The organism is Faecalicatena contorta, from assembly GCF_001404335.1.
Taxonomy (GTDB): Bacteria; Bacillota; Clostridia; order Lachnospirales; family Lachnospiraceae; genus Faecalicatena; species Faecalicatena contortus_B.
This window is the reverse complement of the sequence record NZ_CYZU01000012.1, coordinates 1-57,671: the sequence shown is the minus strand read 5'-3', so window position 1 is coordinate 57,671 and position 57,671 is coordinate 1. Positions and strand designations below refer to the sequence as shown.

At 47.0% G+C, this 57,671-nt stretch carries 51 protein-coding genes and 1 other annotated feature (1 of these 52 running past the window's edge); of the genes, 41 read left to right on the top strand and 10 right to left on the bottom strand.

The features are described 5' to 3' along the window. From rpoC to ARB69_RS08165, 10 genes are all read left to right on the top strand, one after another. Nucleotides 1–2,193, top strand: the 3' portion of a protein-coding gene (rpoC, locus tag ARB69_RS08210; RefSeq protein ID WP_055152536.1) for a DNA-directed RNA polymerase subunit beta'. The gene continues 1,434 nt to the left of window position 1, outside the view; the window shows 2,193 of its 3,627 coding nt (coding positions 1,435–3,627); its start codon lies beyond the left edge, outside the window; it ends in the stop codon at nt 2,191–2,193. Nucleotides 2,194–2,522: 329 nt separating this feature from the next. Next, nucleotides 2,523–3,311: a hypothetical protein gene (locus ARB69_RS08205; protein ID WP_050641950.1), complete on the top strand. Its 789-nt coding sequence runs from the start codon at nt 2,523–2,525 to the stop codon at nt 3,309–3,311. Next, on the top strand, nt 3,304–4,125 hold the full coding sequence (locus ARB69_RS08200) for a CheR family methyltransferase (protein ID WP_050641949.1): 822 nt from the start codon (nt 3,304–3,306) through the stop codon (nt 4,123–4,125). Before ARB69_RS08205 ends, ARB69_RS08200 begins: the two co-directional genes overlap by 8 nt. A 27-nt stretch (nt 4,126–4,152) precedes the next feature. Further along, entirely contained in the window at nt 4,153–4,518 is a 366-nt protein-coding gene (locus tag ARB69_RS08195) for a response regulator (protein WP_050641948.1), read from the top strand. 28 nt (nt 4,519–4,546) lie between these two features. After that, on the top strand, nt 4,547–6,229 hold the full coding sequence (locus tag ARB69_RS08190) for a methyl-accepting chemotaxis protein (protein WP_055152581.1): 1,683 nt from the start codon (nt 4,547–4,549) through the stop codon (nt 6,227–6,229). A 14-nt stretch (nt 6,230–6,243) separates the two neighbouring features. Next, entirely contained in the window at nt 6,244–6,855 is a 612-nt protein-coding gene (locus ARB69_RS08185) for a chemotaxis protein CheC (protein WP_050642756.1), read from the top strand. Between the two features lie 4 nt (nt 6,856–6,859). Then, nucleotides 6,860–7,336, top strand: coding sequence for a chemotaxis protein CheD (locus ARB69_RS08180; RefSeq protein WP_050641947.1), 477 nt, complete (start codon nt 6,860–6,862; stop codon nt 7,334–7,336). A gap of 46 nt (nt 7,337–7,382) precedes the next feature. After that, nucleotides 7,383–8,333 (top strand): diguanylate cyclase, encoded by a 951-nt coding sequence (locus ARB69_RS08175; protein WP_055152534.1) that lies wholly within the window; start codon nt 7,383–7,385, stop codon nt 8,331–8,333. 4 nt (nt 8,334–8,337) lie between these two features. After that, nucleotides 8,338–10,344 (top strand): chemotaxis protein CheA, encoded by a 2,007-nt coding sequence (locus ARB69_RS08170; RefSeq protein ID WP_055152532.1) that lies wholly within the window; start codon nt 8,338–8,340, stop codon nt 10,342–10,344. After that, nucleotides 10,335–10,790, top strand: a complete 456-nt coding sequence (locus ARB69_RS08165; protein WP_050641945.1) for a chemotaxis protein CheW — start codon at nt 10,335–10,337, stop codon at nt 10,788–10,790. The genes ARB69_RS08170 and ARB69_RS08165 overlap by 10 nt, the downstream gene beginning before the upstream one ends. Nucleotides 10,791–10,878: 88 nt before the next feature. On the opposite strand, the gene ARB69_RS08160 is transcribed toward ARB69_RS08165, so the two are convergent. Continuing rightward, nucleotides 10,879–11,436, bottom strand: a complete 558-nt coding sequence (locus tag ARB69_RS08160; protein ID WP_055152530.1) for a helix-turn-helix domain-containing protein — start codon at nt 11,434–11,436, stop codon at nt 10,879–10,881. 133 nt (nt 11,437–11,569) lie between these two features. On the opposite strand from ARB69_RS08160, the gene ARB69_RS08155 reads away from it, so the two are divergent. Further along, nucleotides 11,570–12,943 (top strand): amidohydrolase, encoded by a 1,374-nt coding sequence (locus ARB69_RS08155; RefSeq protein WP_330377571.1) that lies wholly within the window; start codon nt 11,570–11,572, stop codon nt 12,941–12,943. 77 nt (nt 12,944–13,020) lie between these two features. Continuing rightward, entirely contained in the window at nt 13,021–14,787 is a 1,767-nt protein-coding gene (locus tag ARB69_RS08150; RefSeq protein ID WP_055152526.1) for an adenine deaminase, read from the top strand. 199 nt (nt 14,788–14,986) lie between these two features. On the opposite strand, the gene ARB69_RS27145 is transcribed toward ARB69_RS08150, so the two are convergent. The 3 genes from ARB69_RS27145 to ARB69_RS08140 form a co-directional block, all read right to left on the bottom strand. After that, nucleotides 14,987–15,133: a hypothetical protein gene (locus ARB69_RS27145; RefSeq protein WP_167702487.1), complete on the bottom strand. Its 147-nt coding sequence runs from the start codon at nt 15,131–15,133 to the stop codon at nt 14,987–14,989. A gap of 122 nt (nt 15,134–15,255) precedes the next feature. After that, nucleotides 15,256–15,990 carry a response regulator gene (locus tag ARB69_RS08145; protein ID WP_050642754.1) on the bottom strand — a complete coding sequence of 245 codons (735 nt, stop codon included), beginning with the start codon at nt 15,988–15,990 and terminating at the stop codon, nt 15,256–15,258. Next, nucleotides 15,980–17,050, bottom strand: coding sequence for a sensor histidine kinase (locus ARB69_RS08140; protein ID WP_050641941.1), 1,071 nt, complete (start codon nt 17,048–17,050; stop codon nt 15,980–15,982). The genes ARB69_RS08145 and ARB69_RS08140 overlap by 11 nt, the downstream gene beginning before the upstream one ends. Nucleotides 17,051–17,276: 226 nt before the next feature. Here ARB69_RS08140 and ARB69_RS08135 point away from each other — a divergent pair, with 226 nt between their 5' ends. Beyond that, a complete protein-coding gene (locus ARB69_RS08135) occupies nt 17,277–18,362 on the top strand; it encodes a M24 family metallopeptidase (RefSeq protein WP_055152524.1) in 1,086 nt (361 codons plus the stop codon). A 268-nt stretch (nt 18,363–18,630) separates the two neighbouring features. Further along, nucleotides 18,631–20,613: a sodium-translocating pyrophosphatase gene (locus ARB69_RS08130; protein ID WP_050641939.1), complete on the top strand. Its 1,983-nt coding sequence runs from the start codon at nt 18,631–18,633 to the stop codon at nt 20,611–20,613. Nucleotides 20,614–21,011: 398 nt separating this feature from the next. Here the strand turns inward: ARB69_RS08130 and ARB69_RS08125 are convergent, their stop codons facing one another. From ARB69_RS08125 to murC, 4 genes are all read right to left on the bottom strand, one after another. Beyond that, entirely contained in the window at nt 21,012–22,187 is a 1,176-nt protein-coding gene (locus ARB69_RS08125; protein ID WP_050641929.1) for a ribose-phosphate pyrophosphokinase, read from the bottom strand. Then, nucleotides 22,160–23,188 carry an ATP-binding protein gene (locus ARB69_RS08120; RefSeq protein WP_050641928.1) on the bottom strand — a complete coding sequence of 343 codons (1,029 nt, stop codon included), beginning with the start codon at nt 23,186–23,188 and terminating at the stop codon, nt 22,160–22,162. The genes ARB69_RS08125 and ARB69_RS08120 overlap by 28 nt, the downstream gene beginning before the upstream one ends. Nucleotides 23,189–23,201: 13 nt before the next feature. Beyond that, nucleotides 23,202–24,293, bottom strand: a complete 1,092-nt coding sequence (locus tag ARB69_RS08115) for a DnaD domain protein (RefSeq protein ID WP_055152522.1) — start codon at nt 24,291–24,293, stop codon at nt 23,202–23,204. Between the two features lie 347 nt (nt 24,294–24,640). After that, nucleotides 24,641–26,017, bottom strand: coding sequence for a UDP-N-acetylmuramate--L-alanine ligase (gene murC / locus ARB69_RS08110; RefSeq protein ID WP_055152520.1), 1,377 nt, complete (start codon nt 26,015–26,017; stop codon nt 24,641–24,643). A gap of 214 nt (nt 26,018–26,231) precedes the next feature. Here murC and ARB69_RS08105 point away from each other — a divergent pair, with 214 nt between their 5' ends. The 3 genes from ARB69_RS08105 to spoVG all read left to right on the top strand — a co-directional run bounded on the left by ARB69_RS08105 (nt 26,232) and on the right by spoVG (nt 28,982). Beyond that, nucleotides 26,232–27,506: a glucose-1-phosphate adenylyltransferase gene (locus ARB69_RS08105; protein WP_025654552.1), complete on the top strand. Its 1,275-nt coding sequence runs from the start codon at nt 26,232–26,234 to the stop codon at nt 27,504–27,506. Then, nucleotides 27,503–28,621, top strand: coding sequence for a glucose-1-phosphate adenylyltransferase subunit GlgD (gene glgD / locus ARB69_RS08100; RefSeq protein WP_055152518.1), 1,119 nt, complete (start codon nt 27,503–27,505; stop codon nt 28,619–28,621). Before ARB69_RS08105 ends, glgD begins: the two co-directional genes overlap by 4 nt. A gap of 73 nt (nt 28,622–28,694) precedes the next feature. Beyond that, the gene (gene spoVG / locus ARB69_RS08095; RefSeq protein WP_025654554.1) at nt 28,695–28,982 is read left to right on the top strand and encodes a septation regulator SpoVG; all 288 of its coding nucleotides are present in this window, start codon (nt 28,695–28,697) and stop codon (nt 28,980–28,982) included. Nucleotides 28,983–29,081: 99 nt separating this feature from the next. Here the strand turns inward: spoVG and ARB69_RS08090 are convergent, their stop codons facing one another. Next, nucleotides 29,082–29,762, bottom strand: a complete 681-nt coding sequence (locus ARB69_RS08090) for an RluA family pseudouridine synthase (protein WP_055152516.1) — start codon at nt 29,760–29,762, stop codon at nt 29,082–29,084. 91 nt (nt 29,763–29,853) lie between these two features. On the opposite strand from ARB69_RS08090, the gene ARB69_RS08085 reads away from it, so the two are divergent. The 8 genes from ARB69_RS08085 (at nt 29,854) to tuf (ending at nt 40,291) form a co-directional block, all read left to right on the top strand. Next, nucleotides 29,854–30,828 (top strand): calcium/sodium antiporter, encoded by a 975-nt coding sequence (locus ARB69_RS08085; RefSeq protein WP_050642751.1) that lies wholly within the window; start codon nt 29,854–29,856, stop codon nt 30,826–30,828. Between the two features lie 9 nt (nt 30,829–30,837). Further along, complete coding sequence (locus ARB69_RS08080) at nt 30,838–32,205, top strand: 5-bromo-4-chloroindolyl phosphate hydrolysis family protein (protein WP_055152514.1); 1,368 nt, start codon at nt 30,838–30,840, stop codon at nt 32,203–32,205. Nucleotides 32,206–32,245: 40 nt separating this feature from the next. Further along, on the top strand, nt 32,246–33,379 hold the full coding sequence (locus ARB69_RS08075) for a toxic anion resistance protein (protein WP_050641921.1): 1,134 nt from the start codon (nt 32,246–32,248) through the stop codon (nt 33,377–33,379). 150 nt (nt 33,380–33,529) lie between these two features. Next, nucleotides 33,530–33,738 (top strand) — a binding site (T-box leader). A 217-nt stretch (nt 33,739–33,955) separates the two neighbouring features. After that, on the top strand, nt 33,956–35,398 hold the full coding sequence (gene proS / locus ARB69_RS08070) for a proline--tRNA ligase (protein WP_025654559.1): 1,443 nt from the start codon (nt 33,956–33,958) through the stop codon (nt 35,396–35,398). Between the two features lie 264 nt (nt 35,399–35,662). Further along, nucleotides 35,663–36,082 (top strand): 30S ribosomal protein S12, encoded by a 420-nt coding sequence (gene rpsL / locus ARB69_RS08065; RefSeq protein WP_009001705.1) that lies wholly within the window; start codon nt 35,663–35,665, stop codon nt 36,080–36,082. A gap of 291 nt (nt 36,083–36,373) precedes the next feature. Further along, nucleotides 36,374–36,844 (top strand): 30S ribosomal protein S7, encoded by a 471-nt coding sequence (gene rpsG, locus ARB69_RS08060; protein ID WP_025654560.1) that lies wholly within the window; start codon nt 36,374–36,376, stop codon nt 36,842–36,844. A 16-nt stretch (nt 36,845–36,860) separates the two neighbouring features. After that, nucleotides 36,861–38,978 carry an elongation factor G gene (gene fusA / locus ARB69_RS08055; protein WP_050641920.1) on the top strand — a complete coding sequence of 706 codons (2,118 nt, stop codon included), beginning with the start codon at nt 36,861–36,863 and terminating at the stop codon, nt 38,976–38,978. Nucleotides 38,979–39,097: 119 nt separating this feature from the next. Continuing rightward, entirely contained in the window at nt 39,098–40,291 is a 1,194-nt protein-coding gene (gene tuf / locus ARB69_RS08050) for an elongation factor Tu (protein WP_025654562.1), read from the top strand. 106 nt (nt 40,292–40,397) lie between these two features. Here the strand turns inward: tuf and ARB69_RS08045 are convergent, their stop codons facing one another. Then, on the bottom strand, nt 40,398–40,874 hold the full coding sequence (locus ARB69_RS08045; protein ID WP_055152512.1) for a hypothetical protein: 477 nt from the start codon (nt 40,872–40,874) through the stop codon (nt 40,398–40,400). Nucleotides 40,875–41,198: 324 nt separating this feature from the next. Here ARB69_RS08045 and ARB69_RS08040 point away from each other — a divergent pair, with 324 nt between their 5' ends. The 16 genes from ARB69_RS08040 to hxlB (ARB69_RS07965) all read left to right on the top strand — a co-directional run bounded on the left by ARB69_RS08040 (nt 41,199) and on the right by hxlB (ARB69_RS07965) (nt 57,099). Next, the gene (locus ARB69_RS08040) at nt 41,199–43,184 is read left to right on the top strand and encodes a putative bifunctional diguanylate cyclase/phosphodiesterase (protein WP_070102368.1); all 1,986 of its coding nucleotides are present in this window, start codon (nt 41,199–41,201) and stop codon (nt 43,182–43,184) included. After that, entirely contained in the window at nt 43,181–43,909 is a 729-nt protein-coding gene (locus ARB69_RS08035; RefSeq protein WP_050641918.1) for a DUF554 domain-containing protein, read from the top strand. Before ARB69_RS08040 ends, ARB69_RS08035 begins: the two co-directional genes overlap by 4 nt. A 159-nt stretch (nt 43,910–44,068) precedes the next feature. Then, on the top strand, nt 44,069–45,127 hold the full coding sequence (locus ARB69_RS08030; RefSeq protein ID WP_242857562.1) for a LacI family DNA-binding transcriptional regulator: 1,059 nt from the start codon (nt 44,069–44,071) through the stop codon (nt 45,125–45,127). A gap of 298 nt (nt 45,128–45,425) precedes the next feature. Continuing rightward, nucleotides 45,426–45,908: an RpiB/LacA/LacB family sugar-phosphate isomerase gene (locus ARB69_RS08025; protein WP_242857561.1), complete on the top strand. Its 483-nt coding sequence runs from the start codon at nt 45,426–45,428 to the stop codon at nt 45,906–45,908. Continuing rightward, nucleotides 45,905–46,573: a ribulose-phosphate 3-epimerase gene (locus tag ARB69_RS08020; RefSeq protein WP_055152510.1), complete on the top strand. Its 669-nt coding sequence runs from the start codon at nt 45,905–45,907 to the stop codon at nt 46,571–46,573. Before ARB69_RS08025 ends, ARB69_RS08020 begins: the two co-directional genes overlap by 4 nt. 618 nt (nt 46,574–47,191) lie before the next feature. Next, on the top strand, nt 47,192–48,208 hold the full coding sequence (locus tag ARB69_RS08015) for a LacI family DNA-binding transcriptional regulator (protein WP_050641916.1): 1,017 nt from the start codon (nt 47,192–47,194) through the stop codon (nt 48,206–48,208). A 14-nt stretch (nt 48,209–48,222) separates the two neighbouring features. Beyond that, nucleotides 48,223–48,786: a 6-phospho-3-hexuloisomerase gene (gene hxlB, locus ARB69_RS08010; RefSeq protein ID WP_070102373.1), complete on the top strand. Its 564-nt coding sequence runs from the start codon at nt 48,223–48,225 to the stop codon at nt 48,784–48,786. Between the two features lie 85 nt (nt 48,787–48,871). After that, complete coding sequence (locus ARB69_RS08005) at nt 48,872–49,987, top strand: autoinducer 2 ABC transporter substrate-binding protein (RefSeq protein WP_055152506.1); 1,116 nt, start codon at nt 48,872–48,874, stop codon at nt 49,985–49,987. Between the two features lie 185 nt (nt 49,988–50,172). After that, nucleotides 50,173–51,666, top strand: coding sequence for a sugar ABC transporter ATP-binding protein (locus tag ARB69_RS08000; RefSeq protein WP_055152503.1), 1,494 nt, complete (start codon nt 50,173–50,175; stop codon nt 51,664–51,666). Between the two features lie 18 nt (nt 51,667–51,684). Beyond that, nucleotides 51,685–52,707: an ABC transporter permease gene (locus ARB69_RS07995; protein WP_055152501.1), complete on the top strand. Its 1,023-nt coding sequence runs from the start codon at nt 51,685–51,687 to the stop codon at nt 52,705–52,707. 1 nt (nt 52,708) lies between these two features. Beyond that, nucleotides 52,709–53,671 (top strand): ABC transporter permease, encoded by a 963-nt coding sequence (locus ARB69_RS07990; RefSeq protein WP_050641911.1) that lies wholly within the window; start codon nt 52,709–52,711, stop codon nt 53,669–53,671. A 94-nt stretch (nt 53,672–53,765) separates the two neighbouring features. Beyond that, a complete protein-coding gene (locus ARB69_RS07985) occupies nt 53,766–54,719 on the top strand; it encodes a ribokinase (RefSeq protein ID WP_050641910.1) in 954 nt (317 codons plus the stop codon). Beyond that, nucleotides 54,700–55,266, top strand: a complete 567-nt coding sequence (locus ARB69_RS07980) for an SIS domain-containing protein (protein ID WP_050641909.1) — start codon at nt 54,700–54,702, stop codon at nt 55,264–55,266. The genes ARB69_RS07985 and ARB69_RS07980 overlap by 20 nt, the downstream gene beginning before the upstream one ends. Nucleotides 55,267–55,319: 53 nt before the next feature. Beyond that, nucleotides 55,320–55,805, top strand: coding sequence for a VOC family protein (locus tag ARB69_RS07975; RefSeq protein WP_050641908.1), 486 nt, complete (start codon nt 55,320–55,322; stop codon nt 55,803–55,805). A gap of 96 nt (nt 55,806–55,901) precedes the next feature. Then, nucleotides 55,902–56,537, top strand: a complete 636-nt coding sequence (hxlA, locus tag ARB69_RS07970; protein ID WP_050641907.1) for a 3-hexulose-6-phosphate synthase — start codon at nt 55,902–55,904, stop codon at nt 56,535–56,537. A 1-nt stretch (nt 56,538) separates the two neighbouring features. Then, nucleotides 56,539–57,099 (top strand): 6-phospho-3-hexuloisomerase, encoded by a 561-nt coding sequence (gene hxlB, locus ARB69_RS07965; protein ID WP_050641906.1) that lies wholly within the window; start codon nt 56,539–56,541, stop codon nt 57,097–57,099. Nucleotides 57,100–57,671 lie beyond the last annotated feature (572 nt).

The following is a 57,671-nucleotide window of genomic DNA, read 5'->3' as shown; positions in this document are numbered from 1 at the left end:
CGTTTCCTCCTGCTTTCACCAAATAACCTGCTGAAACCGTCGGACGGCGGCCCTGTTGCCGTTCCTTCCCAGGATATGGTGCTTGGTATCTACTATCTGACCCAGGAAAGACCGGGAGCAAAGGGCGAGGGCATGTTCTTCAGGAGCGTGAGCGAAGCCATCCTGGCCTATGAAAATGAATATATTACCCTGCACTCCAGAATTAAGGTCCGCGTAAAGAAGACCATGCCGGACGGAAGTGAGAAGACAGGAGTGATCGATGCAACACTTGGAAGACTGCTGTTTAACGAGATTATCCCTCAGGATCTGGGGTTTGTAGACCGCGAGGCCGAAGGCAGCGAGCTGTTGCTGGAAGTAGACTTCCACGTGGGTAAGAAACAGCTGAAGCAGATTTTGGAAAAAGTCATTAATACCCACGGCGCAACACAGACTGCAGAGGTTTTGGATGATGTAAAGGCGATCGGGTACAAATACTCAACAAGAGCAGCGATGACCGTATCCATTTCCGATATGACCGTGCCGCCTGAGAAGCCGCAGATGATTGAGGCAGCACAGGATACTGTGGACAGGATCACAAAGAACTACAAGCGTGGTCTGATCACGGAGGAAGAACGTTACAAAGAAGTAGTCGAGACCTGGAAGGCAACCGATGATAAACTAACGGAGGCCCTGCTGTCCGGTCTGGATAAGTATAACAACATCTTCATGATGGCCGATTCCGGAGCCCGTGGTTCCGATAAGCAGATCAAACAGCTTGCCGGAATGCGTGGTCTGATGGCGGATACGACAGGCCGTACCATCGAGCTGCCGATCAAGTCCAACTTCCGTGAAGGTCTGGACGTACTGGAGTACTTCATGTCTGCGCACGGAGCACGTAAGGGTCTGTCCGATACAGCTCTTCGTACGGCCGATTCAGGATACCTGACAAGACGTCTTGTCGACGTGTCACAGGAACTGATCATCCACGACAGCGACTGTGCGGAGGAAGGCAAAGATATTCCGGGAATGTATGTCAAGGCATTCATGGACGGAAATGAAGAGATTGAGAGTCTCCAGGAGCGTATTACAGGACGTTTCTCCTGCGAGGACATCAGAGATAAAGACGGGAATATTCTTGTGAAAGCAAACCACATGATCACTCCGAGACGTGCGGAGAGAGTCATGAAAAAGGGTGTGAATGCGAAGGGTGATCCTTTAGATACGGTAAAAATCCGTACCATTCTTACCTGTAAATGCAAGAACGGTGTATGCTCCAAGTGCTATGGGGCAAACATGGCTACGGGCGAAGCGGTGCAGGTCGGTGAGGCCGTCGGTATTATTGCCGCACAGTCCATCGGTGAGCCTGGAACACAGCTGACCATGCGTACGTTCCATACGGGTGGTGTTGCCGGTGACGATATCACACAGGGTCTTCCCCGTGTCGAGGAGCTCTTTGAGGCAAGAAAACCGAAAGGTCTGGCGATTATTACTGAGTTTGCAGGAACTGCAACCATCAGCGATACAAAGAAAAAGCGCGAGATCATCGTGTCAAACGACGAGACAGGCGAATCCAAGGCATATCTGATCCCATACGGTTCACGTATCAAGGTTCAGGACGGCGCGAAGCTGGCAGCCGGTGACGAGCTGACAGAAGGTAGCGTGAACCCGCATGATATCCTGAAGATTAAGGGACTGCGTGCGGTACAGGATTATATGATCCAGGAAGTGCAGCGTGTATACCGTCTGCAGGGTGTTGAGATCAACGATAAGCATATTGAGGTCATTGTGCGCCAGATGCTGAAGAAGATCCGCATCGAGGAAAGAGGAGACAGCGAATTCCTGCCCGGAACCATGGCAGATGTCCTGGAATTCACCGAAGTGAATGAACAGCTGGAGGCGGAAGGCAAAGAGCCTGCAACAGGCGAACAGATCATGCTTGGTATCACCAAGGCTTCTCTTGCAACAGATTCCTTCCTGTCAGCGGCATCCTTCCAGGAGACGACGAAGGTTCTGACAGAGGCAGCAATCAAGGGTAAGGTGGACCACCTGATCGGTCTGAAAGAGAATGTCATCATCGGTAAACATATTCCGGCAGGTACGGGTATGAGAAAATACCGTGATGTGAAGTTAAGCACAGAGCTTGAACTCGATGATGAGATTGACTTTGATGAAGAACTGGAGCTTGACGAAGAACTGGTCTTTGGGGAAGAATAAAGTATACCCAAGGGGCACCCCGTAACGCATGCCCTTCGGGCGGATCCGCAGTTAACTGCAGAATAAGGCATAATATACAGACCCTGTGAGCAGGCTGGAGAGGAACATACTCTTTGGCGCTGATCACGGGGTCTGTTTTTAAGATTAAGGGGAAATTATTGCTGATAAGCCTTATTTAAGATAGTCTTTTGCTGTTCATAAATATAATATGCTAAAGATAGAAAATAGAGGGCGGGATAAAACAGCAAATAAAAGAACTCTGATCTTGAGTTTCCCCTAAAAATGCAGTATAGTTAGGTTAACTGTATTGTAGGGAAGGCGGTAGAAAAATGGACGGTTTAGAAAAACTATATCTGCTTATTAGCACAGACGGTCTCAATTATCTGCTTCCTGTTTCTAAGATAGAGAGAATACTGGACGGACGGACTATCCCCGATGGCCTGCCTGTTGCCGATGTATCCCAAATGACAGGCGGCAGCGGGTGTATGGGGAAGTCCGACAGACAATATATAATACTGTTAAAAGAGGAGGGCGGTCACAGGCTGCTGGTAGAGCATATAAGCGGTATGCTGGAGGTGGACGACGAGGAATTGATACCTCTGCCGGATCTGGTGCTTTGCAGCGGGAACAGATATCTGAAAGCCGCCTATAAGCTGAAAAACGAAGAGGCGGTATGGGCATATGCATTGGATCCCGGGATATTGGCAAAGCCGGAGAAATCCGCAGAAGTCAAAAGGGGGATGAAGCCCGGCGTGCCGGATAGGATGCCTGGCAGCACCTATATCAGACTGGAGTATGGCAGCAGGCAGTTGTACGCAGACAAACAAAGAGTAACCGCAGTGATCAGCAGGCCTATGATTCAGCGCGTACCCGGGGCAGCGGAAGAGATCCTGGGTATAGCAGACTATCAGGGGAAAATTGCGGTCTATTATAATCCGGCTAAGATGAGCGGAACAAAACAGGTCGGTGCGGAAAGCATGGAGTACACATGCGGAATACTCCTGGAGCAGGAGGATTGTATGATAGGAATACCATGCGCTGATATAGGCGCACAGGAAGAGTTCTTGGATGATCTGATGCCAGTGATAAACGGAGTGGGGGAGAAGAGATGTGATTAGGCTGACAGAGCCGGAGTTTGCGGATATTGTAGAATATTTCAGATTACACTACGGCATAAACCTGGATAAAAAGAAAGTGCTAATTGAGTGCAGGATGTCCAAAGAACTGGAGCGGTATCAGGTCACCTCTTTTGCGCAGTACATGAAGCTTCTGAGAAGTGACGGTACGGGAGAGATTGCGGGCGGCATGGTGAACAGGCTGACCACAAATTATACATATTTTATGCGTGAATCCGTGCATTTTTCTATTCTGGCGGATAAGGTATTTCCCGAACTGTTTGGCAAGAAGTACGGGATCTGCCAGATATGGTGTGCAGGATGTGCCACAGGTGAGGAATGCTACACGCTGGCTATGTGCCTGGATGAGTTTAAAGAGAAACACAATATGGCCGTCAGCACCAGAATTCTGGCAACAGATATATCGGAAGAGGTGCTTGGCAAGGCGGAAAAGGGGATATATCCGCGCCGTGAGATAGAAAACATCCCTCTGGCATGGCAGGAGAAGTATTGTATGGATATGGACCGGGACAGTTTCCGGATAGATGATAATCTCAAGTACAATATCCGTTTCCGGAAGCATAACCTTATGGAGGCGCTTACGGAAGCTTCCCGGTTTGATCTCATATTCTGCCGGAATGTCATGATTTATTTTGACAGAGCGTCCAGACAACAACTGGTTGCACGCTTAGAGGAGAGCCTGAATCCAGGCGGATATCTTTTTATCGGCCACGCGGAGCTTTTATCCCGTGACGAGACGACGCTCGAGCAGGTATATCCGTCGGTGTACAGGAAGAACGGCGGCGTAAAGGGATAAATCTAACAAAAGGGAAGAGGAGAATACATGGATAAGAAAATTATGATCGTGGATGACGCGATGTTTATGAGGAAGACAATACGCAATGCATTGGAAGGCGGCGGATTTTCATCAATAGTTGAGGCGGCAGATGGCGAAACAGCAATCGTGATGTATCAGAAGGAGATGCCGGATCTTGTGCTCCTTGATATCACGATGCCAGGAAAGTCCGGAATGGAAGTCTTGGAAGAGATTATGCGCATACGTCCGGAGGGGAAAGTTGTGATGTGTTCTGCCATAGGCCAGGAGATGATGATTCAAAAAGCGATATTGGCAGGGGCAAAGGAATTTATCGTAAAGCCATTTAAAAAGGAAGAGCTGCTGAAGGTCGTAAAATACTGCCTTGGAGATTAACAGGGGGATGAATGAAAGGAATTGCCGGATGAAAAAACATTTTGAGAATCTGAAAGTAGGAAAGAAACTGATCGTGGCATTTGCAAGTATCGTCGTGCTTTATGTGATTACCGTAAGCGCAGCGGTTGTGAATATCAGAAGCTTGTCGGACAGGATTGAAAAGCTGTATACGGAACCTTTTGCCAATATGGAGGCTTCAATGGAGATGATAGCGGATATGCAGAGCATAGGAAGAAATCTTTTGATTCTTTCGACAACGGATAATGCCGTCGATAGAGCGCAATATTTGAAGAGGACGAAAGAATATGCAGCAAATGTCGATCAGTGCGCGGAATTCCTACGTACAGGCTATGTGAGCGGTAAGGAAGAGGTTGAAGAGCTGACCCCGCAGTTTACACAGTTAAAAACAAAAAGGGACCAGGTTTTTGCTTATCTCGAGGCGGGAGATGACAGTGCTGCCTTTGAGGCGTACTATAACGAGTACGAACCCCAGTCTCAGGTTACAAGGGATGCACTGGAAGCAGTGATAAGTGCATGCAAGGCGGATGTGAAAGAGAGTGTAGATACAGCTGCCACGATGAGCAGACGTATCGTTTCAATTATGTTTATTCTGGCCACTGTATGTATTCTGATCACCATAGGGCTGTGGACCGTTATCACTAGAAGCGTAGTGAGGCCGATCCGGGAGGTAAAGGATGCAGCAAATCAGATCGCAAACGGGAAATTGTGCATCAACCTGGATTATGAGTCTGAAAATGAATTTGGAGAACTTGCAGATGATATACGTATTACAGCGGACTCCCTGAATCTTTATGTATCAGAGATACAAAAAGGGATGCGTGCGCTTGGGGAAGGCAGGCTGAACTATCACAGCGGGGTAGAGTTTAAAGGGGACTTTATAATGCTGGGCAGGTCTATGGAGGATATCGGCGCCATGCTGAGCAGTTCAATCCAACAGATCAGCAGCAGTGCCGAATTGGTATCCGGAGGGGCGGAACAGGTTTCAAATGGGGCACAGGTACTGGCACAGGGGGCAGCGGAACAGGCAAGTTCTATCGAAGAGCTGGCTGTCAGCATCAATGAGATTGCAGAAAGCGTGAAGATAAACGCTGAGAACGCCGTGATGTCCAGAGCGTTTGCGGAGGATGTGGGCAGGAAGCTTCTGGAAAACAATAACCAGATGCGGCGGTTAGAGGACGGTATTGAGCAAGTACGAGCAAACTCAAAAGAAATTGCAGGAATTGTGAAGGAGATTGAGGACATTGCATTCCAGACGAACATACTGGCGCTTAATGCCGCAGTAGAGGCAGCCCGCGCGGGAGAGGCCGGCAGAGGGTTCGCTGTGGTAGCGGGAGAAGTGCGCAGGCTTGCTTCGAAGACGGCCGGGGCATCCAAGCTGACAGCGGAACTGGCCGAGAAGAATGCAGAGGTTGTAGAGGAAGAAAGTTCAGCGGTTGCAATTACGGCAAACACGCTTCAGGATTCTGTAGAGGGGGCACAGAAAGTCAATGATATGGTCAATCAGATATCCGAATTGAGTACGCAGCAGGCAGTGGCAATTACACAGATCAGAAAGAGTGTGGAGATGATTTCAGATATTGTCCAGGGGAATTCGGCGACATCTGAAGAAAGCGCAGCGGCAAGCGAAGAGCTTTCCGCTCAGGCGCAGCTGCTGAAAGAACTGGTGGAGCAGTTTGAAATACAGGAATGAGAGAAGTGGCACGTATGAATATTTATACTGATTTAGATAATGAAACAAGGGATATGCTGGCTGAACTGGGCAATATCGGAACGGGCAATGCCGTTTCTTCGCTTTCAGCGATGATGGGGCATGTAATTGAGATAGGAATACCGAGTATCCGCCTGGTAAGATATCAGGATGTATTTGAGACACTGGGAATCCAGGAAGCAGTGCAGACTGGGATCCTGGTTCAGGTGAGCGGGGAACTGCAGGGGATGTTTTTATTCCTGATAGACGAAGCGTTTACCAAAGCAATCCTGAAAACGATGCTGGGTGAGCCGGACCGCTGCCTGACGTGTCTGGATGAAATGGAGCGGTCTTTGCTGAGCGAACTGGGGAACATCATGTGCGGTTCTTACATACGCGCTCTGGCAGAACTGACAGGAATGGAAACAGATGTGTCGGTGCCTGATCTTTGTATTGACATGGGCGGGGCCATACTGGGGGTTCCGCTGGCCAGGCACCTGAAGGTAAGCGACAGCATTCTGCTGATTGAAAATATATTCCATATGGGAGAGTATGCGTTTGTAGGGCGGATTTTATTCTGGCCGGAACTGGATTCGCTGGATTTGATGCTTAAAAAACTCAGGGAGTAGACCTATGGAGAAGATTATAGTTGGGATTTCCGAGGGAAAAACTGCAAGACCCGGTCAACTGCTGGTATCCTATGCTTTGGGTTCCTGCGTGGGAGTCTGCCTGTATGATGTAAAAATCCGGATCGCAGGTATGGCCCATATTATTCTGCCGGACAGGACCTATGCAGTTGGGCAGAAAAATGAATATAAATTTGCAGCTGACGGCACCAGAAAGCTGCTGGATGAGATGTGCAGACAAGGCGCACAGAGACGGTATATTACGGCAAAAATTGCAGGCGGTGCCAAGATGTTCGGCACTGCGGAGAATGATTGGGATATTGGTCAACGGAATGTGATAGGAGTAAAACAGGTATTGTCTGAGGAAAGAATACGTCTTACAGCGGAGGACACAGGAAGCAATTATGGGCGTACGATAACATTTTCAGCGGAAGACGGGATAATGGAAGTGAGCACGGTACGCCACCCTGTTAAGCGTTTGTGATCCTGGCTGCAGGTAGAAATAGATGGATAACGATGGAGGAAGAATGATGGATACGGAGATGAAAAAAATAGTAATGGTAGTGGATGACAGCCTGCTTATATGCAAGCAGATACGGGCTGCGCTGAGCGATGCCGCTGTCTTTATATGCGAGGCGCATACGGGGCAGGAGGCACAGGAAATGATAAAGCAGTATCAGCCGGACCTGATTCTTCTGGACGTGGTTCTGCCGGACACAGACGGCTATGAGTTGTTTCCAAAACTAAAGGAAGCAGATAAGAATAACGCTTCCATTATATTTTTGACTTCAAAAGATAAGGACGATGACGTAGTCAGGGGCTTCAATATGGGAGCCTGTGACTATATTAAAAAGCCTTTTGTAAAAGGGGAACTGATGTCCAGAGTGAATACGCATCTTCAGCTTAAGCTGCAGAAGGATGAGCTGGACAGGCAGAACAAGGAACTGCTCTCCAATATGGAAAAATTAAATTATATGGCGTTTCGGGATGGGCTAACGGGGCTTTATAACCGGAGATACGTGATTGGAGACCTTGTGGAAGATATCACCAAATGTACAGGGGAGGAACGGAAGAACGTTCTGATACTGGCGGATATAGACAACTTTAAGATGGTGAATGATACATATGGGCATGAAGCGGGTGATATGGCGCTAGTCTGTATTGCAAACATCATGGAAGGGATCTGCAGGGATTATAAGGTGGTGCGCTGGGGCGGCGAGGAGTTTCTGGTTGCATTGTTTAACGTGACGGAGACGGAGGCATTCCAGATCAGTGAGACAATCCGTAAAGAAGTCGAGGGATTTCAGATAAACTGTGGAAGTGATACATTTTCCTGTACCATTACGCTGGGAATGCATGTGTATGGGCGGCAGGAAGGGATCGAGGAATGTGTGGAGAAGGCGGATCAGGCTTTATACTATGGTAAGAGACATGGGAAAAACTGTAGTGTATGGTATGAGAACATAGAACAGGCGGAATAAGAATATGGGATTTTTTGATGCGGATGCAGAAGAGATGTTAGAGGTATATTTGCTGGAGGCAGAACAATTGACAGGGCAGCTGAGTGCTGTCCTGTTGGACACTGAGAGGAAAAATGCCTTCTCAAAAGAAGATATCCACAGTATTTTCCGTGTAATGCATACGATAAAGAGTTCATCCGCAATGATGGGGTTGAAACAGCTGTCCTCTCTGGCGCATAAGGTGGAGGATTTATTCTCGTATTACAGGGAGCAGCAAGGAGAGATCAAAGAGGTGCCTTCGGACTTGTTTGACCTGTTGTTCGCCGTGCTGGATTATATGGAAGATGAGCTCAAACGCATGGTTCAGCCGGATTACGTTCCGGGAGATGCAGAGGCTTTGGAGGAAAATGCTGACGCATATCTGAGCCGGATCAGCAATGGCCAGGTGTCAGAACAGGAGGAGACAAAAGAGGAGATTCCTGAGACAGAACAGGATGTGATACCGCCTCAAATGGCGGCAAAGAATGGCGTTATTGTGCAGATTTTGTTTGAAGAAGGCTGCAGAATGGAGAATGTCAGGGCCTTTATGCTGGTCCGGCAGATGAAAGGAATGTGCAGCGATCTGGAGACATATCCTTCCGATCTGGAGCATGCTCCGGAAACTTCCGGGATCATCAGCGAACAGGGCCTGATGATCCGCTTTGTAAGCGAACGCAAAGAAGAAGTACTGGAGATTCTGAAACGGGGACTCTTTGTGGAGACGTGCAGGGTTATCCAGGAGCGTCTGCCAGCGCCGGCGCCAAAAGAGGCGAACCAGCAGGGCAGGGAAGCCGCAGAGAATAAAGAAGCAGAGTTTCTCAGTGTGCGAAGCGACAGGCTGGACCAACTGCAGAATCTGGCAAGAGAGATGCTGATACAAATGATGTCCCTTGAGAACCAGTTGGAATCCAACGGTATGGACGATATCAGGGAAGGGGCTGCACACCAGCTTGAACGCCTTGTCAGTGAGGTGGAGCGGACTGTGATGGAGATGCGCATGGTGCCTCTCGACCGGATCGTGCCGAAGCTGAGGCGGATTCTGAGGGATATCTCCAGGGATGAAGATAAGGAAGTGGAGTTTGTTTCCAACTGTGGAGATATAGAAGCTGATAAAAGTGTGGTGGACTATGTGTCCGAGGCTTTGGTACACCTGATCAGAAATGCAGTGGATCATGGAATCGAATCCCCCGAAGAGCGGACTGCCGCCGGAAAAGACCGCCGGGGAAAGGTGGTCTTTTCTGTGGAGAGTACCGTGGGAGAGGTTCTGATCTCTATAGCAGATGACGGTCGGGGACTGGATCAGGAGAAGATATGCGCGAAGGCCAAAGAAAGAGGCATGCTGACCAAGCCTGTGGAAGAGTACAGCCGCCAGGAGATTCTGGATTTGATCCTGCAGCCCGGCTTTTCCACGAAAGAGGAAGTGTCTGAGTATTCCGGCCGCGGCGTGGGAATGGATGTGGTAAAAAGCGTCCTGGAAAGTGCGGGAGGCAATATTTTCATTGAAAGCGAGCAGGGCAGGGGAAGTACATTTACGCTGTCCGTGCCGCTGACACTGGCTACCATGGAATGCATTCGTTTCCGTGTGGGCGAATACCGTTTCTCCATGCCTGCACGCTACGTGTATCAGTTTCTGGAGTATGGAGAAAATAAAAAAAACATACAGGAGAATCAAGGCTGTTCCTACATCCTGTTTGAGAACAGAATGGTGCCAATGATTGACCTCCGGAAGTTCTACGGCCTGGAAGGGGAGAGCCCGGATTCTGCGGTGCTTGTCTATGTGCACGGTACGGAGAAAGAGGGATGCATCATGGCAGACCGTATGTATGAACAAAAGAGAATTGTTGTAAAACAGCTGCCGGCTCTCTTCGGGGTTGACTTCCGAAGAAAGACGGGAGTCAGCGGTATGAGTATTATGGGAAACGGCAAGGTATGTACTGCGCTGGATCTGGAGATGCTGTTTGGATTATATGAGAAAGGGAACCTATGGAATTAGAGAATACTACGGAATTGCTCTGCATTCAGGGCAGAGAAAGAAAATACGCCTTTGAATTTCCTTATATTACAGAGATATGTCCCGGGCTGCAAATCTCGAAAATTCCCTGTCTTCCAGAATGTTTTACAGGAGTATGCAATTATAAAGGGATGATAATACCGGTTATTCACACCAAAGACCTGGAAGAGAAATCATCGGCCAGACATATTGTAATTGTCTGCCGGTACCGGGATTATCAGCTCGGCATTGAACTTTGGGGTGAGCCCTATATCCTTTCTGTGGAAAACTGCAGAGAGATACAGAGACCGGAGGCCGGGCCGCTCATGGAGATCTGGATCGAAAAGGCAATTCTTCAGGCAGAAGAAGAACTCTATACTGTTGTAGACCTGGAAAAAACAATCCTGAATCTGGCCAGGTATTTCCAGGAAGATTATCTACGCGTTTAGAAATAAAGTACCGGCAGTAAAATACATGAGCCGGGCTGTACTGGATGATCAGTACAGCCCGGCTCATGTATTCTGTATTGTGGTATGGTCAGAACGTATAGGGAGAAGTGGAAACCATCAGGATTTTTGCTTCCTTTTCTTTTTTGTTCATCCACCGGTGTCCGATATAATTAGGGTAATATAGAGTATCATGTTCTTCCAGCTCATAACTGCCATTGTTTTCGAGTTCAAACGTAACATTTCCCTGCAGCACGTATACGAATTCCTCTCCGCCATGGCGTGCGTATTCGCCGGAGTCTGCGCCGGAGGGGATTGTAACAGTGGCGGCGTACATTTCGTTCTTTCCGTGTATGATCAGAGATTCTGTCAAAGCCTTTCCATTGCTTGTGTTTCTGACAAATGATTTTTGGTCTCCAAAACGGACCAGCTGTACCTGTGAATCCTCCTCTAAAAACAGGGAGAAAACGGGGATGTCAAGGGTATCACAGATGGCCTTCAGCGTCAGCAGATTTGGGGATGTCTTGCCGGTTTCGATCTGGCTGATGGTGCTTCCTGCTACCTGCGATAGCGCAGAAAGTTCTCGCAGTGACAGGTTCATCTCCTGCCGTTTGTCTTTGATTGTTTTACCGATTTTAGATAAATCCATAACGACCTCCCAGGTAATTTTAACTGAATGCCAGTATTATAACAGAAACAGATTATTCAGTCAAATAGGTGAATTGACAAAGCGTACGATATTCGTTATAATGAACAAAAAGTCAGAAAAAGGAGGTAATGGATTGGGAAGTGCAAAACAAATATATTTTAAAAATGGTTATATTCTAACCATGAATGAGTCAAACCAGGTATATGAAAACGGCAGCCTTCTGGTACAGGACGATAAAATTCTGGCAGCAGGTAAAGTGGAGCCTGGGCTGATTAAGCCGGATGCGGAAGTAATTGACCTGAATGGCAGATATCTTCTTCCGGGATTTGTCAATACGCATGTACATACATCCCAGCAGATCAGCCGCGGTGTCGGCGACGATGTGGACTTTATGACATGGCTTCATAAAAGAATGTGGCCCTTTGAGAGTAACATGACAGAAGAGGATTCATATGTTTCGACTTTGATGTGCTGTCTCGAACTGATCCGCTCCGGAGTGACCAGTTTTGCCGAGCCGGGCGGCCAGTTTGTCAGTGGTATGGTAAGAGCCGTGTCGGAGGCGGGGCTGCGGGGAAAGCTTGCCAAATCCGTCATGGACTGTGGGGAGGGGCGCCCTCCGATCTGGCAGAAGACCATGCAGGAAGAACTCGATCAGCAGGTGGACGATCTGAAAAAGTTCCATAATACTGCCGATGGAAGAGTCCAGATCTGGTTTGGGCTGAGAACGATTTTTAATAATACGGATGATCTGATTGTCAGAACAAAGGAACTGGCGGATCAATATCGTGTGGGCGTGCATATGCATGTAGCGGAGGCTAAATCCGAGATTGAGTATACGAAAGAAGTTTACGGGGAGCCAACGGTAACACATCTGCACCGTCTGGGAGTATTGGATAAAAATCTGCTGGCAGTACATACCGTGTGGCTGACAAACGAGGAAGTCGATCTGTTCAAAAAATATGATGTCAAAGTCTCCCACAACCCGGCTTCTGCCATGCGTGTTCTGGGCTTTGCCAAGATCCCGCAGATGCTGGATAAGAAAATCTGCGTCTCCATAGGGACTGACGGAGCATCTTCCAGCAACCGCATGGACATGGTGGATGAGATGTGGCTCACATCGCTGATTCATAAAGGATGGCGGCTGGATTCCACAGTGGTACCGTCAGAGGATATCTTATGTATGGCTACCAAAAACGGTGCGAGGGCGCTGTTGGATGACCAGGTGTACGGAAGCCTGGAACCAGGCAAAAAAGCGGATCTGATTGTGATTAATCCGCATGGTCCGTCCATGATGCCGGTAAACGACAGAATAGCGGCGCTTGTGACGGCGATGCATTCCACGAACATTGAAAGTACAATGTGTGATGGAAAATGGCTGATGAAGGACCGGAAAGTGCTGACACTGGATGAAGATGCAATCGTAAAAGAGGCCCAGGAACGGAGCGAGGCGATATACAGGAGAGCAGGAATCACGCTGCCCGACCGGTTTCCGGTTATCCGCTGCTAAGAGACAAGCTGAGTGCATGAGAAGCAGGAGTATGTTTCAGATAACAAAGTGTGATATCAGATAGGAGGAAAAGATATATGGACAAAAAATTATTAGAAGTTGCGGCGGGCAGAACACCTGCGGATATCGTTGTTAAGAATGGAAAGATTGTAAATGTATATACAAAAGAGATCTATGAGGGCGGTGTGGCTGTAAGCGGAAACACGATTGCGGCGGTCGGAGACGTGGACTATACAATCGGAGATAATACAAAGGTCATTGATGCGGGAGGAAATTATATTACCCCGGGATTCATTGACGGGCATATTCATCCCGAAAGCACCAGCCTGGCAATCCGTTCCTTTGCGGAACTGGTATTAAAGCACGGCACCACAGCAGTTATGACAGATCTTCATGAGGTCGGCGTTGTGGGCGGCCTGGAAGCCATCGAAGCGGTGCTCGAAGAAGCAAAGGAGACGGACCTGAAGCTGTATTTTGTTGTTCCGTCCCATGTACCGTTTGCCCCCAACCTGGAGACAAGCGGAGGACATTTTAACGGCGAAATCATTCAGAAAGCGCTGCAGAGAGAAGATTCGGTCGGCCTGTCTGAAATTGTGGGACCATACGTCTTATCCGGATTTCCGGATCTGCTGGAGTCCATGGAGAAAGCGAACAAGATGCCTGGGAAGACCTGTCAGGGGCATCTCCCGGATATGATGGGGCCAGCTTTGAATACCTGCCTTGCAGCCGGAGTGACCACGGATCACGAATCCCTGAACGGAGAGGAGGCGGCTGCCAGATTAAGGAATGGCTGCCACCTTATGATCAGAGAGGGATCAGCTGCCCAGAACCTTGCAGACTGCTTGAAAACGATCCTGGAAGAGAAACTGGATACATCCAGAGTCAGCATTGTTACGGATGACCTTCATACCGTCGATGCAGTGGACAAAGGACATCTCGATGAAGCAGTGCGCAGGGCACTGAAGGCGGGAGTCGATTTCCCGACCGTTATACAGATGGTTTCCCTCAATGCTGCCAGGGCGTTCCACCTGGACGATGAAATCGGCGGCCTGGCGCCCGGGCGCAGGGCGGATATCAACATTACAACCGGGGAAGAAGACTTCCGCGTATTAAGCGTCATCGCTGGCGGAAAAGAAATCGTGGATAATGGCAGGTGCCTCATATCCTATCCAAAGGCAGAGCATGCACCATGCCTGTTAAACACCACGAAACTGAAAAACCCAATCACCCCGGAAAGCTTCCGGATCGAAGCTCCAGAGGGAGCAAAAAAGGTAAAAGTAAAGGTAATGGATACCCTGCCATGGATACCGATCACGCAGGGGCGTGAGGCGGAACTGCCGGTAGTCAATGGTGTGGTACAATGTGACGTGGAGCAGGACGTACTCTACATTGCGCAGGTAGAGCGTTACGGGGTAAACGGTAACGTCGGCAAAGCATTCATGGGAGGGTTCCATCTCAAAGAGGGTGCAATTGCCTCTTCCGTAGGACACGATAACCACAACATTATCGTAATGGGAACAAACTTCGAAGACATGGCCATAGCGGTCAACCACCTGATTGAAATAGGCGGCGGCCAGAACATCGTCAAAAACGGCGAGATACTGGCGGAGATATCTTACCCGATCTGCGGCCTCCTCTCAGACCTGTCAGGAGAAGAGCTTGCGGACGAGAAACGGAAACTCAACGGAATCATCCACGAACTCGGTTCACCGATTACCATTCCATTTATGTTCCTGTCCTTCATCTGCCTGGCAGCCATACCAATGTATGCAGTTACAGACGTAGGATTTATAGATGTAATAAACCAGGAAGTTATTTCACCCATAATCGAGGTCACCGAGTAAAGGTGAGATCCCTTGGGGGATAGCAAAATCCCTTTTCAGGACAACATAAAGGGGCCGCCGGGAAATGAAATTTACAAACTACATATTGAGGCAGACTGTGAAGTCATGCAGCAATATATAGTATGAATCAATCATTTCCCGACGGCCCCTTCAAGTTGTCCTTCCTTTTTGGGCGTCCGTCTTTATGATCATCCGCCAATTAATCCACCAGCTTATACCCATAGCGTATTTTGCGGTATATTTTCCATATAATGAGCGCCGGAAAACTGACGGCAATATAAAGTGATGAAAAGATGCCCACAGCGCCTCCCACTACCATTAAGATAGTCATTCCTATATTTTCCATAGCCTTATCTCTCCCTTTCCTTTTCCTGATCATTTTATGACTTATTGTAAAGGAAAAGGCAGTATACCAAAAGAGTTTGGGCGTTTTCTTAGCGGTACTTTAACGGGGAAACGGACTGCGGATTACACGGAAGAAGGCTGGGAATTGCTGTCAAATTCGTCTTCTTTCATGCGGTACCCAACCCCTACTTCCGTATAAATATACTGCGGCTGCGCGGGATCGTTTTCTATTTTTCTGCGGATATTTGCCATGTTTACGCGCAGGATTTTATTATCACTGTCTGCATAGGGCCCCCATACATTTGACAGAATCGAGGCATAAGTTATGACTTTACCGGAGTTCTGTGCCAGGTAGGCTACTATTTTATACTCGATAGGCGTCAGATGTACCGCTTTCCCGTCAATGGTAAGAATGCGCTTGGAGAAGTCCAGCAGCATACTGCCGCACTGGTAGGGGCGTATGTACAGAGAACTATCCGTATACAGCCTGTTGCTGTGGCGCAGGGATGCCCGGATGCGGGCCAGGAGCTCTGAGGTGCCAAATGGTTTTGTGATGTAATCATCCGCGCCCAGATCCAGAGCGGCCACTTTTTCCTTTTCTGCTGAGCGGGCGGAGATTACGATGATCGGTATGCTGGACCAGGCCCGCACTTCCTGAATAATCGAACATCCGTCAAGATCAGGCAGGCCGAGATCCAGCAGGATAATGTCCGGACATTGAGAGCCGATCAGACTGAGCCCCTCTTTGCCGGTGTCTGCGCATAAGACCTTGTAATCGTGTTTTTTCAATATTTTACTTACAAATGTCAGGATTTTCTTTTCATCTTCAATTATCAGAACTGTAACTTTATGCGTCATATTCATGATCCCTCTCCTTTGGCAGTGTAAAAGTAAATTCAGCCCCATTTTCATGGTTAGCGGCAGTAATCGTGCCGCTGTGTGCAGTAATGATAGTCTTGCAGATTGACAGGCCGATTCCGACGCCTCTGTAGCTGTCGGCCGCACTGCGGGTGTATTTTCCCTCAAAGATATAAGGGAGCTGCATTTCATCCAGTCCGATGCCGTAATCCCGGATTTTAAAGCTGACATAATCACGCTCGTTAGTTACGGTCAGCTCTAATGGTTTTTCAGTATGTGAATGGACGCAGGCGTTTTCCATCAGGTTAATCAGCACCTGTTCGATCAGAGTTGCATCCATGGGAACTATAAGAAAATCTTCCGGCATATTTACACAAATCTTTATCTTAGGATTGCGCTTCCGGGTTCTCGTAATTGCCTCGGAAATGACCTCCTCCACGACTTCAGGCGACTTCTTCACTTTTCCGGAATCATCCTGAATCCGGGTGACGGTCAGCAGATTTTCGACCATGTTTAAAAGCCAGCCTGCATCCTCATGGATATTGTGTATCAGCTCCCTCTTTTCTTGATCTGTAAGGTCGTCATAATCCTCCAAACAAGAGGCGGAAGAGCCGATGATGGTCGTAAGCGGTGTGCGCAGGTCATGGGAAACCGCACGCAGCAGGTTGGCACGGATTCTTTCTTTTTCTGTCTCTGCCAGTTTACGTTCCTTTTCGTCCAGTATTACCTTCTGTTTTTTTATACGGGTGGTAGTGGTACTGGTGATAATACTGACTGCCAGCATGCCCAGAAATGTGATCGGGTAGCCGTCCAGGGTAAAATCCATCCGGAAAAAAGGATAGGTAAAAAATACATTTACCGCTGCAACGCAGAAGACCGAAGCACAGATTCCATAAATGTAGCCGTCCGTGTTAAGCGCAATCAGAATGAGTGCTAGAATGTAGAATAAAGCAATATTTGCGGAACTTTTATTTCCCAAATGGAAAAATAAAAAGGATAAAACACTCGAGATTGCGAGAAACAGAAGAGTAGCCCCCAGATTTCTAAGTATTTTTTTCATCAATAATAATCACCTCATTATCAAGCATATCATAAACCTAAAAAAAATCCACATTAAATTAATAAGACCATGTAAAAACCAGATCAGCAGCAGGGAGAAACATCCCACAGAAGCAGGAAATATGTACCATCGGGGATTTATTGACATGCCATATGAATAGCCTTACAATGACAGAGGTATGTTTATAAGAAAGCATAAAATATGCAGAAAAAAGGAGGTTTTATGAATGGACACAAGTAAGTTAAATAGAATACTGGGGGCAATGGAACAAAAAAGCGTTCCGCAGATGATCATTGCGGATCCGCTCACCATTTTCTGGCTGACGGGAAAGATGATTGTTCCGGGAGAAAGATTATTAGCGCTGTATCTGAATGTGAATGGGAACCACAAGCTGGTAATCAATGAGCTGTTCCCGCAGGAGAAAGATCTTGGGGTTGATCTGGTCTGGTATAACGACATACAGGATGGTGTTGAGATTCTGTCACAGTATGTGGAGAAAGATAAAACAATTGGCATCGATAAAATCTGGCCGGCGAAATTCCTGCTCAGATTACAGGAATTGGAGGCTGGCAGCCGTTTTGTGAACGGTTCCATGATTGTTGACTATATCAGAATGATCAAAGATGAAAAAGAACAGGAGCTGATGCGGGAATCGTCCAGATTGAATGATGCTGCGGTAGAAAAGCTGATCCCATGGGTTGGAAAAGGACTCACAGAAAGGGAACTGAGCGCCAAGATCCGCGAGATATACAAGGAACTTGGATGCGAGGGCGTATCCTTCGAACCGATCACAGCGTATGCTAAGGGCGCAGCCGATCCGCATCATGTAACAGATGACTCCAGAGGAAAGCGTGGAGACTGTGTAATTCTGGATATAGGCGCATTTAAAAACAACTATGCATCGGACCTGACAAGAACTGTATTCATAGGAGAAGTATCTGACCGGGCAAAAGAGATCTATGACATTGTCGCAGAGGCCAACAGAAGAGGAATCGAGGCCGCCAGGCCGGGGAACAGAATGTGTGATGTAGATGCTGCATGCCGTGATTATATCACGGAAAAAGGATTCGGCCCATACTTCACACACAGGACAGGCCACTCCATCGGCCTGGAAGACCACGAATTCGGCGATGTATCTTCCGTCAATGAAGACATCATCAAACCAGGACAGTGCTTCTCGGTAGAGCCTGGAATTTATCTGCCGGATGAGGGGATCGGCGTCCGTATCGAAGACATTGTGCTCATCACGGAAGACGGATGCGAAGTACTCAACCACTTTCCAAAAGATCTTATCATTGTTCCGGAAGAGTAGGAACCGGGGCATAACTCAACAGATCCACAATGCTCCGCCGTCCGCCCTCTTTTAGATATTCTGATAATTGACGGAGGGCGGAATGCGGAGTGCATAAAGTTCTTCCAATTGAATAAATTTCCCAAATACAATACAATTTCTGCAAAATACATTGTTAATTCCTGCATTCTTTGCTAGAATGAGATCAACAGACCCGGTAAAGAAGGAGGTGCTGAATCATTTATAGGCCGGGAATATGTTAAAAGGGATTGGTTTTTAGGAGGTTATTATGGAAAGGTTATTGTATTTGGTTCCGGCAGTTGGAGTGCTGACACTGCTGTTTGCCGCATATCTGGCGGTAAAAGTAAGCAGAGCAGATGCCGGGAACGACAAAATGAAGGAAATTGCCGGCGCAATTAGTGAAGGCGCACAGGCTTTCCTGAAATCAGAATATAAAATTCTGGTTATTTTCGTTGCGGTGCTATTCATACTGATCGGTGTGGGCATCGGCAACTGGGTTACAGCAGTATGCTTTGTGGTGGGCGCTCTATTTTCAACGCTTGCCGGTTATTTTGGCATGAATGTGGCGACGAAGGCAAATGTCAGGACGGCAAATGCGGCAAAAGAGAGCGGCATGAATAAGGCATTGTCCATTGCATTTTCCGGCGGAGCAGTTATGGGAATGTGTGTTGCGGGGCTTGGTGCACTGGGAGTAAGCCTGGTTTATATCATCACCCGCAATGTAGACATCCTGTCAGGGTTCAGCCTTGGAGCTTCGTCCATCGCGCTGTTTGCCCGTGTGGGCGGAGGTATCTATACCAAGGCGGCCGACGTGGGAGCGGACCTGGTTGGAAAGGTAGAGGCAGGGATCCCGGAGGATGACCCGCGTAATCCGGCAGTAATTGCGGATAATGTAGGCGATAATGTAGGGGATGTGGCAGGCATGGGAGCGGACCTTTTTGAATCTTATGTAGGTTCCCTTGTATCGGCACTGACTCTTGGCGCTGTCGGGGCAGCAGTATCCGGAGTGGTATTTCCGCTTGTAATAGCGGCCTGTGGTCTGCTGGCATCGATCATCGGTACATTTTTCGTAAGAGGAGATGAAAAGTCCAGCCCTCAGAAGGCTCTGACAAGAGGCAGCTACGTTTCTGCGATTCTTGTCATTATTGCATCCGTTGTACTTAGTAAAGTGTTATTTGACGGTTTCCAGGCGGCCATTGCGGTAATCGCAGGCCTTGTTGTGGGAGTAATCATAGGAAGTGTAACAGAGTATTATACATCATCAGATTATAAACCGGTTCAAAAGATTGGCAACCAGTCAGAGACAGGTCCGGCAACCACAATTATCAGTGGTATCGCAGTCGGCATGCAGTCTACTGCATTTCCGCTCCTTCTGATTTGTGCAGGTATCTTTGTGTCGTATAAGGCGAACGGTTTGTATGGAATCGCACTTGCGGCAGTAGGTATGCTTTCTACAACCGGTATTACGGTGGCGGTAGATGCATATGGCCCGATTGCGGACAACGCAGGCGGTATTGCAGAGATGTCCGGACTGGATGAATCCGTACGTGAGATTACCGATAAGCTGGATTCTGTGGGAAATACAACTGCAGCCATGGGGAAAGGTTTTGCAATCGGTTCAGCTGCACTGACTGCGCTGGCCCTGTTTGTGTCCTATGCTGAGGCTGTCAAGCTGCAGTCTATCAACCTGCTGGATTATAAGGTCATCATCGGGCTTTTCATTGGCGGGATGCTGACATTCTTATTCTCCGCATTAACCATGGACTCCGTGTCAAAAGCCGCTTATAAGATGATTGAAGAAGTAAGGCGGCAGTTCCGCGAGAAACCGGGTATTATGAAGGGGACAGATAAACCGGATTATACCTCTTGTGTTGCGATCTCTACAAAAGCGGCCCTTCGGGAGATGCTTCTGCCGGGTGTGATGGCAGTTGCAGTGCCGGTTGTGGTTGGAATCGTATTGGGCACCGATGCACTGGGCGGACTCCTCGCAGGAGCGCTGGTAACAGGCGTACTGATGGCGATATTTATGGCCAATTCAGGCGGAGCCTGGGATAACGCGAAGAAATACATAGAAGAAGGCCACCATGGCGGGAAGGGCAGTGAAGCCCATAAGGCAGCCGTAGTAGGCGACACGGTCGGGGATCCGTTTAAAGATACTTCAGGACCGTCAATCAATATTTTGATAAAACTTATGACGATCGTTGCGCTTGTATTTGCCCCGCTGTTCCTCTCTGTAGGAGGGCTCTTGTAAAGGGGAACTATTGCCTAATGGCGGACGCTGTGCGGAATTGGAATATGCCTCTTCTGGATACGGAATTAGGGCATAAGTGCCGCTAATCAAAATCAGAGCCAGCATGATGAACACCGCCGACACTTGCGAGAATTCTGATGAATTCTCACTTCGGGTCGGCTTGAATCCAGGCCTTGTGGGCCTGGATTCAGTTCACATGCTGGCTCTGATTTTGATGAAGCGGCACTAATGCCCTAAAAGACGCATCCAGAAGAGGCATATTCCAATTCCGCACAGCTGGTGCATCCTGTAGATAGAAAACCCCTTGCGTTTGTGGGGAGCCGCGGGGACGGTGGATCTGAGCAGGCTATTTTAGCTCCCCATCTCCCAAGCACGTCTTGATTTCACTTGTAAATTTCTTATCTATTGCGGTATTCCTGAAGAACATGCTGGATTCTTTCGTTCGGATTAAGCAGTGTGCTGATGGATCCGTCATGGTTGAGCGTATCGACCAGCAGTGCGATATATTTGCTCATATCGCAGTTGATATAATATGGCCTGGACAGGAGCTCCGGAGACTGGTAGATTAAATTCGTTGTCAGAATTCCTGTGAGAACACCGTCCTCGTATGCCTTGTCGAACTTGTCCATTCCGTTGGTGAACAGGCCGAATGTTGCTGCGGCATAGATTCGCTTTGCTTTCCTGCGCTTTAATTCGGTCGCAACTTCAATCATACTGTCACCGGAAGAGATCATATCGTCGATGATGACGACGTCTTTGCCCTCTACGGAACTTCCCAGGAATTCATGGGCAACAATGGGGTTGCGTCCGTTGACTATCTTTGTATAATCGCGGCGTTTGTAGAACATACCCATATCAAGGCCAAGGACATTGGCAAGGTATACGGCACGGTTGGTGCCGCCTTCATCCGGGCTGATAATCATCATGTGTTCCGTGTCAATCTGAAGGTCGTCAACATTGCGCAGAAGGCCCTTGATAAACTGATAAGTCGGCGGTACAGTTTCGAAGCCGTTCAGAGGGATTGCATTCTGAACCCTTGGATCGTGCGCATCGAAAGTGATAATATTGTCCACGCCCATGCGGACAAGTTCCTGGAGTGCAAGTGCACAGTCCAGAGATTCCCGCCCGTTTCTTTTGTGCTGCCGGCTTTCGTATAAAAATGGCATGATGACGTTAATACGCCGGCCTTTACCGCCGATTGCGGCAATGACGCGCTTCAGATTCTGAAAATGGTCATCTGGTGACATGTGGTTAATATTGCCCGTCAGGGAGTAGGTGATATTGTAGTTGCATACGTCTACCATAAGATAGAGATCCATCCCGCGTACGGATTCATTGATAATGCCTTTTGCCTCGCCGGAACCGAATCTCGGCACAGCACAGTCTACAATGTAAGTGTCCTTTTCGTATCCTGAGAATGCTACATCATCCTTGTGCTCAATGGCACTTTCCCTCCTCCATTTGACAAGGTAATCATTGACCTTTTTTCCGAGTTCCTCGCAGCCCACGACCGGAATCAGGCCCAGAGCGCCTACTGGAATGTTTTCTAGAGTTCTTTCTGTGCGGTGTAACATGAGTGTTCCTCCCTGTTTTTGATTAATTTCTTTTTGATTCTGATATCATCTCCAATCAGTTTGAGCATCGTGTAATTACTGGTTATTCTGGAGAATGACCGTTCTGTATAAAGGTCGGCCAGAGTGTCCAGAGACAGATTGGTTGATATAATGGTTGATTTGCGGCTGAGCAGCCGTTCATTAATGCAGGTAAAAAACTGTGATGCCACAAATGAGTTCGTGAATTCTGTTCCAAGATCATCGACAATCAGCAAATCGCAGTCAAATATATACTCATACATATTCTGTGCATCAATATTGTTTTTGTCAAATGTATTCTTGGCCAGAATTGAAAAAAACTTTGAAGATGAAAAGTAGAGAACGGAATATTCTCTGTCCATCAGTTCTTTTGCAATACAGTTAGAAAGGAAAGTTTTGCCTACTCCTACGTCCCCGTAAAGGAAGAGGTTGTTAAATTCTGTTCCGAATGTGTCGGCGAAATGATGGCATAGCTTAAGGGCATCCTGTATTACCTGCATGGAAGAACGCCCTGTTTTAGTGTCTATATAATTGTTTGAATAGTAATCAAGAGAAAAGGTACCGAAGTTCTCCTGCTTTAGAACCTGCTTCAGATTGGACTGTTCATAGAGGATGCCAATCACCGCCTTCTTAAAGCAGTGGCACTTCTGATTGCCAATGTAGCCTGTATCCATACAGTCTTTACAGTCATAAATAGGTTCCAGATAATTCTCAGGGAATCCTCCGGAATGCAGAAGATCTTTTTTACTGCTTCGCAGAATCGCCAGTTCCTCTTTCAGGGAATCTATGGCCTTGTCGTCCCCATTCAACAGCTTGCGGCCGTACTGGACGGAGAGAATGGAAATGGATTCATCGATCGATTTAAATTCCGGAAGCTTTTTATACACCTCTTCATAATGTCTGGTCAATCTATCGTGATTACGGAGCTGGCGCTGTTCATAATCACGCATAATGGCCTGATATTGTGATGCTTTAAGTCCCAAGTTTATGCTCCTTTTAATTACTGTTTAATAGTTGCTCTTCCAGCGACTCCATGTCGTAGGCGCGTCTTTCGAAGTTGTTAAGATTCTTGGAGACTGGCTTCTGCCTGGAGTCAGAAGACTTCCTGGAAGACTTTTCTTTCTGGAATGCTGCGTCCAGAACAGCGATATCTTTCAGATGGATTACCTGATTTTCATTCCACTTGGTGAGGATCGAATCAGCATATTCAAAACTGGGCTGATGGGTAGCCGTTATAGTCCGGCTGCAGGCTTCCTGAATGATATCGAGAGTAAAGCCGAATTCTTCCGTCCATTTCTTAATATAAGAAAGTTCAGCTGCCGCGGGTCCTCTGTTCTTAATGCCAAATGCATTCAGAACGGTGTAGCAGTTCTTATTGTATGCTGAGGAATGCTGGCGGGCCTGTTCAACCGAAGTAACACCACTGTCTGACCAGGAGAGGGCAACTTTTTGAATATAGTGAATACTTCTATGACCGTTCTCAACGCAGGATTCAATCAGATATTCGATTAAATCGGCTGACATGCCAAGTGTCTCATAAAAATATGTAATAGCGTCCACATCGGTGCTGGACAAGGTCTTGCCGAGGTACTGTTCCGCTATGAAAAGAAGCGACTTTAATTCTTTTTGCGCTTTGAAGGAAGTCAGGGGAATTGCTTTTGACTTCGGTTCAGCCGGACACGCAGCTGCAGGCTGCGAGGCTGGCTGTGCAGCGGGCTTCCGCTCTCTGGCTGCCGGCTTTGCAGTGGCAGGAGCGCCCTTCAAGGCAGTTACTTTTCTTGGGGCGATGGAGGGGGTCCGTTCCAGTTCAATTCCAATGATCCGGCCTTCTTCATCTTTTTCCAGGCTTAAAAGCCCTTCAGATTCCCAAAATCTGAAGGCCCTCAGAATATCGTTCTCGGTGTTGTTCAGACAATCAGCAATCGTAGAGATTGTGAGAGAAGAACAGGGATCATCGAGATGCCTCAGCAGGAATAAATAGACCTTTACAAATTCACCGTTCGCCTGGATCATATAGTTATCTATAAAATCATTTGTAACCAGGGTCACGTTTGTCTGGAATTTATTCTTCAATGTCAGTGTTTTCATAAATTATGTTTCCCCACCCTTCGCTTTTTTGCAACCGTTCAAGCAGGCCTGAACGGTGACCTTTTCTTACCAGAGTATGTCAGATCGAATACATACCCGGCTGAATGTTCCGTTTAGTAGGATGATTAAGGCAGATTTAAAAAGCGCAGCCGTATCTGCGCTGGTTAAATCGGGGTTAATCAGGCCGCTGAGCGGGAAGGTCAGGCGGGTGCAGTATTAGTCTTAAATAGATTTAACTCTTATGCGTATAGGTATTATAGCACCTTATTGTTGAGGGACAAAGTGTTTTTTAGTGGGTAAAACAGAGTTTTTTGTAGATAACTGTGTGGGGAAAGTGTGGATAAGTTTTATTTTAACAGTTCTTCCCCGATATTTACTACATCTCCAGCTCCCATAGTTATCAACAGGTCACCGGGTTTACAGTTCTCTCTTAAGAAATCTTCGATTTCCTCAAAACACGGAAAATAATGTGAGTCGGTTCCCAGTTTTGAGAGCTCCTGCGCCAGATCGCTGGAGGATATTCCCAGCGTATCCGTTTCTCTTGCGGCGTAGATATCTGCTAAGACCACATGGTCCGCATGGGACAGAGCCTCTGCAAACTCATGGAAAAATGCCTTTGTCCGGGTGTAAGTGTGGGGCTGGAATACACACCACAGTCCTTCGTGCGGATAGTGCTTTGCAGCCTTTAAGGTTGCGGCAATTTCTGTGGGATGGTGGGCATAATCATCCACGATTGTGGTGCCGTTTAGGGTGCCCTTGTATTCAAAACGGCGGTCTGTCCCGGAGAAGGAGATCAGCCCCTTCTGTATCATATCGGCTGGAACGCCAAGCAGCTCTGCAACTGCGATAGAAGCAAGCGCATTGGAAACATTGTGGTCTCCGGTGACAGAAAGGACAACGTGTTCTGCAGGAGTTCCGTTCCGAAGCAGGTCAAAAGAGACACAGCCTTTATCGTCGTAACTGATATTCTGCGCGCTGTAGTTGGAATCCGGGGAACTTCCGTAAGTGATGACGCTGCAGTTAAGCCCATCGCAGATCTCTTCATAGTTCTGTATATTTGAATTGATAACAAGGGTTCCGTCGGGAGGGAGCAGGGATGCAAACTGGTGAAATGAATGACGGATATCTTCCAGGTCTTTGAAAAAGTCCAGATGATCTTCTTCTATATTGAGGATAACGCTGATTCTGGGGTAAAAATCCAGAAAGCTGTTTGTATATTCACAGGCTTCCGTAATAAAGGTTTCGGAATTACCTACACGTATGTTGCCGCCGATGGCCTGCAGAATGCCGCCAACCGATATAGTTGGGTCCAGATTTCCTTCCAGGAGAATATGGGAAATCATGGAGGTGGTTGTGGTCTTCCCATGTGTTCCGGAAACGGCAATGGGATTCTTATAGTTTTTCATCAGCTGTCCAAGCAGTTCTGCCCTGGTAAGCATCGGTATCTTACGTGCAACTGCTTCAATCAGCTCCGGATTATCACGGCTGATAGCAGCAGTGTAAACCACACATTCAATCCCATCTATAATATTGCCGGCCTTCTGTCCGTAAAATATGCGGGCACCCTTGTCTTCCAGCTGCTGAGTTAGTGGTGACTTTCTGGAATCAGAACCAGATACTGTAAATCCTTCTTTTAGAAGTATCTCGGCCAGACCACTCATGCTGATGCCGCCAATCCCTATAAAATGGATATGAATTGGTTTTTTGAAATTGATCTTATACATAAATTTATTCCTTCTCCTTTAAAAAAATCTTAAAATTTGTCATAAACATTAACTGCTTTTTATATTATACTATATATGGGGAAATTTTAAAGATGTTCTTTTTGTGCAAAATTAACAAAAAGGCAAAACGTTCCGCTAAAAATTTGTAAAAAATGTGTGCGGGAGATAAAAGTGTGTTATAATAAACCCAACTAACTAGAAATGAGGTGACGACATGATTAAAAAGGAAATGATTGCAATGCTGTTAGCAGGAGGACAGGGCAGTCGATTGGGAGTCCTTACCGCAAAAGTGGCCAAGCCGGCAGTAGCATTTGGCGGAAAGTACCGTATTATTGATTTCCCGCTCAGTAACTGTATTAATTCAGGCGTAGATACCGTGGGTGTTTTAACACAGTATCAGCCTTTACGATTGAATACTCATATTGGAATTGGAATTCCGTGGGATTTGGACCGCAATGTCGGAGGGGTGACGATTCTTCCGCCGTACGAGAAGAGTACAAGCAGTGAGTGGTATACAGGGACAGCGAATGCGATTTACCAGAACCTCGACTATATGGAGACCTATAACCCTGATTATGTACTGATTCTTTCAGGAGATCACATTTATAAGATGGATTATGAAGTGATGCTGGATTTCCACAAGGCGAATAAAGCTGATGTCACCATAGCCGCCATGCCGGTACCGATGGAGGAAGCAAGTCGTTTTGGTATTGTCGTTACAGATGATGAGAGCAGGATTAAAGAATTTGAAGAGAAACCGGAAAAACCGAGCAGCAACCTGGCATCAATGGGTATCTACATATTCAGCTGGCAGGTACTGAAGGATGCGTTGCTTAAACTTTCGGAACAGCCGAATTGTGATTTCGGAAAGCATATCATTCCGTACTGCCACGAGAATGGCAAGCGGATGTTTGCATATGAGTACAACGGCTATTGGAAAGATGTCGGAACACTGAGCTCTTACTGGGAAGCGAATATGGAATTAATCGATATTATTCCCGAGTTCAACCTCTATGAAGAATTCTGGAAGATCTATACCAACAGTGCCAACATTCCACCACAGTATATTTCGGAACAGTCCGTAGTTGACAGATGTATTATCAGCAACGGTTCGGAGATCTACGGCGAGATTCATAATTCTGTGCTTGGAGGCGGTGTAACTGTAGGTAAGGGGAGCATTATCAGAGACTCCATTATTATGAGGGATGTTACCATTGGAGATAACTGCGTGATTGATAAGGCGATTATTGCCGAGGGAACCAGGATTGGCAGCAATGTCGTGATTGGAATAGGAAGCGAAGTTCCGAACAAAGAAAAACCGAATATTTACGGCGGCGGTCTTGCAACTATCGGTGAGAATTCAGAGATACCGTCAGGAGTACAGATCGGTAAGAATACCGCCATTAGTGGTGTTACGTCCATAGAGGATTACAGCGCCGGAGTACTTGCAAGCGGAGAGACATTAATAAAGGCAGGTGATCGTGTATGAGAGCAGTAGGTATTATCTTAGCAGGCGGAAATAACAGAAAGATGCTGGAACTGACTTCCAAACGTGCTGTTGCAGCGATGCCTGTAGCTGGCAGTTACAGGGCAATTGATTTTGCGTTGAGCAACATGGCAAACTCCCATATTCAGAAGGTGGCCGTGCTGACACAATATAATGCAAGATCCCTGAATGAACATTTGAATTCATCCAAATGGTGGGATTTTGGGAGAAAGCAGGGCGGGCTGTTTGTATTCACCCCTACGATTACGGCAGAGAATGGTTACTGGTACCGTGGAACGGCGGATGCTGTCTATCAGAATCTGGATTTCCTGAAGAAGTGCCATGAGCCGTATGTAATCATTACATCAGGAGATGCGGTGTACAAGCTTGACTATAATAAAGTGCTTGAGTACCACATCGCGAAGAAAGCAGACATTACAGTCGTGTGTAAGGATCTGGAAGCCGGGGAGGACGCTACCCGCTTTGGTACCGTGCGCATGAATGAATCCGCAAGGATTGAAGAGTTTGAGGAAAAGCCGATGGTGGCTCACTCACATACGATTTCTACTGGTATCTATGTCATCAGGAGAAGACAGCTTATCGACCTCATCGAGCACTGTGCAGAAGAGGAAAGACATGATTTTGTAACCGATATTCTGATTCGTTATAAGAATCTGAAGAAAATATACGGTTATAAGATAAACAGCTACTGGAGTAACATCTCAACAGTGGACGCATATTACCAGACAAATATGGATTTCCTGAAACCGGAGGTGCGCAGCTATTTCTTTAAGGAGCTTCCACCGGTGAATTCCAAGGTCAGTGATCTTCCGCCGGCTAAGTATAATCCGGGGGCGGTTGTTAAGAACAGTCTCATTGGAAGCGGAAGTATTATTAACGGAACCGTTGAAAATTCCGTTTTATTCAAAAAGGTATTTGTGGGCAATAACTGCGTTATCAAGAACTCTATCATCCTGAACGACGTTTATCTTGGGGACAATACTTACATTGAAAACTGTGTAGTAGAGAGTCGCGATACGATAAGAGCGAACACAAGGCATGTTGGTGAGAATGGTGTGAAAGTGGTAGTTGAGAAAAACGAACGGTATGCATTATAAAGGTTAGGCTTATTGAGTCATGTCTCAATAGGGCGCAGAACTAATGCAGGCGGAGAAAGGAGACTTGAACATTATGCAAATCACAGATGTGCGTGTGCGCAAGGTGGCAAAGGAAGGGAAGTTGAAGGCAGTTGTTTCTATCACAATTGACGACGAATTTGTTGTCCATGATATTAAAGTGATAGAAGGTGAGAAGGGCCTGTTTATCGCAATGCCGAGCAAGAAAGCTCTTGACGGTGAATACCGTGACATCGCGCACCCAATCAATTCCGGGACCAGAGAGCGTATTCAAAGTACAATCCTGGAGAAGTATTCCCAGTCAATAGAGGACGAGCCGGAAACAGTTCTTGGGGAAATGTAAATGTAGTAAATGGAAGGCTGCTGCAGCTCTTGCGAGCTTGCAGCAGCCTGTTTTTTCAAAAAAGGGGTCTGACCCCTTTGTACCTGATTGTTATAAATTTCACAATGCGACGATATTTATTGATTTAAGCCGGTCTGTCTGGAAGTCCATTATTTTGCCTGTGCGCGGATGTTTAAACTTCAAACGGCAGGCAAACAGCTGAAGCCCGCAGGACTCAGAAGTCTTCTCGGATTCCCGGCCATACTTTCTGTCACCTGCGATGGGGGTTCCCATATGTGCCATCTGTACTCTGATCTGGTGGTGGCGGCCTGTTTCCAGGGTGATCTCCGCCAGTGAACAGGCAGAATCCGGACTGGATTCTATAATTTTATAATGCAGGAGCGCTTTTTTTGCACACGGAGTTTCAGGTGTGCAGACCTTTGTCGTATTGTTTCTGCCGTCTTTTACAAGGTAATCTGCCAGATCTTCCTCTATGGCGGCGGGGATTCCGGTGAGGAGCGCACGGTAATGCTTGCCGAATCCGAACCGGGTCAGCTGTTTGTTCAGTTCCCGGGCGGCAGCAGGCGTCTTGGCAAATACGAGAAGGCCTTCCACCGGCTGATCGAGGCGGTGGATGACGGCGAGGTAGGGCGGCTGTTTTCTGGGATTGTTTTTATGGATATGGTTTTTCAGAATACTGATCATATCGGGGGTTCCTATTCGGCTGCTTTGGGTTGGTATTCCGGCCGGTTTGACACAAACGATGATGTCCTCGTCTTCATATAAGATGTCCGGGTTCATTTTATTTACTCCTTTGCTGGTATATCCTTGACTTTTCAGAAAAATCTGACTACACTGATTATCGTATAAAAGAAAAGCGAGGTCAAGTATGATAACATATCTGCTGTTAATAATAGGTTTTTTTCTGCTGATAAAAGGTGCGGATTTTTTTGTGGACGGAAGTTCAAGCATTGCAAAGATATTACGGGTGCCATCAATCATTATCGGCCTGACAATCGTCGCTTTTGGGACAAGCATGCCGGAGGCCTCCGTCAGTATAACGGCTGCACTTCAGGGGAAAAATGACCTTGCAGTCAGTAATGTGATCGGTTCGAATATATTTAATCTGCTGGTTGTACTTGGGGCAAGCGCGATGGTGCGTCCAATTCAGGTGAAGTGGTCTATACTGAAAAGAGAGTTCCCGTTTTCTATAATAATCACATTGGTTTTATTGCTGGGGCTTACCGGATTTCATTTCAGCGGCATACTTGAAAATGACAGAGAATACGTACTTACAAGAGGCGTGGGAATTTTTCTTCTGGTTCTGTTTATCGGATTTTTATGCGTCGCAGTGACCGATGCCATGTACTCCCGCAGGCAAATAGAACAGTCGGGAGAGCCTGTAGAAGAATATGAAGTCTTGACTCCTCTTCGCAGTGTGGGTTATATTGTAATTGGGATAGCTGGCATCATCATCGGCGGCAACTTTGTTGTGGACAGCGCGACGGAGATTGCACTGAGTTTTGGATTAAGTCAGACATTTATCGGGCTTTCTATAGTAGCATTGGGGACTTCCCTGCCCGAGCTGGTAACTTCAATGGTGGCAGCTAAAAAGGGGGAAAATGATCTCGCACTGGGCAATGTGGTTGGCTCTAATATATTTAACATTCTGTTGATCTTAGGGGCTTCCGCATCTATTACACCGATTACTGTAAATGCTTTTGCGGTTTGGGATACGGTGATCCTGATCGCGGCAAGTTTTCTGGTGTATGTGTGCGCTGTCAGCAGAAAGGGACTGTCTAAGCTGGAAGGCTTATTGTTTCTGCTGTTTTATGCAGGATTTTTTGTATATATTCTGACAAGGTAGGTGGAAAAGATGAAGAACCAGGATTGGGAACGATTTGGGGAAGATATCCGCAGGACGGTGCAGGATGCTGTGGATTCCCAGGATTTTAACAGGTTAAACCAGACAATTACAAATACCGTTAATCATGCCATGGATGGACTGGAAAAAGGCATTCATACAATGGGGGATGCTGTAGGGGATGCAGTTGACAAGACTGCGAAGAACTTTAAAAATCAATCCTGGCAGAACAGCCGCCGGCAGTCCAACGGGAATACATACAGGTATCAGGGAGGCCCGGGGCAGGAAAACGCAGGTTACCGATGGAACCCGGATTCCGGACAAAGACGGGAACAGGGATGGCAGGGACAAAGAACGCAGGACCGCGCAGCTGCTGCAGGCCGGCAGTACCGGAACGTGCAGAATTCCCCGTCTGTTCAGAAGAATACCCGTCTGTTTGTAAGCACGACCGGAACCAAAGTCGGAGGGGTTATTCTCGCTGCTGCAGGTTATACACTGGGAATTTCCATGCTTTTATTGCTGATACTCGTTGTGGTTGTAGGAATTACTGCTTTTGATTTCAGCAGCAGTTTCCGGGTAACAGCGTGTGTGCTGGGGGCATTTCTGGGGGCTGGGGCTATTCTCGCTGGTGTCGGGACAAGTCTTCTTGGAAAAGTGAAGCGGTTCCGTGTATATATCAGAGAAATGGGCGGAAAAGAATACTGTGAAATCAAGGAGCTGGCACAGCGTTTGAAAAAACCCCCCAAGTATATCGTAAAAGATCTTGAAAAGATGATCAATAAAGGCTGGTTCATGCAAGGGCATCTGGACGGCCAGAGAACCTGCCTGATCGTCAGCAATGAGGCCTATGCCCAGTATACAGACCTCATGCAGCGCATAGAAAAGCAGAAACAGGAGGAACGTCTGGAGAAAGCGCGCCGGGCTGAGGAGGATATGAATATGGACCCGCAGGTAAAAGAGATTATCCGGGCGGGGGATGAGTATATCAAAAAGATCGAAAAATGTAATGATGCGATTCCGGGGGAAGAGATTTCGGCAAAGATATCCCGTATACAGACCCTGGTGGACCGGATTTTTGACCGGGTTGAACAGAATCCGGAGAATTTACCGGATATCCGGCGGATGATGGAGTATTATCTTCCGACAACAGTCAAGCTTCTGGAGGCCTATGAGGAACTGGATGCACAGCCGGTTCAGGGAGCCAATATTATTTCATCCAAGAGTGAGATCGAGAAAACTCTGGATACTTTAAATGCAGCGTTTGAGAAACTTCTGGACAGCCTGTTCCAGGATACGGCCTGGAATGTATCGGCCGATATATCGGTTCTGAACACAATGCTGGCACAGGAGGGACTTACCAAGGACGATTTTAAAAAGTAAAAAAAAATTAGATGCAGACTTACCGGATGGAGGAAGTAAAATGAACAACGAATTTGAAGGATTTGCAGCAACCCCTGAACTGACGCTGGAACCTTTCCAGGAGCAAAAACAGGCAGTAGAGGTCGTGGAGAAAGAAGAAGTAGTATTTGATGACAACATATTGACGGATGAAGAAAGACGGGCAGTCGATAACTTTGCAAACCAGATCGACCTGACCAATTCTTCCGTTATTCTTCAGTATGGGGCAGGCACACAGAAGAAGATGGCGGACTTTTCTGAGACGGCGCTGGAGAACGTTAAGACGAAAGACCTGGGGGAAATCGGAGACCTTTTGTCTGGCGTAGTGAAAGAGCTGAAGGATTTTGATGAAGAGGAAGAGAAGGGGTTCCTGGGGATATTTAAGAAGACTTCTAACAAAATAAATGCCATGAAGTCAAAGTATACTAAGGCGGAGACAAACATTAACCAGATATGTAAAGTACTTGAGAACCATCAGGTACAGCTGTTAAAAGATATTGCGATACTGGATAAAATGTATGAGGTGAATCTGACCTACTTTAAAGAACTTTCCATGTATATACTGGCAGGAAAAAAGAAACTGCAGGAGGTACGCACCACGAAACTTCCGGAACTGCTGAATAAGGCCCAGAGAGACGGACTGCCGGAGGATGCACAGGCCGCCAGAGACCTGGACTCCATGTGCAACAGATTTGAAAAGAAAATACATGACCTCGAGCTGACCCGCACCATTTCAATCCAGACCGCGCCTCAGATCCGCCTCGTGCAGGGGAATGACACCCTTATGGTTGAAAAGATCCAGTCCACGATCGTAAATACCATACCATTGTGGAAGAGTCAGATGGTTCTGGCTCTCGGTGTGGAGCATTCGGCTCAGGCAGCTGCTGCCCAGCGCGAAGTGACAGACATGACAAATCAGCTGCTGCGTAAGAATGCCGAGAAACTGAAAATGGCAACAGTTGAAACTGCCAAAGAGTCAGAACGCGGTATTGTAGACATTGAAACGCTGAAGATGACGAACGAATCTCTGATTTCTACGCTCGACGAAGTGATGCACATCCAGCAGGAGGGCAGACAGAAACGCCGTGAGGCAGAGCAGGAGATGATGCGTCTGGAGGGCGAGCTGAAACAGAAGCTGCTGCAGGTTCAGGGATAAGATGACGTTACTGTATAAGTCCGCAGGGAATGAAAGGTAACGTAACAGGACAGACTTTCCTGAACTGATACAAGGCGAAGCCGTCAGGATCAAGATTAGCGGAGCAGAATCCCTTGACAAAGAGAGGGTTTTCGAGTAGAATCACAGTTACTACAGGCGATGAACGGGAATAGTATATGCAGGAAACGATACAGAGAGGAGGCCGTTAGGTGTGAGGCCTTTGCGGAGAATGTATAGAACCGGCCCGGGAGCTGCTGTGTGAAAGCACGGCGTAGAACCGGCGTTAACGGTGTTTGAGTGAGCTGCGTCAGGGGATGCAGTTAATTAGGGTGGTACCGCCGAGACTTTCGGTCCCTTTTTGGAGGGGAAGAAGGTCCCGGCGTTTTTGTATATTTAAGTATACCCAAAGGGCATCCCGTAACTCATGCCCTGCGGGCGGATCTGCAGCAAGCTGCAGAATAATGTATAACCGGCATACCAGGGATACCTGAGTATACAAAAACACCGGGACAGCACGACTTTCCAACACATGAAATACGGGGCAGGGGCCCTGGAGAATGGAAAAGGAGACATATTATGGCTAAGGAAAAGAAACTGGTTGAATCAATCACATCAAGAGACGAGGATTTTGCACAATGGTATACAGATGTAGTCCGTGAGGCAAAGCTGTGCGACTATTCGGGAGTAAAGGGATGCCTGAATTATCTGCCCAATGGGTATGCAATCTGGGAGAATATCCAGAGCGGCCTCGACCGGCGGTTTAAAGAGACCGGAGTAGAGAATGTCTATCTTCCTGTTCTGATCCCGGAGGCACTGCTTCAGAAAGAATCGGACCATATTGAAGGATTTGCTCCTGAAGTAGCATGGGTGACCCACGGAGGCCTGGAGAGACTGCAGGAAAGATTCTGCATCAGGCCTACATCAGAGACCATGTTCTGTGATTTGTGGAGCAGAACAGTGCAGTCTTACCGGGATCTGCCGAAAGTATGGAATCAGTGGTGTTCCGTATTGCGCTGGGAAAAGACCACGAGACCGTTCCTGCGTTCCAGAGAATTCTTGTGGCAGGAAGGACATACGATCCATGCAACATACGAAGAGGCGGAGCAGCGGACACTGACCATGCGTGATGTATACAGAGACTTTATTCAGGATGACCTGGCAATTCCCCTGATTTCCGGGCGGAAAACAGAAAGTGAAAAGTTTGCCGGGGCGCAGGACACATACACCGTGGAGGCGCTGATGCACGATGGAAAGGCACTGCAGTCCGCAACAAGCCATTTCTTCGGAAATGCATTTCCGGATGCATTTGACATCAAATATGCGGATAAGAATAACGAGCTGCACAGTGTATATGAGACATCCTGGGGGCTGTCCACCAGAATCATCGGCGCCATTATCATGGTGCACGGCGATGACAGCGGCCTGGTGCTGCCGCCGAGAATTGCACCTGTCCAGACGAGAGTGATTCCGATTGCCCAGCACAAAGAAGGCGTTCTCGAGAAGGCGAACGAGTTGCTTGGCGCCCTGAAGGATGCGGGCTATAAGGCGAAGATCGATGATTCGGAGAAGAGTCCCGGGTGGAAATTCAGTGAGCAGGAGATGCTCGGCATCCCGACCAGAATAGAAATCGGTCCAAAAGACATTGAAAACAATCAGGTTGTAGTAGTCCGGCGCGATACGAGAGAAAAGATCGTCGTATCCATGGATGAGATCACCACAAAACTGGGCGACATTCTGGAAACAATCCAGAAAGATATGTTTGACAGGGCAAAAGCATTTCTGGATGCTCATATAGACAGTGCGGTAACGATGGAAGAAATGAACGAAAAATTCCAGGGCAACCGTGGATTTATCAAAGCAATGTGGTGTGGCGACGAGGCTTGTGAAGACGAAATCAAAACCCAGACAGGCGGTGCATCTTCCAGATGTATCCCGGATGACGAAGAACATCTCTCAGACGTGTGCATCTGCTGCGGAAAACCGGCGAAGCATATGGTCTACTGGGGAAAAGCGTACTAAACTGTTAGGAGGGGCCAGTCCCTTCTGCAAAGGGGGCCGACCCTTTTGCAGAGGGGGCTGACCCCTTTGAACATCAAGAAACAAAAAAGTTCCGTAAAAATCATCGAAAATCCCTTGACTTTCCCGCAAAAACGTAATAAACTAATTTAGCGTGCATAAAAAGGCATTATTTTTTGGCGCGTAAATCAAGATAATTACGATTATCTGCAACCCCTTTCCACATAAGTGAGAAGGAAACGAAAGAATCATAGGAGGTGAAAAAGAATGCCAACATTTAACCAGTTAGTTAGAAAAGGACGTCAGACTTCTGAAAAGAAATCTACAGCACCGGCACTTCAGAAAGGATACAACTCTCTGCAGAAACGTGCTACGAATGTATCTGCACCACAGAAGAGGGGTGTATGTACAGCTGTTAAGACAGCTACACCAAAGAAGCCTAACTCAGCTCTGAGAAAAATCGCCAGAGTTCGTCTCTCTAATGGAATCGAAGTAACAAGCTATATCCCAGGTGAAGGACACAACCTGCAGGAGCATAGCGTTGTTCTGATCCGTGGAGGAAGAGTTAAGGACCTGCCAGGTACAAGATACCATATCGTAAGAGGTACACTTGATACAGCAGGTGTTGCTAAGAGAAGACAGGCTCGTTCTAAATACGGCGCTAAGAGACCAAAAGACGCAAAATAAAAGCGGCTTTTAAAGGTTTGTCTAATTAGCAGATTATGTAACTAAACAGTTAAATCGTATCACAAACAGAACTATGATTATCGAATCTTATTGAACATTAGCAGTTCAATAAGCAAAGGTTGCGGATTTATGCAGGCGCTTATTATCATTCAAAAGATGAAGCGCTGACTTTTATAGATAGGTCCCGCGGCCACGAGCACATGAAGCGCGATTTCCATAGAAAGACACATGTGAGTACCGATGAATTAATCCCGGCAGAGACCGGAAATAATGATTAAGGAGGGAAGGACCGTGCCACGTAAAGGACATACTCAAAAAAGAGATGTATTAGCGGATCCAATATACAACAATAAGGTTGTTACCAAACTTATCAACAACATTATGTTAGATGGTAAGAAGGGTGTAGCACAGAAGATTGTATACGGAGCGTTTGAGAGAGTTGAGGCAAAGGCTGATAAGCCGGCTATCGAGGTTTTCGAGGAAGCAATGAATAATATCATGCCAGTTCTCGAAGTAAAGGCAAGACGTATCGGTGGTGCAACTTATCAGGTGCCGATCGAAGTAAGAGCAGACAGAAGACAGGCTCTTGCACTTCGCTGGTTAACAACCTATTCTCGCAACAGAGGTGAGAAGACAATGGAAGAAAGGCTTGCAAATGAAATTCTGGATGCAGCCAATAACACTGGTTCATCAGTGAAGAAGAAAGAAGATATGCATAAGATGGCAGAGGCAAATAAAGCATTTGCTCACTACCGTTTTTAATTAGGAGGAAAAAATCTTGGCTGGAAGAGAATATCCACTAGAAAGGACCAGGAATATAGGGATCATGGCTCATATCGATGCTGGTAAGACAACATTGACTGAGCGTATCCTGTATTATACTGGTGTAAACTATAAGATAGGTGATACTCACGAGGGTACTGCGACCATGGACTGGATGGAGCAGGAACAGGAGAGAGGTATCACAATTACTTCAGCTGCTACAACATGTCACTGGACTTTGGAAGAAAAGACGCAGCCAAAGCCGGGTGCCCTAGAACATCGAATTAATATTATCGATACACCGGGACACGTTGACTTTACCGTAGAAGTTGAACGTTCACTTCGTGTGCTGGATGGTGCCGTAGGTGTATTCTGTGCTAAGGGCGGTGTTGAGCCCCAGTCAGAAAACGTATGGCGTCAGGCAGACACATACAACGTACCGAGAATGGCGTTCATCAATAAGATGGACATTCTGGGAGCTGATTTCTACAATGCTGTAGAGCAGATCAAGAACAGACTTGGTAAAAATGCAATTTGTCTTCAGCTGCCAATCGGCAAAGAAGACGAATTCAAAGGAATCATCGACTTAATGGAGATGCAGGCTTATATCTATAATGATGATAAAGGCGAAGATATTTCTGTAGTAGAGATTCCGGATGATATGAAAGACGACGCAGAACTGTATCGTACAGAATTAGTCGAGAAGATCTGCGAATTAGACGACGATCTGATGCTGGAATACCTGGAGGGTGAAGAACCTTCTGTTGAAGCACTGAAGGCTGCCCTGAGAAAGGGAACCTGCGAGTGTACAGCTGTTCCGGTATGCTGCGGTACAGCGTACAGAAACAAAGGTGTCCAGAAGTTATTGGATGCAGTGATCGAATATATGCCGGCTCCGACAGATATCCCGCCAATCGAAGGTGTGGATGCGGACGGAAACAACGTGGTGAGACATTCATCTGATGAAGAACCATTCTCAGCACTGGCATTTAAGATTATGACAGACCCGTTTGTAGGTAAGCTTGCTTACTTCAGAGTATACTCCGGTTCCATAAACTCCGGTTCTTACGTGCTGAACGCAACAAAAGGCAAAAAAGAACGTGTTGGACGTATCCTTCAGATGCATGCCAATAAGAGAGCAGAACTGGATAAAGTATATGCAGGAGACATCGCTGCTGCTATCGGATTCAAGTTCACAACAACAGGTGATACAATCTGTAACGAACAGCATCCGGTTATCCTGGAGTCCATGGAATTCCCAGAGCCGGTTATCGAGCTCGCAATTGAGCCAAAGACAAAGGCTTCTCAGGGCAAGCTTGGAGAATCCCTTGCAAAACTTGCAGAGGAAGACCCGACATTCCGTGCACACACAGATAAAGAGACAGGACAGACAATCATCGCAGGTATGGGTGAGCTTCATCTGGAGATCATCGTAGACAGACTTCTGCGTGAATTTAAGGTAGAGGCTAACGTAGGTGCACCGCAGGTTGCTTACAAAGAGTCCTTCACAAAACCTGTAGACGTAGACAGCAAGTATGCAAAACAGTCAGGTGGACGTGGACAGTACGGACACTGTAAAGTTAAATTTGAACCAATGGATGTCAATGGAGAAGAGATTTACAAGTTCGACTCCAGCGTAGTCGGCGGATCGATTCCGAAAGAATATATTCCGGCTGTAGGCCAGGGTATCGAAGAAGCTATGAAGTCCGGTATCCTCGGAGGATTCCCAGTTGTTGGTGTTCATGCGACTGTATATGACGGTTCTTACCATGAAGTCGATTCAAGTGAAATGGCATTCCACATTGCCGGCTCTCTCGCATTCAAAGATGCCATGAGAAAATCATCACCCGTACTTCTTGAGCCAATCATGAAAGTAGAAGTCACAATGCCAGAAGAATATATGGGAGATATCATCGGTGATATCAACTCACGCCGTGGACGTATTGAAGGTATGGATGATCTGGGCGGCGGTAAAATTGTCCGCGCATTTGTGCCATTGTCCGAGATGTTTGGCTATTCCACAGACCTCCGTTCCAGGACACAGGGACGCGGAAACTACTCCATGTTCTTCGAGAGCTACGAGCCGGTACCGAAGTCTGTACAGGAAAAAGTGTTATCCAATAAAAATGCCTAAATATCAGAAAAAGGCTTGAAAAACCCGGCCTTTTGAAATATAATCAGAATTAGCCGAGTAAAAGCGAAAACCAATAAAATGCCCGAAAATGGGCTATATATTAAGGAGGATTATTCAAAATGGCAAAAGCTAAATTTGAAAGAACAAAACCACATGCTAATATTGGTACCATCGGACACGTTGACCATGGTAAAACAACATTAACAGCTGCTATTACAAAGACACTTTCTCAGAGAGTTGCTGGTAACGCAGCAGTTGATTTCGAAAACATTGATAAAGCTCCAGAGGAAAGAGAACGTGGTATCACGATCTCTACAGCTCACGTTGAGTATGAGACAGACAAACGTCACTATGCACACGTTGACTGCCCAGGACATGCTGACTATGTAAAGAACATGATCACAGGTGCTGCTCAGATGGACGGAGCTATTCTTGTAGTAGCTGCTACTGACGGTGTTATGGCTCAGACAAAAGAGCATATCCTTCTGTCCCGTCAGGTAGGTGTACCTTATATCGTAGTATTCATGAACAAATGCGATATGGTAGACGATGAAGAGCTTCTTGAATTAGTAGAGATGGAAATCCGTGAACTTCTTGACGAGTATGAGTTCCCGGGAGATGACACACCGATCATCCAGGGATCAGCTCTGAAAGCTCTTGAAGATCCTTCAGGAGAATGGGGAGACAAGATCATGGAACTTATGGACGCAGTTGACAGCTGGGTTCCAGATCCGCAGCGTGATACAGACAAGCCATTCCTGATGCCTGTAGAGGACGTATTCTCTATCACAGGACGTGGTACAGTTGCTACAGGTAGAGTAGAGCGTGGTACACTTCATGTATCTGATGAAGTTGAGATCATCGGTATCCACGAAGACATCAAGAAAACTGTTGTAACAGGTATCGAGATGTTCCGTAAACTGCTTGATGAGGCTCAGGCTGGAGATAACATCGGTGCTCTGCTTCGTGGTGTTCAGAGAACTGAAATCGAAAGAGGACAGGTTCTGATCAAACCAGGTACAGTACAGTGCCACAAGAAATTCACAGCTCAGGTATACGTTCTGACAAAAGATGAAGGTGGACGTCATACACCATTCTTCAACAACTACAGACCACAGTTCTACTTCAGAACAACAGACGTAACAGGTGTTTGCGATCTGCCGGACGGAGTTGAGATGTGCATGCCTGGAGATAACGTAGAGATGACAATCGAACTGATTCACCCGGTAGCTATGGAAGAGGGTCTTGGATTCGCTATCCGTGAAGGTGGACGTACAGTTGGATCAGGAAAAGTTGCTAAGATTCTTGATTAATCATTGATTTCATAGCACTGAATTATAATAAAAATACCGCAATCCTTGAGTATTCAAGGGTTGCGGTTTTTTTGTTAAAATGCAAATCAATTCTACAACCGATAGATCAACACATAACAATGATTTTTCTCGGTGTAGTCTGAGGCGGAATACTCCGTGTAGTATTGCTATAGAACACAATCAGGTTTCGTCCGCCGATGGTACAGTTAAAACGCTGTCCATTCCCCGTTACAACATTCGTTGAAGGACCGAGATTTAACTGCAGTGACTGATCAGCCGCCAGCAGATTCCGGTCGAAGAACCCATAAGCAATCTGTTCATTGCGCATTGTAAGACTGATAACAGCCGCTCTGTACTGCGGAGGGTAGATGAGCGGTACAGGCTGATTTGGATCAAAGAATGCAGTGACACGCATGCCTGGCAGTAAAAAAGTATTGTTCACAATGTAAGTATCGGGAGAGGATACAAAGTTAACAGGACCATTATCTGTCATCAGACTGATGAGCTGGGAGCAGCATTCTCCGGAAAATGGTGTAATGTTTCGAATCATACCGGTGATTGGAGTATAAATTGTATTAGCCATAAATAAAAATTCCTTTTTTATTAGTATATGCAGAAATTTTCTTGTTGCAAATCATATTTGTCGGCTGCAGTCCAAGTGAATGTATGGGGAACGGACAGAGCAGACGTTGATACGGCGGTGGGCGGACAGGTGATGAAATTTGTGACTGTCCTGTGACAAAGTGTTAGCGAAGACGGAAAATACGCCTGTTTTAATGGCTCATTTAGTGTGGTAATATTAACCTGTGCATGTTATACTTATCTATAAAGGATTTATTAAGTATGTGGGAAAGGGAGCGTTTTTGTACAGGGGGGGCCTGGGTTACAAAGGCACAGGGCAAATGGAATGAAAGCAAAATGGAAGTATGCTCTTCTTGGTTTTTTTCTTGCCATGGATCTTCTAATTGTGTTTGTGTTACGTTCGGTTTATAGTACGCAGTCTTATGGGCAGTTAATTAACTATGTCGGTATTGTCCGAGGCGCTACCCAGCGCCTCGTGAAGCTGGAAATGAACAATCGGCCCAGCGATAGTTTGATTACATATCTGGACGACATTATGGACAATCTGAGTGCGGGCGAAGGCAAATATGGTCTGATCCTTCCTGACGATAAAGAATACAGGGCATCCCTGGGGGAACTGGAAACTAAATGGGCAGGCCTGAAAGAAGATATCTATAATTACCGGGGCGGGTATACGGATGGAAAAGTTCTGCTTGAAAACAGTGAGGTTTATTTTAATCAGGCGAACGAAACGGTGTTTGCAGCGGAGGCATATTCGAAACACCGTACGGCGAACCTTCTTCGGATGACGGTTGTGCTGATTATCTGTATTGTACTTATCTGGCTTCTGATTTTCTGGTCCAGCCTCAGAAAGATGCTGAATCTGGAGTATGTGAATAAAAGCCTGGAGGATAAAGCAGGACGGGATATCCTGACGAATGTTTATACAGTGGATAAATTTAAAAATGCTGCACAGGAGCTTCTGGATGAGAACAGCGGGTTGAAATACGCTGTCTTTTATGTGGATTTTGCAGATTTTAAGTATATAAATGATGTATTCGGCTATGAATGGGGAGACCGTATACTGAAAGAATATGGCGGCATACTGGAACAAGACCTGGATGAAAAAGAGGTAGTCGGGCGGGTCAATGCCGATAACTTTGTGATCTTAAGACACTATGAAACGAAAAAAGATGTCCTGAACCGTCAAAAGGAGGCGGATAAAAAGATTACAGATTATATGCGTAATTCCGGAAACAGACATATCTTATCTGTCTGCTGCGGGCTCTGCTGTCTTGAGGATGTAATAGAGAGCCTGAAAATAGAAGGCCTGATGGACCGGGCAAATTTTGCCAGAAAGGCTGTCAAGACGGGCAAGTTTGACAGATACCGCTTTTATAACGAGAGTATTCGCCGGCAGTTGTTTCACGAAAAAGATATTGAAAGCTGTATGGGCAGTGCGCTTGAGAATAAAGAATTTAAAGTCTACTATCAGCCAAAAGTGGATCTGAAGACAAACCAGATTGTCTGTTCAGAGGCGCTGGCACGCTGGCAGAAGGCGGATGGCACAGTCATTCCACCAAGTGATTTTATCCCTGTCTTTGAAAAAAATTACACAATACCTCTTCTGGACAGATATATTTTTGAGGAAGTCTGCAGGTGGCTGAGGCATCTGCTGGATGATGGACTGCAAGCGCTTCCGGTCTCAGTTAATGTATCCCGCCTCCAGTTCTATAACAGCGATTTTGTCAGCATCTACACAGAGATACGGGATAAGTATAACATCCCCCCCAGTCTTCTGGAGATCGAGTTTACGGAGACCATTCTGTTTGATAACTGGGATGAGCTGAGCAAGATCGTTGAGGATCTTCACAGCGCCGGGTTCTCCAGTTCCATCGATGATTTTGGAAAAGGATATTCTTCACTTAGTACGGTGCAGAATCTGAATGTTGACGTCCTGAAAATAGATGCTGCTTTTTTCCCGAATATCACGTCTAAAGAAAAGGACAGGCTCCTTGTAGAGGGGATTATTAAGCTGGTGAAGCAGTTTGGAGTGGTAACAGTGGCTGAGGGAATCGAGACGGAGGAACAGGCGGAAGTACTGCGCGGCATTGGCTGTGATATGATACAGGGATATGTCTTCTACAGGCCGATGCCGGAACAAGACTACGAAAGCCTGCTTTTTGAGAAGAACAGCGGTGAGACAGAGGCGGCAAAAAGAACTGCTCAGGATAACGCGGTAGAGGACGGATTGCTGCACGAGGGAAAAGCGTGCGGACAAATCAGCGCAGATCAGGGAGTGTATTACCAGGATAATGGAGAATTTGCATGAAGGGGTTAGGAACAATTGTCAATGTTGCAGCTGTAATTGCAGGCAGCGGGATTGGTTTACTGATTAAAAACGGATTAAGGCAGCGCTTTCAGGATATCCTGATGCAGGCATGCGGTATTGCAACTATTTTTATTGGAATAGGCGGGGCACTTACCGGGCTGCTCAAGATTACCCCGCAAGGGGCGCTGGAGACGCAGAATACCATGCTTCTTGTATTTTCTCTGGTACTTGGAAGCCTTCTGGGAGAAGCACTGAATATAGAACTGCATATGGAACATCTGGGAGATACCTTGAAAGCCCTTGTAAATGCTAAGAAAGATACCCAGTTTGTGAACGGATTCGTTACGGCTACACTGGTGATTTGTATCGGAGCAATGGCAATCGTAGGCTCTATACAGGATGGACTGACAGGCGACTATACGATGCTCCTGGCCAAATCGCTTCTGGATTTTGTGATTGTGATGGTATTCGCATCCACATTGGGAATTGGGGTGATGTTTGCTGCGATTCCTCTGGGGGTCTATCAGGGAGGAATTACCCTGGGGGCTTCGTTGATATCGGGCTACATGAACGAGACACTGATTTCGAATCTGTCCTGCATAGGTTCCGTCCTTATATTCTGTGTCGGTGTGAATCTGGCGTTTAAGAAGATGATCAAGGTGGGGAACATGCTCCCGGCAATATTGGTGCCTATCGTATATAACTTTCTTACATTTCTACATTAAATTTATACCAATGTTGGTATCAGATAAAGATATGGACTTCTGGCAGGTGTATATACCGGCCGGGGGTCCATATGCTTTTTCGGCTCTTATGGAAAAAGCATGGAAAACACTGGATTTTATAGGGCTCTATTATTGTAACCCCGGAAAAGATGAGTTATAATGAAAGCAAACGAAATTATTATGATACCAATGAAACCGAGGTCTAGAGAGATGCCAAATGTAACAATCAACGATATAGCCCGATGTGCAGGTGTATCTAAAGCAACTGTGTCACGTGTACTGAATCATCCGGACGTAGTTGATGAGAAAACGAGGAAAACAGTCCAGCGGGTGATGGAGGAGAAAAATTACCGTCCTTCGGTGACGGCGAGAAATCTGTCGAACAGGAAATCCAGTACAATCGGAGTAATACTGCCGCAGGTGGACAATATGTTTTTTGGCGAAATGCTTCGCGGTATGATACACGTTGCCGATAAAAATGAACTGACCATCATGTGCTTTAATTCGGATGACAGTAAGAAAAAAGATCTGCAGACATTGGAGATTCTGGCCGGACACAGAGTACGGGGGTTGATCTACGTACCGGCAGTTTCCTATGAGGAAAAGAACGAGAGAAAAGTACTGAACCGCTACCTGCGTACTCTGGATGCACCGGTGGTTATTGCCGACAGGAACATAGATCTGCCGGTAGACGGCGTGTTTTTTGATGACAGCGCGGCGATGTACGAAGCAACACGTGAAGTGATTGAGGCGGGGCATACAAGGATTGCAATCATTAACGGGACGCAGGAAAGGGTGCTGGGCAGGCAGCGGCAGAGTGGATTCGAGAGGGCAGTGGAAGAGGCCGGACTGACCATACCGGAGGAATATATTATGCTCGGGGATTATAGCATACAGAGCGCCTATATGATGACAAAAGAGATGATGAAGCTTCCGGTTCAGCCGACGGCAGTAATTACCTGCAATAATGATACTACAAAGGGATTTCTGGAGGCGGTGTATGAGAGCGGCAGGTCAATACCTTTAGACTACAAGAACGTATCCCTTGATAAGATGGAGATGCTGAATATCCTGGGAATTCCCTACAATTACATAGAGCGGGACGCATATCAGATGGGGCAGAAAGCCCTGGAACAGCTGATTAACCGCATTGCATTTCCAGACAGGGCTTACCGGCATATTATTATTGAATCCCCATTCGTAAAGCAGAGCCTTTAAAAGAAGATAAAAATGAACCATCAGAGACGGTTTGTGCAGATTACACAATGTAAAATAAGATGCATAGCCGTATGCTGATGGTTTTTTTGTGGGATTTTATGAAATTAGAAAATAAAAAGCCAGTTCATTGACAAATGGTGTGGAAAGGAGTTATATTTATAACAACTTGTAACCGGTTACAGCAAAATGGAGTGTACAAAATTTTTTTAATACCTTAAATATGGGCATTTATTGCCATATATAACTAATATTAATAAAGCGGTTACATAAAATATCGATTATGGCAGGAGGAATCATCTTGAAAATTATTATGGGTGCCGATCCGGCAGGTTTTGAACTGAAGAATGCGATCAAAGCAGATTTGCTAAAGAAAGGCTACGATATTACAGATATAGATCCGGAGGCTCCCGTGCTGTTCCAGGAAGCGGCAGTCGCGGTGGCACAGGGCGTTCAGAGCCGGGAATACGACAGGGGCATTGCGATATGCGGTACGGGTATGGGAGTCAGCATTATATGCAACAAGCACAGAGGCGTCTATGCGGCCCTGTGTGAAAGCCTGTATCAGGCCAGGAGGGCCAAAGCGGTGAATAATACGAATGTATTGTGCATGGGCGGTTTTATCATAGGCAATGAAATGGGGATCGAGATGGCCAACGCCTGGCTGGAAGCAGAGCATATGTCAGGCCTCACACCGGAGATGGCCAGAATTGTGGAAAAGGAATATGATCAGCTGGTAGAATTTGAAAAAACGGTATATCCAAATGAGGAGGGGCAGCAATGAAGAAGATATCACCATCCATGATGTGTGTGGAAATCGACAAACTGAATGAATATTTGAAAATATTTGAAGAAGAAAAAATAGAATACCTCCATATTGACATTATGGATGGTGAATATGTGCCCAATTATACGCTGGGGACGGATTATGTACGGCAGCTCCGAAAGACAACAGATATACCGCTGGACGTACATCTTATGATAAATAATCCGGAAAGGAAAATTGCGTGGTTTGATTTCCAGGAGGGGGAGTATGTCTCTGTCCACGCCGAGAGCACACAGCATCTGCAGAAGGCACTTCAGGCTATCAGGGCCACAGGTGCAAAGCCAATGGTTGCGATTAATCCTTCGACAAGAGTGGAGGAACTCCAGTACGTCCTGGATGACATGGACGGTCTTCTTGTTATGACCGTAAATCCGGGGTTTGCGGGACAAAAGGCAATCCCGCAGACGATCCAGAAGATCGAAGACTGCAGGAACTATCTTGACGAACGGGGATATAAGCATATAGAGATTGAGGTTGATGGAAACGTAAGTTATGAACTGGCAGGGGAAATGTCTAAAAAACATGCGGATATCTTTGTGGCCGGATCTTCCAGCTTCATGAATGGGATTGATGGAATGCGGGAGGGGATTCGGCTTATGCGGCGGGTTATTGCGGCGGATTGACTTGCAGAAGGGGGACGCCGCTTGAACCGAATACAGGGCTGGCTTAAAACGGGACAGGACTGTAAGCTGGAGTAAAGGAAAAGAGACGAAAAACCGGGACAACCTGGGCACATCACCCGAAGCCTGATGGCTTCGCGCGCTGGGCCCAGGAAAACTTGTAATTCGGAATTACAAGTTTTGTCCCGGTTTTTCGTCTCTTTTCCTTAACTCCAGCTAACAGTCCTTTTACGTTTTTAGCCAGCCCTGTATTCGGTTCAAGCGGCTGGTTCATCATGACGGAAATGTGGCCGCATATGGAGGGAGCGCGGAACGGGGGCGGCGGATGGAGTTGGATGTGACGGGGGAGAATTGTAGGAATGAGGGACATTTTTCGAGTTGTTTTTCAGAAACCGCTTTCTTTTTGGGGGAATATGGGGGATGATGTCGAAATATGGAGGATAATGGAAAGATAAAAATATGTCGATTATTTTGTAAAATATATACAAAAATGTGGTGCTAAAAACATTAAAAACGACGAAAGTATGAGGGAAATGTGATGAGGGGTTGACGAGGGGGAGGTTGTGTGCAATAATGATTTTACTGAAACCGGTTACAAACATTCAGCGGGGGAAATGAAATATGCCTAAAGAATTTACGATCAATGATATTGCAAAAGAGGCGGGCGTTTCGAAGGCGACAGTGTCGCGGGTGTTGAATGAATCAGCTTCCGTTAAGACGGAGACAAAGGAACGGGTTCTGGAGATAATGGAGAAGCGCCATTTTTCTCCTTCGGCTACGGCCCGGAACCTGTCGAGGCAGAGCTCGAATACGATCGGTGTGATAGTACCGGAGGTTGATAACCCGTTTTTCGGGGAGATGCTCAGGGGGATCACGGAGATCGCAGACAAATACAATTATACTTTAATCTGCTGCAATTCAGATGACAGCGCGGACAAGGATAAGAAAGCGCTGCTGATGCTGAAGGAGCACAGAGTGAGGGGGCTGCTTTACACACCGGCGGTTGATTATACAACCAGGGAACAGCAGAGAGAGATCAACAAGCTTTTGAAAGATCTGAACGCCCCAATCGTGATTATGGACCGCCAGACGGACAGTCTGGAGGAGTATGACGGAGTTTTTTTTGATGATGAGAAGGGCCTGTATGAGGCCACGATGGCTTTGATCAGGGCGGGGCACACGAAGATCGGCCTTCTGAATGCGACGATGGACAGGGTATTGGCCAGGGTTCGCTACAAAGGTTATGAGAGAGCCATCCACGATGCAGGTATTCCTCTGGAGAAGCGGTACATATTTGAAGGGGATTACCGGATGACGAAAGCATATAAGCTTTCCAAAAAGCTGCTTTCTATGGAGGACCGCCCCACCGCAGTGCTAACCTGTAACAACAGAACCAGCCTCGGCTTTCTGAAAGCACTCTATGAAAGGGACGAGCGTCTGTCAAGAGATATTGCATGTATCGGGCTGGACAGAATTGAGGCATTCGATGTGATTCACAACAAGTTCAACTATATTGAGCGGGATGCCAGCCAGATGGGCCGTCAGGCAATACGGCTTCTAAATGACAGGATCGCATATCCCGAGAGGCCGCTGAAGCAGATCATACTGACGCCGGTCTTAAGGATTCAGGAATTATGAGAATGGAGGTTAATATGGGAGACAGATTTAAAGAATTATCGTCTATGGCGATGAAAGAACTGACAGAAGTATTTGACAGAATGGATGATTCCAATGTAAGAGATCTTCTGGAACTCATAAAGAAAACAGACAGGATATTCCTGCTGGCAGCGGGAAGGGAAGGACTGTCTACCCGGTCCTTTGCCATGAGGCTGATGCATCTTGGCAAGCAGTCTTACTGGATCTGGGATGATACCACACCGTCCATCGGAGAGGGAGACCTGATGATCTGTGCATGCGGCTCCGCGAATGTGGGTCATGAGAATTATATAGCAAAGATGGCGAAAGACAACGGCGCCGCACTGGCGTTGATAACGCCGTCAAATGAAGGTTATCTCTTATCTATTGCAGACCTGACAGTAAGTGTGCCGGCAGCGGCTTATAAAGCCACCGGGGATTTTGTTCCTACAGAGCAGCTGATGGGAAATCTCTTTGAACAGGCACTCTTTATTCTCTATGATGTGCTGGTTATGATGCTGAGAGAAGAGATGGGAATCAGCAAAGAAGAGATGGTCAGCAGACACCGGAATGTAGAATAATGTCTGCAGCAACAATGCCCGTAATGGGCCATGCGAAAGCATGGAGCGATCACATAAATTTTTTCAAAAAAGGAGGAAAAATGTTATGAAAAATCTCAAGAAATTTGTCGCAATCATGGCAGCGGCAGCAATGACACTCTCAATGGTGGCATGCAGCAGTGAAAAAACCACCACGTCCTCAGACACAAAGAAGGAAACGAAAGAGACCACAACGGAAGACAAAGGAAGCAGTACTGATTTGTTTGATATTGCAAATTACAAGTCTGACAAAGACAAGTCTGAATGGACAATCGCAGTTGTAACAAAGGATAATACAGCAAACTGGTTCAAACGGATGGAAATCGGTGTTAACGAATTTGGTGAAGAGACCGGAATCAACGTAATCCAGAAAGGACCGGCTAACGCAGATGCAGCTTCTCAGGTACAGGTTATTGACGATTTGATCAACCAGGGCGTTGACGCACTTTGCGTAGTGCCGATCGATCCGGGCGCAATCGAAGCATCCCTGAAGAACGCTATGGAGCAGGGCATCGTAGTTATCACACACGAAGCTTCCAACCAGAAGAACACATTATTTGATACCGAAGCATTTACAGCGGACGATTTCGGTGCAGCAATCATGGATGCTCTTGCAAAAGACATGGGCGAAAAAGGCAAATATGCTATGATGGTTGCTTACACAACATCTACAACTCATATGGAATATGCGAATGCGCAGTACAAACGTCAGCAGGAAGCATATCCGGAAATGGAACTGATCAATGACGGTGCAATCCCATCAGCAGAATCAGAAGAATCCATTGATACATCCTATGAAAGAGCAAAAGAAATCCTGAAAGCAAATCCGGATCTGAAAGGCTTCACAGGTGTTGCATCTACAGACTGCCCAGGTATCGCTAAGGCTGTAGAGGAACTCGGACTGGACGTTAAGGTTGTTGGTGTTGGTACACCGAACGAATTTAAGCCATACGTAGAATCAGGAACGATCTCCACAATCAAACTGTGGGATCCAAAAGACTCCGGATACGTTATGTGTAAAGTTGCTTCTATGATTCTTGCAGGCGAGGAAGTAGGAGACGGAACCGACCTTGGAATCGACGGATACAACAAGATCACTTTGGTTGAAGGCGACAACAGATGCCTCATCGGACAGGCTGACCTTACAATTACAAAAGACAACATCAACGACTACGATTTCTAAATTTTATAAATGGAAATCAGACTTGCCGGACGGCAGCTGAAGGTAAGTGAGTTTTGGAAAAACAGTAATAATCGCACATCTTACATCCGTGTGGGATGTGCGGTTTTTTTCCAGACTGGGGTAACGTAAGTGAAAAGTGGTGGATTATTTACGTTACCCCAGTGAGGACAGAAAGGCAAGGTGACATGATGGGAAGTGAAAATATCCTTTGTGTAAAAGGAATTAAGAAATCATTTGGCGGTGTCCATGCTCTCAAAGGTGTGGATCTGACAATTAAGCGGGGGGAAACGCATTGTCTGGCAGGTGAAAATGGATGTGGAAAATCTACCATTATCAAGGTCATTTCCGGGTTCTACAAACCGGACGCAGGTTCTATAGAAGTGGATGGAAAAGGCTTTCCGATCATGACACCTGCAGAGGCTATCAAGGCCGGAATCCAGGTTATCTACCAGGATTTTTCAATCTTCCCGAATCTGACAGTAATTGAAAATCTGGCATTTAACCAGGTACTGGCGAATAAGAAGAAACTGGTCAACAAAAAGGAGTTCCGCAGGATTGCAGAAGAAGCAGTGCGAAAAATTAATTTCGATGTGGATCTGGACGCGCTGGTTGAGACGCTTCCGGTTGCCGATAAACAGCTGATTGCAATCTCAAGAGCACTGCTCGATAATGCAAAACTGATTATCATGGATGAGCCCACAACCGCTCTGACCAAGAAAGAAGTAACCAGGCTCTTTGAGATTATCACAGATCTGAAAAAGAATGGCGTAACAATCCTCTTTGTATCCCATAAGCTGGATGAAGTGTTTGAGATCTCAGACAGCATTACAATCCTCAGAAATGGCGAAAACGTCATCAGTTGTCCTACAAAAGAGATGACAGAGGAAAAGTTTGCTTACTACATGACAGGACGTCATTTTGATACGCAGGTTGTAAAAGAAGTAAATGAAAACAAGTACGGTGATGTGGTTATGGAAGCAAGAAACCTTACCGCTCCCGGATTTGAGAACGTAAGCTTCGAACTGCATCAGGGAGAGATCCTGGGCGTCACAGGGCAGTTGGGATCCGGACGTACGGAACTGTCTCTGGCATTATTCGGAATGCTCAAGCCAACAGGCGGACAGCTGCTGGTGGATGGAAAAGAAGTGCATATCAAGAGTGTATCAGCAGCCCAGAAACTGGGGATTGCCCTTGTTCCTGAGGACCGTCTGACAGAAGGGCTCTTCCTTCCCCAGTCGATTATCCGGAATATCACGGTCAGCAAGATGGACCAGCTGGCTAATAAAGCCGGCATTCTGAGCAGCAAAAAGGTTGAGGAAGAATCCGCGAAATGGGTGAAGGATATCGGGGTTGCCACCAAGAATCACGAATTCCCGGTTCAGACCCTCTCAGGAGGAAATCAGCAGAAGGTCGTACTCGGCAGATGGCTTGCGAACCACCCTAAAGTATTAATTCTGAACGGACCTACAGTAGGCGTGGATATCGGCGCTAAATATGATATCCATAAACTGCTGAGAGAACTGGCTGCAAGCGGTATGGCAATTATTGTTGTATCCGATGACGCGTCAGAAGTAATTGCAACCTGTGACAGGGCACTGGTCATGCAGGCGGGACATGTGACAGGCAATCTGTCGGCTGACGACCTGAATGCGGGCACGCTTGCACAGGCTACGGTCTAGGGAAGGGGTGAAGTGCAAATGAATAAATTTTTCAAGAGATTGATTAAGCAGACAGAATTTTATGTGTTTTTAATCATTGTAGTTCTGTCACTTGTAATACAGGCTAGATCCGGATTGTTTTTTGCGAACAATAATATTGTGGACCTGCTCCGTTCCATGATAGTTCCGTCTATCTACGCAATCTGTGCGCTGCTGGCTTTTGTCAGCACTGGTCCGGATGTATCCTTTCCGCTGATTGCGGCTCTGAGCAGTTACCTGGCTCTGACCGTAACGAATAGTCTGGGGCTGGATGGCGCACCGTGGATCATTACATTTATTATCGGCATTGTATTTGGATGTATCATGGGAGCGCTCAACGGAATCATTATTGTAAAGTATAAATTTCCAAGTCTGATTGTAACACTGGGTACCAGCTCCATTTTCAGCGGAATCCTGCTGGGGGCTTTCGAGGCAGAGAGAATGGACCTGCCGGCGAATCTTGCAGCATTTGGAAAAGCGTCTTTATTAACAGTTAAGAACGCAAAAAGCGGGCTGGGTTCTACACTGCCGATGACATTTGTCATTATGATTGTTATTTACGTCATTGCCTACCTGATTCTGAATAAAACAGTTGTTGGACGTGGTGTGTATGCAATCGGCGGCGACGAAGTATCCGCAGAGAGAGCCGGATTTAACGTGAAGGGAATCCGTTTCGGAATCTTCGTAGTAAACGGCGGTATAGCTGCAGTGGCAGGGCTCTGTTATGCAGTCATGTCCATGAGATATCTGCCGACGGAGTATGCGGGCGGTGAGATGATCGTTATTGCGGCCATCATTCTGGGCGGCACGAGAATGACGGGCGGTATCGGAACCCTGAAGGGATGCCTGCTCGGAACACTGCTTCTGACGATGGTATCCAACAGTCTGATTCTTCTTGGAATCTCTGTTTACTGGCAGAAGGTATTTATTGGAGCCATTATTATCATAGGTACGGCAATCTCTGCAATTCAGAGCCATGCCGGCGCCAAGGTAAAGACCAGGTTAAAGAAGGAGGCGGCATAATATGAAAAAAATGGACAGTAACATCAAACGTTTATTAATAATACTTGTTGCTTTCATCGTGATAGCCTGTGTTACAAAGCCAAGTGAGTTTATCAAGATCGGGAACTTCCAGACCATGGCAAAACAGCTTTCCGAGTATGGGCTGATGGCAATTGGTGTAGGGATCTGTATGATTTCCGGAGGAATTGATTTGTCTACCGTATATATCGCAAATCTCTGCGGTATTATCGCAGGGCTGATGATGCAGGGGAACGGAAGTATTGCATTGGCAATCCTTGTTGCTTTGATTGTCGGAATGATCTGCGGTGCATTCAATGGATTTTTGGTATCTTACCTTAAAATACCAGCAATGCTGGCTACGCTGGGAACCTACCAGCTGTTCATGGGAATTGCGATTATATTCTCCGGCGGCAGTACGGTAAGCGGTATTCCCGAAGGATATACCGGCTTTGCGACTACAGCGCTGTTCGGTTATGTGCCGCTCTCTTTTGTAGTATTTTTGATATTGATTGTGGTCATGACATTTATTATGAGCAAGACAAAATTCGGAACAAGAGTATACCTTGTCGGAACAAATGAAAAAGCGGCCAAATTTGCAGGTATCCACTGTAATGCCGTATTAATTCGTACCTATATGCTCTCCGGCCTGGTATCCGCAGTGGCAGGGCTTCTGAGTCTTGCAAGAATCAACTCTGCAAAAGCAGATTTCGGAAGCAGTTACACGATGCAGTGTATCCTGATTGCAGTGCTGGGCGGTGTGAATCCGAATGGCGGCTTCGGCACCATTCCCGGAATCGCCGTTGCGGTAGTCATACTTCAGATGATGTCATCCTATCTGAATATGTTCCCAAGCATCAGCAACTACTACAGAGATTTAATCTGGGGTATAGCTTTGATTGGTGTTCTGATTATCAATTTCGTCCTTGACAAGAGAAGAAATCAGAGGCTGAGTAAAATCAGCTGATATATTCTGCGGGTTCCTCAAATGTATATTGCAGTGAGGCCCCGCAGTTATCAGTTAAGGATTGGAAATAAAGTGAATCGGTCAGGAGGATGTTATGGAGAAACCGAAAATATTAGTTGTGGGCAGCATGAATATGGATCTTTTCGTGGAGGGGGCAAATTCCATACCGGGATTCGGAGAGTCCATTATGTGCGGCAATTATGGATATGCTACAGGCGGAAAGGGGTCCAACCAAGCCATTGCGGCAGCTCTTCAGGGAGCGGATGTTACGATGGTGGGACGGCTCGGCGAAGATACGAACGGGGAGTCCCTGAAAAACGAGTTGAAAAAAGCCGGAGTCCATACGGAGTATATTGTAACTGACAAAGAGAAGCAGACAGGACTTGCGCTGATGCTGTTGAATTCTGACGGGCGCTATGTTTCTTATGTAGCACTGGGAGCGAATGGCAGCATATGCGCGGAAGACGTTAAGGCGGCTTTAGAGGCGGAAAAGTTCGATATGGTAATTATGCAGCTGGAGATGCCTCAGGAGACCGTATATCGTACATATGAACTGGCAAAAGAGCGGGACATTCCCGTGTTCCTGGATGCGGGGCCTGCGATGAGTATCCCTCTGGAGCGGCTGCAGGGGCTCTATATCTTATCCCCCAACGAGGCGGAGACAGAGGCGCTGACGGGGATCAATCCCGATACGGAGGAACGCGCCGTTGAAGCAGCAAAATGGCTGTATGATCAGGCGCGCCCCCAGTATGTGATTCTAAAACTGGGGTCCCGCGGTGCTTTACTCTATGACGGGAAGGCAGCGGAACTGATTCCGTGCTTTCAAGTAAAAGCAGTCGATTCCACTGCTGCAGGAGATACATTCGGCGCGGCGCTGGCCATCCGCCTGTGCAAGGGCGACAGTATGAAGGACGCCATCCGTTTTGCGCATGCGGCTGCGGGAATCTGTGTATCCCGCATGGGGGCGCAGGTATCTATCCCGAAAGAAGCAGAAGTGGCAGCATTTTTGGAGAAAGAAGGCGGTTCCCATGGAAAAGAAACAGTATAAGGAAATGCATGATGTGATCATAGAGGAGTGTGGATGCGCGCTGGAGGCAATCGATGCCGATGATGTGCTCCGTTATATCGGGATGATCCAAAGCGCTGAAAAAGTATTTTTTGTCGGTGTGGGAAGGGTTCTGCTGTCATTGGAGGCTATGGCAAAACGATATGCCCATCTGGGGATACGGGCCGTAATCGTAGGTGAGATAACAGAGCCGGCTATTACCCCCCGGGATGTTCTGGTGGTAGGTTCCGGGAGCGGAGAAACACTGTTTCCCGCTGGAATCGCGAGAAAGGCAAAGGCGGCGGGGGCAAAGGTAATCCATATCGGAAGTAATCCGTCAAGCGGTCTACGGGATGTTGCAGACCTGTTTCTGCGGATTCCGGTGGAGAGCAGGGCGAAGATGGAAGATGAGATTCATTCCAGACAGCCCATGACGTCCCTGTTTGAGCAGGCTCTGCTGCTCTTTGGCGATACGACGGCAATGATGATGATCGAAGATAAAAAGATTGACCTGGATGGACTCTGGGAATATCATGCCAATCTGGAATAACCGAATGTAAGCAAGAAGGATACAGTAAAAAATTATAATAGGAGGAACAGGAAATGAAAGGATTAATTAAACAGATAGCTATCTTGGTGGAAGATGTGGACAAGGCAATGCAGAATTACTGGGATATTCTTGGGATCGGACCATGGGATGTGCGCCATTTCCGTCCGGACACATGCCATGATTTCTATGTGAACGGCGAGCTTCAGACAGAAGGTTTTGACTTTATCTGCGCTGTCTGCTGGCATGAGGACATTGAACTGGAACTGATCCAGCCAATCGAAGGGCCGAATGTATATTGGGATACGCTGAAAAGAAAAGGTTCCTGCCTGCATCATTTCAAGGTGGTCATTCCGGATAATGATGAGCTGAAGGCTTATGTGGAAGAGCTGGAGGCAAAGGGAATGAAAGTCATGCAGACCGGATGGATTGATAACGATGTCCATTATTATGTGGACTCAGAGGATAAGCTTGGGTTTATTCTGGAACTGGGCAATGGCGGAGCGATCGGAGAACCGGATTACCGTTACCCTGCAGAATAGTATATGTTCCAAAGCAGTTTATTACCGTAAAAGAGCATTCATAGTAACAGTTCAGACGGCTGCCTGAACTGTTGCCATTCATAAAAGGAGAAAAGCATGAAACTACAATTGGCACTGGATGATTTGACAATGGATGAAGCGCTGGAGCTGACAGAGAAGGTGCGGGAGCATATTGACATCATAGAGATCGGAACTCCGTTTGTTTATCAGGAGGGGATGCGCGCGGTTCAGATATTTAAGGAGCGCTTTCCCGATAAAGAAGTGCTGGCGGATATGAAGATTATGGATGCCGGATATTACGAGGCAGAAGAAGCCCTGAAAGTTGGTGCAGACTATGTAACCGTTCTGGGCGTAACAGATAACCTGACAATTAAGGGATGCATTGACGCGGCGGAGCATTATGGTAAAGAGATTGTGGTGGATATGATCTGCGTTGCGGATATGCCGAAGCGCATCCGTGAGCTGGAGGAACTGGGGGCACATGGAATGGCCGTGCATGTGGGGACAGACCAGCAGGCAGCGGGACGCAAACCTATTGATGACCTGCGTGTCATGGCAAAGCACTGCGAGAAGGCAAAAATCTCTGTTGCCGGCGGCATCAGCCCTGAGACGACTCCGGAATATGCGGCTTTAAAGCCTGAGGTACTGATTGTGGGAAGCGGGATTGCACATGCGGCAGACCCGGCCGGCGCAGCAAAGGCGATTAAAGACAGTATGAAGGAGTGTGAATAGAATGGCAGAAGCAGTGATTTTGAAAAAAATTCTGGAAGAATTGATGGAAAATGCGAAACAGATCCGGCAGGAGGAGCTGGAACAGTTTGCAGACAAGATTCAGGAAGGTAGCCGCATATTTGTTGCAGGCGCAGGCCGTTCCGGGTTTGTGGCAAGGGCATTCTCCAACCGTCTGATGCACCTTGGGCTTACCGTTTACTTCGTGGGTGAACCTACTACACCTTCGATCCAGAAGGGAGATCTGCTGGTTATCGTGTCCGGCTCAGGGGAAACCGGCAGCTTGAAGGTGATGGCAGATAAGGCGAAGAAACAGGGAGCAATGGTTGCGGTAATTACTATTTTCCCGCAGGCATCTATCGGCAGTATGGCGGATGCGGTGATCCAGGTTCCTGGTGTGACACCGAAAAGTGAACTGGAGACTTCGACTACATCTGTACAGCCTATGGGAAATGCATTCGAGCAGACAACATGGCTGATCTGTGATAATATAATCATGATTTTGATGGAGCGTATGGGAAGGACCCAGGAAGAGATGTTCTCTTTGCACGCGAATCTGGAATAGGAATTGCATCCCAGACAATATGTAAATCGGGTTTTAGTCGGCTAGCTTTAGCCTGGTCGACGAACGGGGACGCTTCATGACAGGGAGGCCGGGGAGGCGCTGGGGCTGTATATGCCGTTGCGATATGCACCCGTGCTGCTAAGTGTTTCTAGAACAGCCGCTGCCGGCTAGGCGGGTACGCTGAACACATCACGGGAAATCTGATGATTTCCCGCGCTGGGTTCAGCAAACACTTGATTCGGAGATCAAGTGTTTCCCCGCCTATCTGGCAGCGGCTGTTCAAGAATCACTAAGCGCATTCCAGCATTTCGCAACGGCATATACAGCCCCAGCACCTCCCCGGCCTCCCTGTCATAAAGCTGGCTCATCCAATGAGCAGGAAAACTCGCCAACCGGGTGGGATCCCCAACCAGGGCAGCGGATGTGAATTGGCTATGCGTATTTTTTTATCTTCAAGATGTGTATTGAATAATTTTGATACTGGAACCGTATCCCCTTGCTTATGTACACCTACTGGGGACATAAAAGTCCCGCCAATTCTATATCCATACGCTGCCCCCGTTTGAGGCCCC

Excerpts from the sequence above, each read along its gene's own strand:
- ARB69_RS08140 (WP_050641941.1), bottom strand. The coding sequence starts at position 17,050 with ATGAAAAAAATACTTAGAAATCTGGGGGCTACTCTTCTGTTTCTCGCA.
- hxlB (WP_050641906.1), top strand. The coding sequence starts at position 56,539 with ATGGCAGAAGCAGTGATTTTGAAAAAAATTCTGGAAGAATTGATGGAA.
- ARB69_RS27145 (WP_167702487.1), bottom strand. The coding sequence starts at position 15,133 with ATGGAAAATATAGGAATGACTATCTTAATGGTAGTGGGAGGCGCTGTG.
- ARB69_RS08160 (WP_055152530.1), bottom strand. The coding sequence starts at position 11,436 with ATGGATTTATCTAAAATCGGTAAAACAATCAAAGACAAACGGCAGGAG.
- spoVG (WP_025654554.1), top strand. The coding sequence starts at position 28,695 with ATGCAAATCACAGATGTGCGTGTGCGCAAGGTGGCAAAGGAAGGGAAG.
- ARB69_RS08125 (WP_050641929.1), bottom strand. The coding sequence starts at position 22,187 with ATGTTACACCGCACAGAAAGAACTCTAGAAAACATTCCAGTAGGCGCT.
- ARB69_RS08170 (WP_055152532.1), top strand. The coding sequence starts at position 8,338 with ATGGGATTTTTTGATGCGGATGCAGAAGAGATGTTAGAGGTATATTTG.
- ARB69_RS08130 (WP_050641939.1), top strand. The coding sequence starts at position 18,631 with ATGGAAAGGTTATTGTATTTGGTTCCGGCAGTTGGAGTGCTGACACTG.
- tuf (WP_025654562.1), top strand. The coding sequence starts at position 39,098 with ATGGCAAAAGCTAAATTTGAAAGAACAAAACCACATGCTAATATTGGT.
- ARB69_RS08205 (WP_050641950.1), top strand. The coding sequence starts at position 2,523 with ATGGACGGTTTAGAAAAACTATATCTGCTTATTAGCACAGACGGTCTC.
- ARB69_RS08075 (WP_050641921.1), top strand. The coding sequence starts at position 32,246 with ATGAACAACGAATTTGAAGGATTTGCAGCAACCCCTGAACTGACGCTG.
- hxlA (WP_050641907.1), top strand. The coding sequence starts at position 55,902 with ATGAAACTACAATTGGCACTGGATGATTTGACAATGGATGAAGCGCTG.
- glgD (WP_055152518.1), top strand. The coding sequence starts at position 27,503 with ATGAGAGCAGTAGGTATTATCTTAGCAGGCGGAAATAACAGAAAGATG.
- ARB69_RS08040 (WP_070102368.1), top strand. The coding sequence starts at position 41,199 with ATGAAAGCAAAATGGAAGTATGCTCTTCTTGGTTTTTTTCTTGCCATG.
- ARB69_RS08165 (WP_050641945.1), top strand. The coding sequence starts at position 10,335 with ATGGAATTAGAGAATACTACGGAATTGCTCTGCATTCAGGGCAGAGAA.
- ARB69_RS07990 (WP_050641911.1), top strand. The coding sequence starts at position 52,709 with ATGAAAAAAATGGACAGTAACATCAAACGTTTATTAATAATACTTGTT.
- ARB69_RS08020 (WP_055152510.1), top strand. The coding sequence starts at position 45,905 with ATGAAGAAGATATCACCATCCATGATGTGTGTGGAAATCGACAAACTG.
- ARB69_RS08005 (WP_055152506.1), top strand. The coding sequence starts at position 48,872 with ATGAAAAATCTCAAGAAATTTGTCGCAATCATGGCAGCGGCAGCAATG.
- ARB69_RS07985 (WP_050641910.1), top strand. The coding sequence starts at position 53,766 with ATGGAGAAACCGAAAATATTAGTTGTGGGCAGCATGAATATGGATCTT.
- ARB69_RS08015 (WP_050641916.1), top strand. The coding sequence starts at position 47,192 with ATGCCTAAAGAATTTACGATCAATGATATTGCAAAAGAGGCGGGCGTT.
- rpsL (WP_009001705.1), top strand. The coding sequence starts at position 35,663 with ATGCCAACATTTAACCAGTTAGTTAGAAAAGGACGTCAGACTTCTGAA.
- ARB69_RS08115 (WP_055152522.1), bottom strand. The coding sequence starts at position 24,293 with ATGAAAACACTGACATTGAAGAATAAATTCCAGACAAACGTGACCCTG.
- ARB69_RS08135 (WP_055152524.1), top strand. The coding sequence starts at position 17,277 with ATGGACACAAGTAAGTTAAATAGAATACTGGGGGCAATGGAACAAAAA.
- ARB69_RS08190 (WP_055152581.1), top strand. The coding sequence starts at position 4,547 with ATGAAAAAACATTTTGAGAATCTGAAAGTAGGAAAGAAACTGATCGTG.
- ARB69_RS07995 (WP_055152501.1), top strand. The coding sequence starts at position 51,685 with ATGAATAAATTTTTCAAGAGATTGATTAAGCAGACAGAATTTTATGTG.
- ARB69_RS07975 (WP_050641908.1), top strand. The coding sequence starts at position 55,320 with ATGAAAGGATTAATTAAACAGATAGCTATCTTGGTGGAAGATGTGGAC.
- ARB69_RS08105 (WP_025654552.1), top strand. The coding sequence starts at position 26,232 with ATGATTAAAAAGGAAATGATTGCAATGCTGTTAGCAGGAGGACAGGGC.
- ARB69_RS08175 (WP_055152534.1), top strand. The coding sequence starts at position 7,383 with ATGGATACGGAGATGAAAAAAATAGTAATGGTAGTGGATGACAGCCTG.
- ARB69_RS08195 (WP_050641948.1), top strand. The coding sequence starts at position 4,153 with ATGGATAAGAAAATTATGATCGTGGATGACGCGATGTTTATGAGGAAG.
- ARB69_RS08000 (WP_055152503.1), top strand. The coding sequence starts at position 50,173 with ATGATGGGAAGTGAAAATATCCTTTGTGTAAAAGGAATTAAGAAATCA.
- proS (WP_025654559.1), top strand. The coding sequence starts at position 33,956 with ATGGCTAAGGAAAAGAAACTGGTTGAATCAATCACATCAAGAGACGAG.
- ARB69_RS08080 (WP_055152514.1), top strand. The coding sequence starts at position 30,838 with ATGAAGAACCAGGATTGGGAACGATTTGGGGAAGATATCCGCAGGACG.
- ARB69_RS08150 (WP_055152526.1), top strand. The coding sequence starts at position 13,021 with ATGGACAAAAAATTATTAGAAGTTGCGGCGGGCAGAACACCTGCGGAT.
- ARB69_RS08035 (WP_050641918.1), top strand. The coding sequence starts at position 43,181 with ATGAAGGGGTTAGGAACAATTGTCAATGTTGCAGCTGTAATTGCAGGC.
- murC (WP_055152520.1), bottom strand. The coding sequence starts at position 26,017 with ATGTATAAGATCAATTTCAAAAAACCAATTCATATCCATTTTATAGGG.
- ARB69_RS08180 (WP_050641947.1), top strand. The coding sequence starts at position 6,860 with ATGGAGAAGATTATAGTTGGGATTTCCGAGGGAAAAACTGCAAGACCC.
- ARB69_RS08090 (WP_055152516.1), bottom strand. The coding sequence starts at position 29,762 with ATGAACCCGGACATCTTATATGAAGACGAGGACATCATCGTTTGTGTC.
- ARB69_RS07980 (WP_050641909.1), top strand. The coding sequence starts at position 54,700 with ATGGAAAAGAAACAGTATAAGGAAATGCATGATGTGATCATAGAGGAG.
- ARB69_RS08030 (WP_242857562.1), top strand. The coding sequence starts at position 44,069 with ATGAAAGCAAACGAAATTATTATGATACCAATGAAACCGAGGTCTAGA.
- hxlB (WP_070102373.1), top strand. The coding sequence starts at position 48,223 with ATGGGAGACAGATTTAAAGAATTATCGTCTATGGCGATGAAAGAACTG.
- ARB69_RS08185 (WP_050642756.1), top strand. The coding sequence starts at position 6,244 with ATGAATATTTATACTGATTTAGATAATGAAACAAGGGATATGCTGGCT.
- ARB69_RS08145 (WP_050642754.1), bottom strand. The coding sequence starts at position 15,990 with ATGACGCATAAAGTTACAGTTCTGATAATTGAAGATGAAAAGAAAATC.
- ARB69_RS08045 (WP_055152512.1), bottom strand. The coding sequence starts at position 40,874 with ATGGCTAATACAATTTATACTCCAATCACCGGTATGATTCGAAACATT.